This window comes from Myxococcus sp. CA051A (assembly GCF_013336705.1).
Classification (GTDB): domain Bacteria; phylum Myxococcota; class Myxococcia; order Myxococcales; family Myxococcaceae; genus Myxococcus; species Myxococcus llanfairpwllgwyngyllgogerychwyrndrobwllllantysiliogogogochensis.
Genome location: NZ_JABUMS010000001.1, coordinates 751,795 through 809,465 on the forward strand (window position 1 = coordinate 751,795; position 57,671 = coordinate 809,465).

At 68.4% G+C, this 57,671-nt stretch carries 38 protein-coding genes (2 of these 38 only partly in view); 17 read left to right on the forward strand and 21 right to left on the reverse strand.

Annotated features, from left to right (window positions below; translation table 11 throughout):
- The 5 genes from HUA74_RS03065 to HUA74_RS03085 form a co-directional block, all read left to right on the forward strand.
- Window positions 1–1,130, forward strand: partial view of a tetratricopeptide repeat protein gene (locus tag HUA74_RS03065; protein WP_174453349.1) — the 3' portion only. Its footprint begins 1,117 nt before the window's first position; 1,130 of the gene's 2,247 nt are visible here — the last part of the coding sequence; its start codon lies beyond the left edge, outside the window; the stop codon is at window positions 1,128–1,130.
- A gap of 308 nt (window positions 1,131–1,438) precedes the next feature.
- The gene (gene cyoE / locus HUA74_RS03070) at window positions 1,439–2,323 is read left to right on the forward strand and encodes a heme o synthase (RefSeq protein ID WP_141642756.1); all 885 of its coding nucleotides are present in this window, start codon (window positions 1,439–1,441) and stop codon (window positions 2,321–2,323) included.
- 30 nt (window positions 2,324–2,353) lie between these two features.
- A complete protein-coding gene (locus tag HUA74_RS03075) occupies window positions 2,354–3,343 on the forward strand; it encodes an ABC transporter ATP-binding protein (RefSeq protein WP_174453350.1) in 990 nt (329 codons plus the stop codon).
- Window positions 3,340–4,194 carry an ABC transporter permease gene (locus HUA74_RS03080; protein WP_141642754.1) on the forward strand — a complete coding sequence of 285 codons (855 nt, stop codon included), beginning with the start codon at window positions 3,340–3,342 and terminating at the stop codon, window positions 4,192–4,194. The genes HUA74_RS03075 and HUA74_RS03080 overlap by 4 nt, the downstream gene beginning before the upstream one ends.
- Window positions 4,195–4,278: 84 nt before the next feature.
- On the forward strand, window positions 4,279–5,145 hold the full coding sequence (locus HUA74_RS03085; protein ID WP_174453351.1) for a carboxypeptidase regulatory-like domain-containing protein: 867 nt from the start codon (window positions 4,279–4,281) through the stop codon (window positions 5,143–5,145).
- 275 nt (window positions 5,146–5,420) lie between these two features.
- Here the strand turns inward: HUA74_RS03085 and HUA74_RS03090 are convergent, their stop codons facing one another.
- From HUA74_RS03090 to HUA74_RS03105, 4 genes are read right to left on the reverse strand one after another with little or no spacing between them, the layout of a single operon-like run.
- Window positions 5,421–7,019, reverse strand: coding sequence for an ATP-binding protein (locus HUA74_RS03090; RefSeq protein ID WP_254624874.1), 1,599 nt, complete (start codon window positions 7,017–7,019; stop codon window positions 5,421–5,423).
- The gene (locus HUA74_RS03095) at window positions 7,019–7,699 is read right to left on the reverse strand and encodes a response regulator transcription factor (RefSeq protein ID WP_141642752.1); all 681 of its coding nucleotides are present in this window, start codon (window positions 7,697–7,699) and stop codon (window positions 7,019–7,021) included. The genes HUA74_RS03090 and HUA74_RS03095 overlap by 1 nt, the downstream gene beginning before the upstream one ends.
- A 14-nt stretch (window positions 7,700–7,713) precedes the next feature.
- Window positions 7,714–7,947, reverse strand: a complete 234-nt coding sequence (locus HUA74_RS03100) for a hypothetical protein (protein WP_141642751.1) — start codon at window positions 7,945–7,947, stop codon at window positions 7,714–7,716.
- A 41-nt stretch (window positions 7,948–7,988) separates the two neighbouring features.
- Window positions 7,989–8,504, reverse strand: a complete 516-nt coding sequence (locus HUA74_RS03105) for a periplasmic heavy metal sensor (protein WP_141642750.1) — start codon at window positions 8,502–8,504, stop codon at window positions 7,989–7,991.
- 356 nt (window positions 8,505–8,860) lie between these two features.
- Here HUA74_RS03105 and HUA74_RS03110 point away from each other — a divergent pair, with 356 nt between their 5' ends.
- Entirely contained in the window at window positions 8,861–9,067 is a 207-nt protein-coding gene (locus tag HUA74_RS03110; protein WP_141642749.1) for a cold-shock protein, read from the forward strand.
- A gap of 201 nt (window positions 9,068–9,268) precedes the next feature.
- Window positions 9,269–9,640, forward strand: coding sequence for a cupin domain-containing protein (locus HUA74_RS03115; RefSeq protein ID WP_141642748.1), 372 nt, complete (start codon window positions 9,269–9,271; stop codon window positions 9,638–9,640).
- 75 nt (window positions 9,641–9,715) lie between these two features.
- On the opposite strand, the gene HUA74_RS03120 is transcribed toward HUA74_RS03115, so the two are convergent.
- From HUA74_RS03120 to HUA74_RS03130, 3 genes are all read right to left on the reverse strand, one after another.
- Window positions 9,716–13,633, reverse strand: a complete 3,918-nt coding sequence (locus tag HUA74_RS03120) for a tetratricopeptide repeat protein (protein WP_174453352.1) — start codon at window positions 13,631–13,633, stop codon at window positions 9,716–9,718.
- Window positions 13,634–13,728: 95 nt separating this feature from the next.
- On the reverse strand, window positions 13,729–14,154 hold the full coding sequence (locus HUA74_RS03125) for a DoxX family protein (RefSeq protein ID WP_174453353.1): 426 nt from the start codon (window positions 14,152–14,154) through the stop codon (window positions 13,729–13,731).
- Between the two features lie 26 nt (window positions 14,155–14,180).
- Complete coding sequence (locus HUA74_RS03130; protein WP_174453354.1) at window positions 14,181–14,630, reverse strand: hypothetical protein; 450 nt, start codon at window positions 14,628–14,630, stop codon at window positions 14,181–14,183.
- A gap of 688 nt (window positions 14,631–15,318) precedes the next feature.
- On the opposite strand from HUA74_RS03130, the gene HUA74_RS03135 reads away from it, so the two are divergent.
- Window positions 15,319–16,698: a DUF2254 domain-containing protein gene (locus HUA74_RS03135; protein ID WP_174453355.1), complete on the forward strand. Its 1,380-nt coding sequence runs from the start codon at window positions 15,319–15,321 to the stop codon at window positions 16,696–16,698.
- A 24-nt stretch (window positions 16,699–16,722) separates the two neighbouring features.
- On the opposite strand, the gene HUA74_RS03140 is transcribed toward HUA74_RS03135, so the two are convergent.
- Window positions 16,723–17,334 carry a hypothetical protein gene (locus HUA74_RS03140; protein WP_174453356.1) on the reverse strand — a complete coding sequence of 204 codons (612 nt, stop codon included), beginning with the start codon at window positions 17,332–17,334 and terminating at the stop codon, window positions 16,723–16,725.
- Window positions 17,335–17,513: 179 nt separating this feature from the next.
- Between HUA74_RS03140 and HUA74_RS03145 the strand changes: the two genes are divergently transcribed.
- The 3 genes from HUA74_RS03145 to HUA74_RS03155 all read left to right on the forward strand — a co-directional run bounded on the left by HUA74_RS03145 (window position 17,514) and on the right by HUA74_RS03155 (window position 26,888).
- Window positions 17,514–18,050 carry an AAA family ATPase gene (locus HUA74_RS03145; protein WP_141642742.1) on the forward strand — a complete coding sequence of 179 codons (537 nt, stop codon included), beginning with the start codon at window positions 17,514–17,516 and terminating at the stop codon, window positions 18,048–18,050.
- 658 nt (window positions 18,051–18,708) lie between these two features.
- The gene (locus HUA74_RS03150; protein ID WP_174453357.1) at window positions 18,709–19,701 is read left to right on the forward strand and encodes a hypothetical protein; all 993 of its coding nucleotides are present in this window, start codon (window positions 18,709–18,711) and stop codon (window positions 19,699–19,701) included.
- Window positions 19,702–19,745: 44 nt separating this feature from the next.
- Window positions 19,746–26,888 carry an FG-GAP-like repeat-containing protein gene (locus HUA74_RS03155; RefSeq protein ID WP_174453358.1) on the forward strand — a complete coding sequence of 2,381 codons (7,143 nt, stop codon included), beginning with the start codon at window positions 19,746–19,748 and terminating at the stop codon, window positions 26,886–26,888.
- Between the two features lie 121 nt (window positions 26,889–27,009).
- Here the strand turns inward: HUA74_RS03155 and HUA74_RS03160 are convergent, their stop codons facing one another.
- Window positions 27,010–30,048, reverse strand: a complete 3,039-nt coding sequence (locus tag HUA74_RS03160; RefSeq protein ID WP_174453359.1) for a Vps62-related protein — start codon at window positions 30,046–30,048, stop codon at window positions 27,010–27,012.
- Between the two features lie 426 nt (window positions 30,049–30,474).
- On the opposite strand from HUA74_RS03160, the gene HUA74_RS03165 reads away from it, so the two are divergent.
- Together HUA74_RS03165 and HUA74_RS03170 are read left to right on the forward strand one after the other, a co-directional pair.
- Window positions 30,475–30,801, forward strand: a complete 327-nt coding sequence (locus tag HUA74_RS03165; protein WP_141642738.1) for a hypothetical protein — start codon at window positions 30,475–30,477, stop codon at window positions 30,799–30,801.
- 294 nt (window positions 30,802–31,095) lie between these two features.
- On the forward strand, window positions 31,096–32,745 hold the full coding sequence (locus HUA74_RS03170; RefSeq protein WP_174453360.1) for a DUF4394 domain-containing protein: 1,650 nt from the start codon (window positions 31,096–31,098) through the stop codon (window positions 32,743–32,745).
- A 164-nt stretch (window positions 32,746–32,909) separates the two neighbouring features.
- Here HUA74_RS03170 and HUA74_RS03175 read toward each other — a convergent pair whose 3' ends face one another.
- The 3 genes from HUA74_RS03175 to HUA74_RS03185 all read right to left on the reverse strand — a co-directional run bounded on the left by HUA74_RS03175 (window position 32,910) and on the right by HUA74_RS03185 (window position 44,639).
- On the reverse strand, window positions 32,910–34,376 hold the full coding sequence (locus HUA74_RS03175; protein WP_174453361.1) for an APC family permease: 1,467 nt from the start codon (window positions 34,374–34,376) through the stop codon (window positions 32,910–32,912).
- Between the two features lie 150 nt (window positions 34,377–34,526).
- Entirely contained in the window at window positions 34,527–40,058 is a 5,532-nt protein-coding gene (locus HUA74_RS03180; protein WP_174453362.1) for an RHS repeat-associated core domain-containing protein, read from the reverse strand.
- Window positions 40,059–40,172: 114 nt separating this feature from the next.
- Window positions 40,173–44,639, reverse strand: coding sequence for a hypothetical protein (locus tag HUA74_RS03185; protein ID WP_174453363.1), 4,467 nt, complete (start codon window positions 44,637–44,639; stop codon window positions 40,173–40,175).
- Window positions 44,640–44,953: 314 nt separating this feature from the next.
- Between HUA74_RS03185 and HUA74_RS03190 the strand changes: the two genes are divergently transcribed.
- Window positions 44,954–45,373 carry an MAPEG family protein gene (locus HUA74_RS03190; RefSeq protein ID WP_174453364.1) on the forward strand — a complete coding sequence of 140 codons (420 nt, stop codon included), beginning with the start codon at window positions 44,954–44,956 and terminating at the stop codon, window positions 45,371–45,373.
- 5 nt (window positions 45,374–45,378) lie between these two features.
- Here the strand turns inward: HUA74_RS03190 and HUA74_RS03195 are convergent, their stop codons facing one another.
- Together HUA74_RS03195 and HUA74_RS03200 are read right to left on the reverse strand one after the other, a co-directional pair.
- Entirely contained in the window at window positions 45,379–46,050 is a 672-nt protein-coding gene (locus tag HUA74_RS03195; protein WP_174453365.1) for a TetR/AcrR family transcriptional regulator, read from the reverse strand.
- Window positions 46,051–46,103: 53 nt separating this feature from the next.
- On the reverse strand, window positions 46,104–46,754 hold the full coding sequence (locus tag HUA74_RS03200; protein WP_174453366.1) for an SRPBCC family protein: 651 nt from the start codon (window positions 46,752–46,754) through the stop codon (window positions 46,104–46,106).
- Window positions 46,755–47,123: 369 nt separating this feature from the next.
- Here HUA74_RS03200 and HUA74_RS03205 point away from each other — a divergent pair, with 369 nt between their 5' ends.
- Complete coding sequence (locus HUA74_RS03205) at window positions 47,124–48,476, forward strand: sigma-54 dependent transcriptional regulator (RefSeq protein ID WP_174453669.1); 1,353 nt, start codon at window positions 47,124–47,126, stop codon at window positions 48,474–48,476.
- 27 nt (window positions 48,477–48,503) lie between these two features.
- Here HUA74_RS03205 and HUA74_RS03210 read toward each other — a convergent pair whose 3' ends face one another.
- The 6 genes from HUA74_RS03210 to HUA74_RS03235 form a co-directional block, all read right to left on the reverse strand.
- Entirely contained in the window at window positions 48,504–49,343 is an 840-nt protein-coding gene (locus HUA74_RS03210) for an amidohydrolase family protein (protein ID WP_174453367.1), read from the reverse strand.
- Between the two features lie 3 nt (window positions 49,344–49,346).
- Window positions 49,347–49,796 carry a hypothetical protein gene (locus HUA74_RS03215; protein WP_174453368.1) on the reverse strand — a complete coding sequence of 150 codons (450 nt, stop codon included), beginning with the start codon at window positions 49,794–49,796 and terminating at the stop codon, window positions 49,347–49,349.
- Window positions 49,797–50,476: 680 nt separating this feature from the next.
- A complete protein-coding gene (locus HUA74_RS03220) occupies window positions 50,477–52,297 on the reverse strand; it encodes a hypothetical protein (protein WP_174453369.1) in 1,821 nt (606 codons plus the stop codon).
- Window positions 52,298–52,313: 16 nt separating this feature from the next.
- Complete coding sequence (locus HUA74_RS03225) at window positions 52,314–53,657, reverse strand: hypothetical protein (protein ID WP_174453370.1); 1,344 nt, start codon at window positions 53,655–53,657, stop codon at window positions 52,314–52,316.
- Window positions 53,658–53,663: 6 nt separating this feature from the next.
- Window positions 53,664–54,287, reverse strand: a complete 624-nt coding sequence (locus HUA74_RS03230) for a hypothetical protein (protein WP_174453371.1) — start codon at window positions 54,285–54,287, stop codon at window positions 53,664–53,666.
- Window positions 54,288–54,536: 249 nt separating this feature from the next.
- Entirely contained in the window at window positions 54,537–55,256 is a 720-nt protein-coding gene (locus HUA74_RS03235; RefSeq protein WP_174453372.1) for a YafY family protein, read from the reverse strand.
- 77 nt (window positions 55,257–55,333) lie between these two features.
- Between HUA74_RS03235 and HUA74_RS03240 the strand changes: the two genes are divergently transcribed.
- Both HUA74_RS03240 and HUA74_RS03245 read left to right on the forward strand, forming a co-directional pair.
- On the forward strand, window positions 55,334–55,762 hold the full coding sequence (locus HUA74_RS03240) for a VOC family protein (protein ID WP_141642729.1): 429 nt from the start codon (window positions 55,334–55,336) through the stop codon (window positions 55,760–55,762).
- A complete protein-coding gene (locus HUA74_RS03245; RefSeq protein WP_174453373.1) occupies window positions 55,749–56,336 on the forward strand; it encodes a YdeI family protein in 588 nt (195 codons plus the stop codon). The genes HUA74_RS03240 and HUA74_RS03245 overlap by 14 nt, the downstream gene beginning before the upstream one ends.
- 115 nt (window positions 56,337–56,451) lie before the next feature.
- Here the strand turns inward: HUA74_RS03245 and HUA74_RS46565 are convergent, their stop codons facing one another.
- Window positions 56,452–57,671: the 3' portion of a M57 family metalloprotease gene (locus tag HUA74_RS46565; RefSeq protein ID WP_174453374.1), read on the reverse strand. It continues 139 nt past the right edge of the window; only the last 1,220 of its 1,359 coding nucleotides appear in the window; its start codon lies beyond the right edge, outside the window; it ends in the stop codon at window positions 56,452–56,454.

Here is a 57,671-nt window from a genome sequence, read left to right on the forward strand (position 1 = left end):
TGGACCGCGCGCGGGACACCCTGGAGCGCGCGCAGACGCTCGCTCCGGACGACCCGCGCGTCTACTCCGGCCTGGGCGCCGTCTACCGCCGGCTGGGCCAGGACAACACCGCCTGGAAGAACTACGACCTCGCGCTGCGCTACGCGAAGGACCACCCCGAGTCGCTCCTGGGCCGCTCCCTGCTGATGCTGGAGCAGGATGAGCCCAACTTCGGCCTGGTCCAGACGATGCTCAAGAAGCTGCTGGAGGCGGAGCCGCCGCCGTCGCCCCGTCAGCTGGCCGCCGCGCATCTGGCGCGCTCGCTGCTGGTCAGCCGCGTGTCCGCCGAACTGCCGGAGCTGAAGCCGGACGTGCAGCAGAAGCTGGTGGAGGCCACCGCGGTGCCGCTGGAGAAGGACAAGGCGCGCGCGGAGATGCTCAAGAGCGAGGAGACGGGCTTCTCGCTCGACAAGCAGAACCCGGAGCTGCACCTCATCAAGGGCCGCCGGCTCCTGACGGAAGGCAACTTCGAGCAGGCCGCCGAGGAGATTCGCAAGGCCATCCGCGTGGACTCTTCTCGCGCCCAGTTCCACGTCGAGCTGGCCAAGGCCCTCATGGGCAAGCAGGGCGGCGAGAAGGAAGCCGCCGAGGCGCTGCAGACGGCCCTCAAGACGATGGGCGACAGCCCCAAGCTGGTGGTCATGCTGGGCAACGCCCTGCGCCGCCAGGGCAAGCTGGATGACGCCCTGACGCAGTACCAGCGCGCCGTGAAGGACCCGAAGGCGAAGAACCCCGAGGCCCGCCTGGCCATGGGCACCATCTACCGAGAGCGCTCCGACTGGCCCAAGGCCCAGGAGCAGTTGGAGAAGGCGAGCCAGGAGTTCGTCGGTCAGCCCGAGCGGTCGGCCGTGGCGCTCACCGAGCTGGCGCGCGTCTTCCAGGGCAAGGGCGATGCGGCGAAGGCGGACGAGACGTACCAGCGCGCGCTCAACGCCGACGAGGGCTTCACCCCGGCGTACTACTACTACGCCACGCTGCTCTCGAAGGACGCCAAGCAGACCCCGAAGGCGAAGATGCTGGCGCAGGAGTACCTCAAGCGCGAGCCGAGCGGTGAGCACGCCAACGCCGCTCGCTCCCTCTCCGGAGGGTGAGCGGGGTCCGACTCCGTCGCCGGGGTCGGACAAGCGGGGCTGATGCGCGCGGGCAGCACGGCGCGCATCGTGCCCGCGGGCCTGGGTTGATGTGGCCCGGGCCCGAGGCTATGCCCCAGGTGTTTGCCTTCCCACGATTGTCAGGACACGAAGACGCGGACCCGGGCCACCCAAGGGTGCCGGGCGGGCGGCCGTTCGCGGGCGCCCTGTCGCGGTGACGTGTCCTTGCCCACCCCCGGGTGGTGCTTGTATGGGAGGGCCGTCAACGCGTCGGCAGTGCCCCTGTCACGCCCTCCCCTGGAGTCCGCTTGAGCGCGCGTGCAGAGTCCATGTCGACGACCGCGTCCGACCTGATCTCCCTGATGAAGCCGAGGCTGTCGAGCCTCGTCCTCATCACCACCGCGGGCGGCATGTGGCTGGCGCCTGGGCCCCTGGCCACGGGAAATGCCCTGGTGACGTTGCTGGCCACGGCCGGCACGGTGGGCGCGGCCAACGCGCTCAACTGCTACTGGGAGCGTCACAGCGACCGGTTCATGGCCCGCACGCAGAATCGGCCACTGCCCTCCGGGCGGATGGAGCCGGCGGTGGCGCTGTGGTTCGGCATCTCCCTGGCGGCGGTGTCCCTGCCTGCGCTCGCGCTGGGGGCCAATGTGCTGACGGCGGCCCTGGGCCTGCTGGCGCTGCTCAGCTACGTGCTGGCGTACACGCCGCTCAAGGCGCGCACCTCGGCGGCCATGCTGGTGGGCGCGGTGCCGGGCGCGCTGCCTCCGCTCATGGGCTGGACGGCGGTGACGGACCGGCTGGACGCGGGCGGCTTCTCGCTCTTCGCCATCCTCTTCCTGTGGCAGATGCCGCACTTCATCGCCATCGCCCTGTTCCGCAAGGAGGAGTACGCGGCGGCGGGCCTCAAGTCGGTGCCCCTGGAGCGCGGGGACGAGTCCAGCCGCGCACAGATTGTCCTCTACCTGGTGGCGCTGGTGCCGATGACGCTGTTGCCCTTCCAACTGCACATCGCCGGCTCCTGGTACCTGGCGGCGGCGGTGGCGCTGGGCCTGAGCTTCCTGGGCCTGGGAGCGTGGGGGTTCTTCCGCCGACTCGGGAAGCCCTGGGCGCGGCAGGCGTTCTTCTTCTCGTTGATCTACCTTACCGGACTGTTCGCGGCGCTGAGCCTGGACCGCGTTCCGCGCGGCTAGCGCGCGGGTGCCGGCGGGACACACCGCCCCATGCCTGATACCTCGGTCTCCACCCCTCCGGTTCCGCTGCTCCACCTCGAGGGGCTGACCCGACGTTTCAAGGGCCGCGTCGCCGTGGACGGTTTGACGCTGTCCGTGCGGCCCGGCGAAATCCTGGGCCTCCTGGGCCCCAATGGCGCGGGCAAGTCCACCACCTTCCAGATTCTGGCGGGCCTGCTGGCCCCGGACTCGGGGCAGGTGCGCTTCGCGGGGCGGGAGCTGTCGCTCAGCGACCCGGCCCTGCGCCGGCAGATGGGCATCATCTTCCAGCGCGGCAGCCTGGATGACCTGCTGACCGCGCGGGAGAACCTGATGCTCGGGGCCCGGCTGTACGGGCTGACCGGGGAGCGGGCGCGCGAGCGGGTGGAGTCGATGCTCACGCTCATCGGCCTCGCGGACCGGGGTGATGAGCGCGTGGGCACGTGGTCCGGTGGCATGCGCCGCAGGCTGGAGCTGGCGCGAGCGCTGGTGCATCAGCCGCGCGTGGTGCTGATGGACGAGCCCACGCAGGGCCTGGACGAGGCGGCCTTCCGCACCTTCTGGGCGCACCTGAAGCGGCTGCGCGACGCGGAGGGCATCACCGTGCTGTTGACCACGCACCGGGCCGACGAGGCGGAGGTGTGTGACCGGCTGGCGGTGCTCGATGCGGGCAGGCTGGTGGCGTGCGACACGCCGGCCGCGCTGGCCTCGCGCATGGGCGGGGACATCCTCACCGTGGAGGCGGCCGACCCCGAGACGCTGGCGCGCGAGGTGCGCGAGAAGCTGGGTGTGGACGCGAAGGTGGTGGAGGGGAAGGTGCAGGTGGAGGCCCGGCAGGGGCATGCGCTGGTGCCTCGGCTGGTGGAGGCCTTTCCGGCAGGCAGGTTGTCGTCCGTCTCGTTGCGCCGGCCCACGCTGGCGGACGTGTTCCTCCAGCTCACCGGGCGCGCGCTGGGCGCCGATGTGCCGGCCGCGGAGCCCGCGCCGAGGAAACGCCGATGACCGCCGAGATCTCCACCGCGCAACCCCCCGTGACAGCCGTCGCTCCGGCGCCATCCCTTCCTGGGACGCTTGCATTGCAGTGGGCGACGGTGCGCGTGCTGATGGCGCGCGACGTGGTGCGCTTCTTCCGTCAGCCCAGCCGCGTCGTGGGCGCGTTGGCGCAGCCCATCCTGTTCTGGTTCGTCATCGGCTCGGGCTTCGCCGGCTCGTTCCGCGTCGAGGGCGCGCAGGGGCTGGGCTACCAGCAGTTCTTCTTCCCGGGCGTCGTCACCATGGTGCTGCTGTTCAGCGCCATCTTCGCGACGATTACCGTCATCGAGGACCGGCGGGAGGGCTTCCTCCAGGCGGTGCTCGCCGGGCCGGGCTCGCGGCTGGCGGTGGTGCTGGGCAAGGCGCTGGGCTCGTCGGCCATCGCGCTGATGCAGGCGTCGCTGTTCCTGCTGCTGGCGCCGCTGGCGGGCGTGAGCGCGGCCACCGTCAACCTGCCGCTCTTGTTCTCGGTGATGGTGCTGTCGGCGCTGGCGCTGACGGGCATGGGCATGTCGCTGGCGTGGTGGGTGCGCTCCAGCGCGGGCTACCACGCGGTGATGAGCATCGTGCTGCTGCCCATGTGGGTGCTGTCCGGGGCGATGTTCCCGCTCAAGGGCGCGGGGACGTGGCTGTCGTGGGTGATGGTGCTCAACCCCATGCGCTTCTCCGTGGAGGGCGTGCGTCGGGCGCTCTACGGCGCGGAGGCGTCGGTGGTGGTGGGCTCGCCCATGTCGGGGACGGGGCTGGAGGTGCCGGTGCTGCTCGCGTTCGCGACGGTGTTCGTCGGACTGGCCGCGGTGAGCGTCAGCCGTCGCGAATAGCGCGGACGCGCCGTTGGACAGGTCGGCGTCCTTTGACTACGAGGGGACGCGGACGATGAACTGGTTCACCGAGGAGATTGCACGATGACGCTGCGCACGCTCGGCCTGTCGATGCTGGGAGCCGCGGGGCTGCTGGCCCTGCCCGCTTGCAAGAAGGAGGAGGCTCCCGCCACTCCGCCACCTACCACCCAGGCACCGCCCCCCTCGGCGGCCCGCGCTACGGAGCCTGGCGCCGAGCACGCGGCGACGCCGATTCAGGCGGACAAGGACCCGGGGAACGAACAGGGGAAGGTCGCCGTGCCCGCGGGCAACGGTGCGGTGAAGGGGACTGTGACGTTCACCGGCACGCCTCCCGCCGCGGCCGACCTGCCGCCGAACACCGACTCGGCTTGCGAGGGGCGCGGCTCGAAGGACGAGGCGGTGCTGGTGAAGGACGGCAAGCTCCAGAACGTGCTGGTGCGCGTGAAGGGGACCGTGGCCGGGGCGCCGGCCGCGCCGAGTGCTCCGGTGGTGGTGGACCAGACGAAGTGCACCTATGTGCCTCGCGTCCAGGGCGCGGTGGCGGGGCAATCGGTCGTCTTCAAGAACAGCGACGGCACGCTGCACAACGTGCGCGGCGTGGTGGGGACGAAGGCGGCCTTCAACGTCGCGCAGCCGCCCTCGGGCGCGCCGGTCCAGAAGCCCGTGCCGCCGGCGGATGACGTGTTGAAGCTCAAGTGCGACGTGCACCCGTGGATGACCGCGTTCGTGGTGAGCAACCCGAACCCGTACTTCGCCACGACGGGCGCGGATGGCGCCTTCGCGCTTCAGGGGCTGCCCGCGGGCACGTACACCGTGGAGGCGTGGCACGAGACGCTCGGGACGAAGACGACCGAAGTCACGGTGAAGGACGGTGCTCCGGCCGAGGTCTCCTTCGCGTTCTCCTCCGAGGACACGTCCGCGAAGAAGTAGACCCGCGCCTGTCTCCGCGATGCGGGCCTGAATCCAGGCCCGTGTCGCGTGCCGCCGAGGAAGCCGCGAAGAAGTAGACCCGCGCCTGTCTTCGCGATGCGCGCCTGAATCCGGGCCCGTGTCGCGTGCCGCCGGGGATGCCTCCGCGAAGAAGTAGACCCGCGCCTGTCTCCGCGATGCGGGACTGAATCCAGGCCCGTGTCGCGTGCCGCCGAGGAAGCCGCGAAGAAAGAGCCCCGTGCCTTTGAGCGGGGATCCACTCCCCCCGGGTCTGCCTACGCCGCCGGCCGCTCGATGGCGTCCGGTGGCCCCGCCTTCTTCACCGTGAAGCCCACGCGCGCGCCGCCGCCGTCGCGATTCTCCGCGAACGTCTCACCGCCGTGCGCCCGGGCAATCCGCTGCACCAGCGCGAGCCCCAGGCCCAGCGAGCCCGCCTCGCGTGCTTCGCCACCCCGGTCCTTCCGGTAGAAGGGCTGGAAGATGCGAGTCTCCTCGCCCGGCTGGAGTCCTGGACCCCGGTCCTCGACGCAGAACGCGAGGTGCTCTCCCTGCTCCTGTACCCGCAGCTTCTCCACGCCACCCCCATGCCGCCGGGCGTTGTCGAGCAGGTTGGCCAACGCGCGCCCCAACAGCGTCGCGTCTCCCACCAGCCCCGTCTCCGGCGCATCCACGTCGAGCATCTCCAGCGCGAGCCCCGCGCGCTCCATCGCCTGGGTCGCGAGCGTGCGCCCATCCAGAACGCGAGGCGTGAGCTGACCGAAGTCCAGCCGTGAGCTTGCGAGCAGCTCGCCCACCAACGCGTCCAGCTCCACCACCTCGCGGTCCACCTGGTCCAGCGTCTTGGGATTGCCACCGCCGTCGCGCAGCAGCTCCGTCAGCACGCGCAGCCGAGCCAGGGGTGTGCGCAGCTCATGGGACACCGCCGCGAGCAGCTCCCGCTGGTCCGCCACCTGTTTCTCGATGCGCCCCGCCATGTGGTTGAAGGCGACGGCGAGCACGGTGAACTCCCCCGTCGCATGCGGGAGGACCTCCGCGCGCGCGTTGAGCCGTCCCGCGCCCAGCGCCTCGGTGGCCTGCACCAGCGCATCCACGGGCTTGGCGAGCCTTCGCGCCATCTTCCCGGACGCCATCCAAAGCATGAGACACGCCGCGAGCAACGGCAGCATCACCTTCAACGGAGTCTTGCCGCGCGCCAGCCCGTTGCAGACGCGCACCTGTCCCAGGGTCGTGCCCGCGCGCACGACGGGGAGGGTGAACTCAGCGTGTTTGCACAACCCACCCGCCAGCACGAGCAGCTTGCCGCTCGCGTCCGTCACCTCCACTTCGATGTCCAGGTCCTTCGCGAAGGACTGCGCCAGGGCGTCTCGCCGCGCGGGCTCGCTCCACACCTCCTCGAAGCGGTGGCTCGCGAAGTCCTTCAGCCGCATCATCTCCTGCTTCCACGTGTTGCCACCCACCAGGCTGAACACCGTGGCCACCACGACGCCCGTCATGAAGATGCTCAGGCCGAACCACAGGAACAGCCGCCGATGCAGGCGTGAGCGCACGAAGTGCCCGAGCCGGCTCATGCCCCAGTAGTGGTGCCGCCAGTGCGCGCGCTGCTGGCGCTTCCAGTGGAGATGCGCGCGGCGGTGATGTGCCTCCCACGCTTCCAGGGGGTTGGAGAACGGACCTCGGCGGCGGTCCTTCGCCTCCTTGCCATCGTCCTTGTCGGCCTGGGTCCACTCTCCCTGGGGCGGGCACGCGCCTTCGCGTTCCCCCTGCAGCCACCGCGCGATGGCGTCGGGGTCGTCCGACTCCGGACCCCAGGAGGGTTCGCACGGGTCCTTCTGATTCCAGGGCCCTCGGCCTCGCTTGCCGTCGCGGCGGCCCATCAGAGTCCCTCTTTGGCGAAGACGTAGCCCACGCCGCGCACCGTCTTGATGAGCCGGGAGCCCACGTCGCCCAGCTTCTGGCGCAGATGCGAGATGTGCACGTCCACCGTGCGCTCGCCCACCACCGTGTCGCTGCGGCCCGCTTCACCCAGCAGCGCGTCGCGGGGGATGACCCGCCCGGCCCGGCGCACCAGCGCCACCAGCAGGTCGAACTCCAGCCCCGTGAGGTCCACCAGCTTTCCTTCCGCGCGCACCTCGCGCCCGGCGACGTCGATGGACAACCCTCCCGCCTCCAGTCGGTCCGCCACCGACGAGGGCTGCGAGCGGCGCAGCACCGCGCGCAGGCGGGCCAGCAGCTCACGCGGACTGAAGGGCTTGGGGAGGTAGTCGTCCGCGCCCAGCTCCAGCCCCACCACGCGGTCCGTCTCATCGCCCTTCGCGGTGAGCATGACGACGGGAATGCGGCTCTTGGCGCGGATGCGCTTGCACACCTCCAGGCCGTCCATGCCCGGCATCATCACGTCGAGCAGCACCGCGTCGTAGGCGCTGGCCTCCAGCGCCGCGAGCCCTCGGCCACCGTCGGCGGCATGGGTGACGTTGACGCCGTTTTGCCCCAGGTACTGCGCGAGCAGCTCGTAGAGGCGGGAATCATCGTCGATGAGCAGGACACGTGTGGACATGGACGGAGTGGAGTCTAGCGCGGCCCCGGCGCGGGGGCCTGGGCCGTTGAGGAAGACGGCGACTCGGGCTGCGCGGGGGCGGCCGAGTGGAACGTGGGCGAGTTGCCCCAGGGCCCTCGAGAATCCCAGCGCTCCGCCCACCCGCCAGCATGGCAGTGGCGGCGGTGGCGGGCGATGCTGGCGAAGCCGGAGGCATAGCCTCCGAGGGTTCCCAGGGCGAGCAGGACGATGAGCAGGCGACGGCGCATGGCGGAGTTCCTCTGACGTTTGTTCGGGGAAGGGGAGCGGCTCACACCATCCGCTGGTCGTCACCGCGCCATCCGCCACGCCCGCCGCAGTGACGCCCGTGCCAGCCCGGGCCGCCGCGCCAGCCATGGCCCCAGCCGTGCTCGAGCATGTCCGCCAGTTCGCGCCGCTGGCGCGCATCCAGCGCTTCATGCACCTGCGAGAGCGCGCCCTGGAGTGAGCGACGGGCGTTCTCCAGCGCCACGTCGTGCCGCGTGAACAGCTCGCGCAGCGCGGCGCCATCGAAGTGCTCTCCGCGCAGCGCGTTGCCCAGGGCCGAGCGGCTGGGGCCCACCTCATCGCGCAGCTTGTCGAAGGCCTCCGTCACCTCCTCGGTGGCCTGGATGATGACCTTCTCCTGACCGGGGGACGTCTCCAGCCGCTCGAACAGCCAGCGCAGCCTCATCCGCCAGCCAAACCGGCTGCCGCGCCTGTGAGCGTGGTGATGCCAGCGACGTCCGCCCTTCACCGTGTAGACGAGGCCGGCGAGGCACGCGGTACCCAACAAGAATCCGAACATGGGTCCTGCTCCTTCAAGAGTGCGGGCCCGAAGTAGGGCGCGCACCGGGTTTGATGGGCAGGAAGGTAGAGAACGGGTGTGAAGGGCGCGCCGGAGCCGCATGAAGAAACGTGAAGGACCCGGTGCGGGTTCGGCGCGTTCGGGATGAAGAGGCGAATGTGGCCTGTTCATCTCCCGAGCGATTTTCAGCCTCTCGGATTGTCCTCTGGTCGACGGCCGCCTGCCCGCTGGGCGGAGGTCGGGTGGACAAAGGAAATCGGGAGGTAGATTGTCGCGGCAGTGTCGGAGCGATGTCCGCCCCGCACTGGTGGTCCGGCTGGTCCCGGGTCGCCGTCTAGCAGAAAGAAGAAGGTCACATGGCAATCGGTACTGTGAAGTGGTTCAACGACGCCAAGGGTTTCGGCTTCATCGCTCAAGAGGGCGGCGAAGACGTGTTCTGCCACCACACGGCCATCAATATGGATGGCTTCCGCACCCTCCAGGAGGGTCAGCGGGTGGAGTTCGAGGTGACCCGTGGCCCCAAGGGGCTGCAGGCCCAGAACGTTCGCGCTTACAACGGCTAGCGTCATTCCTGGCCACCCTTGAGTGAGCCCGAGGCCCGGTCTTCCCACAGGGAAGGCTGGGCCTTCGTCTTTGGTGCGAACAGGCCCGTCGAGCAGGCGAGCGCCCGTGCGGGCCACGTCGAGACTCGCCCCCTTCCTTACCTTCATGGCTGAGCGCGGCGCACCCGCCGCCTGACGCCCGAGGGCGAAGGAGACCAAGGCATGGGGGATACCAGCGTGAAGAAGGTGGAGAGCCGGCACTCGCCCCGGGGAGACATGGGGCAGAAGTACCTGGCCTCCGGCGTACGAGTGTCCATGCGGCTGTGGGAGGACGAGCCACCCGGGGAGCCCCGGCCCGCGTCCCCTCGCGACTATGAGACGGTGGGCTTCGTGCTGAAGGGCCGCGCGGAGCTGCACCTGGAGGGGCAGGTCATCCTGCTCAACCCCGGTGACTCGTGGCTCGTGCCGCGAGGCTCCAGCCACACGTACAAGATTCTCGAGACGTTCTCCGCGGTGGAGGCCACCAGTCCTCCCGCGGCGGTGCATGGCCGTGACGAGGGCGCGGAGAAGGAGAAGAAGCCCGCGAAGGCCTGAGGGGTTTCGCGAGGTCGGGAGTCGACGGGGTCGCCACTCGCGATGGAGGCGGGCGGTGACCCCGTCGATGCCAGCTCAGGTGTCGCGAAGGGGCGGAAGCCTGGCGCGGGTCCACATCTCGCGAAGTCGTGCGCGGAGCGCCTCGGGTGTTTCGGTCAGCAGCCGCGCGAAGTCCGCGGTCGCATCCCCCAACAGCTCGGGCTCCCGGTCGCGCATGAAGCCCGTGGCGGCCTGGACGAGCCATGAGGCCGACTCCTCCCTCTGCCCGCACTCCAGCTCCAGGATGCCCAACTGGAGGCGGGTTTCAGTGGAGACGCGCCGTTTGCCAAGCTTCTCCCGGAGGGCGAGCGCCTTGAGGTACCACGTCCGTGCCGCCTCGAACTCCCGCTGCTCCCGGGCGAGCCCCCCGAGCCGGTGGCAGACCATGGCCGCGTGGTCCTCGCTTCCCAGCTTCTCGTCGAGGACGAGCGCCTGGAGGAACCACGTCTGGGCCGCCGCGAAGTCCTTCCGCCTCCGGGCATTCGCCCCGAGCCGGAAGTAGCCGCTCGCCACGTCCCGCTGGTGGCCCCGCTTCTCGTCGATGGCGAGCGCCTTGCGGTACCACGCCTCGGTCTCCTCGAAGTCCTGCCGCTCCCGAGCAACTCTCCCGAGCTTGGTGCATGTTCGAGCCACCGCGTTCTCGTCACCCTGCTTCTCCTGGCTCGCGAGCGCCTTCAGGTACCAGGATTGAGCCGCCTCGAAGTCCTCCCGGTTGAGGGCGACCCTTCCCAGGTCGGAACAGGTGTTGGCCGCGTCGTGCACGTACTCCTGTTTCTCTTCGAGGGCGAGCACCTTGAGGAGCCACGTCTCGGTCGCCGCGAAGTCCTCCCGTTCCTCCGTCACCGTCGCGAGCTGCTCGCAGGTGTGGAGCACCGCGTCCTCGTCGCCTTGCTTCTCCCGGATGGCGAGCAACGGGAGGTACCACGCCTCGGCCGCCGCGAAGTTCCGCCGCGCACGGGCCAGGGTGGCGAGCCGCGAATACAGGCCGGCCATGCCGCGCTCATCGCCCAGGCGTTGGTAGAGGGCGAGTGCCTTGCGGTAGCACGTCTGGGCGGCCTCGAAGTTCCTCCGCTTGCTCGCGACGATGCCGAGCTGGGTATAGCTGATGGCCGCGTCGTGCTCGTTGCCCAGTCTCTCCTCGATGGCCACCGACTTGCGGTACCACGCCTCGGCCGCTTCGAAGTTCCGCTGTTCGTGGGCGAGCCTCCCCAGTTGATAGGCGGTGCCCGCGAGGGTGCGCTCCTCGCCCCGCAGCTCATCCAGGGCGAGCGATTTGAGGAACCACGCCTCGGCGACCTCGAGGTCTCTCTGCGCCCAGACCACCCTCCCGAGTTGGTGGCAGTACGCGGCGGTGCTGGCCTCGTCGCCCTTCGCTTCCACGAGGGCGAGCGCTTTGAGGTACCACGTCTCCGCCTCCTCGAAGTCCTTCTGTGCCTCGGCGACCTCCGCGAGCAGTTTGTAGGTGGCGTCGTCGTACGCGTTGCCCTCTTTCTCCTCGAGGGCCAGTGCCTTGCGGAACCAGGTCTCGGCCGTGTCGAGGTCCTTCCTCGACCGCGCCACCTTCCCGAGCTGGTGGTAGGCGTAGACGGTGCCGTACAGCTCGCCCGTCTTCTCGACGATGCCGAGCTGCTTGAGGTACCACGCCTCGGCCGCGTCGAGGTCCTTGCGCTTCCGGGCCAGGTCCCCGAGCAGACCGCAGGTGCTCTCCGCGAGGGACTCGTCGCCCCGCGCTTCCGCGTCGGCGAGGGCCTTGAGGTACCAGACCTCCGCCGCTTCGAAGTCTCGATGGTGGTACTCGGCGGCTCTCCCGAGCGACTGGTAGAGGTTGGCCGTGTCCTGCGCTCCCTTGCAAGAGCGCTCCTTGCGGTGCCACATCTCGGCCGCTTCGAAGTCCCGCCGCTTCTCCGCGAGCCTGGTGAGGGAGCCATAAAGACTGCCCTCTCCGTGCGTATCTCCGCGAGCCACTCTGATGGCGAGCGACTTGAGGTACCACGCCTCGGCCGCCGCGAAATCGGACAGCTTTTCGGCGCCGCCTCCGAGCCAGAAGCAGGTCCGGTCCAGGCCGTCCGCGTCGGGTGTCTGCTCCTCGATGGCGAACGCCTTGAGGAGCCAGGTCTCGGCCTCCTTGAAGTCCTGCTTCTGTTTCGAGATATCCGCGAGCAGGTGGTAGAGGCGGTTGTTCGCGTGGCCGTGCTGCTCTTCGAGCGCCAGCGCCTTGAGATACCAGGCCTTGGCTGCGTCGAGGTCACGTTGCTCCAGGGCGGCATCTCCGAACTGGTGGTAGGTCGCCACGGCACGGACTTCGCCGCCTGGCTTTCCCTCGAGGGAGACCTCCTTGCGGAACCACGTCTCGGCTGCCTCGAAGTCACTCCGCTTCTCAGCGAGCCTCCCGAGCTGACGGCAGGTTCTCGCGGTGCCGTACGCGTCGCCCTGCTTTTCCAGGAGGGCGACCGACTTGAGGAACCATTGCTCGGACGCCTCGAAGTTCCGGCGCACCCAGGCAATCTCTCCGAGCTGGTGACAGGTGTTGCCGACGCTGAGTTCGTTGCCGTGCTTTTCTTCGAGGATGAGCGCCTGGAGGAACAACGTCTCGGCCTCCTCGAACCGACAGCGCACGTGGGCGAGCCTCCCGAGCAGATGGAGGGCCACCGCCATCCCCGCCTCGTCGCGTTCGGCGGCCCATTCGAGCAGGTCCTTGGAAAGACGCTCCGCCTCGGCGAGGTCGCCCAGGTTCAGGGCATGGCGGGTGAGCGCGTGGGTCAGCGTCGAGCGCATCGCCGCCAACCCGTGCGCCTTGGCGAGCTCCAAGGCGTGGTGGAAGTTGGCGCCGTGGACGAAGAAGGGGTCGCGTTGCTCGTCGAGCGACCAGGGTTTGAGCTGGCTTGCGACCTGACCCATCCGTTCGACGAACGCCCGCTCCCAGTCCTCCCGGTTCTCGCGGACGTGGGTTCTCAAGTACCGGGTGAGGACGGGCTGGAGCGCATGGACGCCCGGCTTGTGTGGGGACACCAGCCCCGCGATGGTGAGGAGCCCGAAGAGCCGCTCGACCTGTTCGGAGTCACTGGCCCCGGGGACCGACGCCCCCATCCGGACGATGTCCGCGGACTCGGCGAAGCGCTCATGCACGCCGAGCGGCACGAGCAGCGAGCGCAGCTCCTCGGGCAGCCTCGCGGTGAAGAGTCGCAGCGTGGCCACCACCTTCGCGAAGGATGCGTCCCCATCGAGTCCCGGCCCGGCGCTCGCCTCACGCAGGGTCTTCAAGAGGACTTCCGCTGCCGGGTCCTCCAAGTGGGGCAGGGCCATCCGCATCATCAACGGGTGGCCCTCCATCGCCTCCATCAGTGCGGCCTCGTCCGGGGTCCTCTGGTCCGGTGTCCCGACGGGGGCGCGAAGAAGGGTGGCTCGAAAGCGCCATCGCTCCTCTTCCGGCAGGCCATCCAGGCGGATTCGGGTGACGAGCGACTCGTCGAGCCACTTCTCTTCGTCGTGGCTGAGGATGAGCACCCGGGTCTTGCCGCCCCGCAGTTGCTCCAGGAACCGCTTGAGCCACGCCCGGTCCTCGGCGGGAAGCAACCCTCGCGTGGACTCGAACTGGTCCCACACCACGACGTGTGGCTTGCGCTTCAACTGCCGCGACACGATGACCTTGGCGCCCATCGGTTGCGACAGTGCGTCGTGGTCCTGGAACTCCACCACGAACGGGTTGATGACATGCTCGGCGCTGCGGATGTCGCTGAAGTCGAACCAGAACGCCTTCTCGCGGAGCTTCTCCTTCGTCGACAGCCCGTGCAGGAAGGCGCGGACCAGCGTGGTCTTGCCGATACCCGCGGGTCCGTGAACGAGGATGCCCACCGGGGACGGGCGCATCGCGCGCCACAGCTCGCTGAGTCGGTCTTTTCGGCTGTGCAATGCGAGGAGGCTCTCGCCGACATTCGCCTCGTCGTTTTCAGTCATCAATGGCGGGTATTTCAACCCGATGGCATCTGTATGGGGAGTACAGCGTGTCCCAGAGCGGCATGCGACGCAAGGCCGCGCCACTTCAAGGTCCGTCAACTCCGAGGCTGGATGGGGGCTCGGGAGCGTCGCCCCCAGGCGACGAAGAGAGAGAGGCCGACGAGCAGGAAGTTGAAGGGCGTATTCGCGGCCTCTCCGCGTGAGAGGTGGAAGAGGATGGCGGAGACCTGGAGCGCCGCGCAGCCCAGTGCGGCGAGGACTGTCAGGCCCGGCTTGATTCGAGTGAGCGAGGGCAGGACGACGCCAATCCCGCCGAGCAGGTCGAACAGCGCCGTTGTGTACAGGAACGCCACCGGAACCTGACCTGCCCACGGAATCATCGCGGCGAGCGCTGCGACTGGCGTCAGGAGCTTCCAGAGGCCGGTGCCGGCGAAGAGGATTCCCAGGAGTGCCTGAACGAGCCACAGACTGGCGGGGAGCGTCTTGGATGGACTCGTGCTGCCGGTGATCGCCGTGGTCATGGAATTCCTCGGGTTCTGCTCTGGTGCTACCAATCGCGCTCCCAGCCTACGACGCGGGGATGGGCATCGCGGTTGAAGAAGACCTGGAGACGTCCCCCCAGAAGGTAGAACGGCAAGGGCTCGTACTCCCATGTAACGGTGGGGCCCGACGAGGGCACACTGATGCTGGAGGGGAGTCCAAGGACTCGCTCGACTTCGGCCTGCGTGCGCCCTTCCAGCGCCGCTTGCCGTGCCCGCTCCACCAGTGCATCCACCCGCGCCGAGTTGATGGGCTCCAGCACTGCTGCCTGCATCCAGGGGTTGACGAGGATGATGAGTCCCACGAGTCCCCACGCGAAGCGCAGCTCGCGCAGCTTTCGGTCGTGCAGCCACGTCAGCAGGATGAGGTATCCCACCGCGAAGCCGGAAGGGCAGAACCCGAAGAGGAAGATCCCGGTGAGCGGCACATCACGATAGAGGGATGCCAGTGAAGTCATGCGTGTCGCTCGTCTCCGATGAAATTCGTGCCTCCGGCGCTGGCGCCGTGAACCCTAGCAGAGCGCGCTTCCAATGCCTCTTGTGAGGCGGAGGCGAGAGCCGCTCAGGCTGGCGCGAGGCATGCTCCAGGACAAACAGGAACCCGCCCGGACGTGCGTGTCCTGGCGGGTGCGTCTGATGGCCCTACGGCGACCAGCGAATGCGCCTGACGCCGCCGTGGTTCGAGCACCTGCCCTGGGCCCCGTCGCGGCCGTTGCCGCATACCTGGTAGGAACTGGCCACGTCGCCGTCACAACAACGGACCTCGCACGTGCGCCATCCTGGAACGCACGCACGACCCACAAGGCATGACGACGCGGCTCCACGACTCTCATGGCCTCCTCCACTTCGTTCCGCGTCTGCAGGGGCCTGAATTTCAGACGCAGATAGGAATACGCCCCGGTGTCTGTGAATTAAGCGCCGTCGTACTTGGGGCGGGGTCCGAGTTGGCCAGTGGTCGTTTGCCGTTGATTCCAGATGGAATCATCCCATGCCGCCACGAGAACCCCTCGGCCGAATGCGAGCACCGCGAACGGCCGTCCGAGGCCGCGCCGGGCCGCAGGGCTCCCGTGCATTGCAGGGGCCTGTCCGTGCTTCCACCTTCATCCAGGGCGTGCGACGCGAGGCCCCGGGGCGGAGGCGCGGCACATGGCGGGCGCACGGACGTTCGGACACGGGCTCGAAAGGCTGCCTGCCCCGAGGCTCGTGGCGGCCCACGACTTCCACCGGAGCCGCTGGTGGTTGCGCCAGTCACTCTGGTGGATGCCCATCGTGGGCGCGCTGCTGGGCGGCCTCATGGGCGTGGTGCTGGTGCGGCCTCCTTCGGGGCTCTCGCCCGTTTTGCGGGGCGTGGCGTGGGATGCCTCTGTGGTCGAAGCCCGGACCATGCTCTCCACGGTGCTGGGCATCGTCCTGACCTCGCTGAGTGTCGTGCTGTCGCTGTCCATGATCGTGGTCCAGAACGCCGCCGCGCAGTACTCGCCACGCTTGCTGCGCATGTACCTGCGGGGCCCGGGCATCCGCTTCATCATTCCCATCTTCATCTCCACGAGCATCTTCTGCCTCGTGGCGACGGAGATGCTTGGGTTCACGCCCACCGATGGACGGTATCCGCGGCCCGCGCTCGGCATGGCCATGGTGCTGCTCATCCTCTGTGAGGCGGCGCTGGTGTTCCATGTCCTCAACACCTTCCAGTTGATGCGCGTGGAGAACATCGTCCGGCAGATCCGCCAGGATGCGTTGGACGGCGCCCGCGCGCTGGCGCGGCGCCGGAGGCACGACGTGGAGCCGCCCCAGCCGGCGCGGACGTCCTCTCAAGACACCGTCGTGTTCCGGGCTCACGGACAAGGCTTTGTCGTGGACGTGGACGGGGCCTCGCTCTTGTCGTGGGCCGAGGCGCGGGGACTCGAGGTGCATGTGGACGTGGCCATCGGCGAGCCCGTGACGCGGGGCGCGGTGCTGGGGCGGGTGGCGCCAGGACGGCCCGAGGTCTTCCCTCATCTGGAGAAGGCCATCCTGCTGGGCCGCTGGCGCGAGCAGGGCTCGGATGTGGCGCTGTGCATGCGGCAGCTCGTGGACATGGCCGTCAAGGCTCTCTCACCCGCCGTCAACGACCCCTATACGGCCCTGGAGGTGGTGGATCAGCTCACCTTCCTGCTGTGCGCGCTGGAGCCGATGCGACTGGGGCCGCGCGTGCTCGCGGATTCCTCGGGGCGCCCACGGGTGTTCCTCCGCGCGGCCACGTTCCGCGACTACCTGTCGCTCGCCACCCGGCAGATCCTCCGCTACGGCGCTGGCGAGCCCATGGTGGTGCTCCGCCTGCAGCGGCTGGCGGGAGAGGTCGGCCAGCGCGCCACGACGGAGGAGACGCGGCAGGCGGTGCGGGACGCCCTGCACCTCATCCAGGCCGAGGCGGAGCGCGCCCAGGTGGGCATGCCGGACCTCCAGGAGCTCCGACGCCATGGCGCGGCGATGGAGCGCTTGATGGAAGGAGGCGCCATGCCTCCTGTTCCGATGCTCGCCTTCTAGCCCCTCGGGTGGGTGGCGGACGGCTCAGGGCCGTACGTCTTGCTCGAGTCGACGCAGGGCGCTGGCCAGGTCCGCGCCCAGGGCGAGCACCTGGGCCCGTGTGTCCGGGAGGTCCTGGCCCGTGCGGGAACCGGAGACGTCGAGGGAGAGGCGCGCGCTGGCGGACTGGGAGCCGCACCGCACCTCGAGTTGTCCCTGGAGTCCGAGCTGGAGGGCGCCATTCACGGGCCGGGAGCCGCTGCCTCCGTTGAACCTCACCGTGGACGTGCAGCCGCTTTCAGGAGGAAGCGGGCAGGAGCCCTCGTTGATGTTGAAGGTGGTCTCGCCCGTCATCGTCGCGAGGATGCCGGTGCCACAGTTCATGTCGTTGAGATGGACATGCACCCTGCTGCGGACGCTGTGGGTGGCGTCGATTCGGACGACATCCCGGATGGGGGTGAAGTCCGTGCGGCCATTCAGCTCGGTGCCCAGGGTCCCCGTGACGTCATACGTGCCCGTGACGTTGGGACGATGGTCGGGCTGGTTGTCGTCCGGAGGTTCCACGTACCCCGGCTCCTCCGGGGACTTGGAATCACTCTCACCACACGCACTGAGTGCCAGCAGGGCAACAGCCATCAAGAGGCGCGAACGCAGCATCTGGGCTCCCTTTCAAGGGGACGAAACGCGAGACATCACTGCCGGCCTTGCTGCCCCGCGTTCAGGGAACCCCGGAGGTCCATTTTCCGCGCAACGAAAGTTGCCGTTTTTGCCCATGCCTGGCCACCCGTTCGTTCCGTGCTGACGTCGCGGGGGGCCGACTGTTAGAGCGCTGATGCATGCGAATCGCCATCTCCGGGACTCATCGCGCGGGGAAGTCCACCCTTATCGAGGAGTTGTCCGACCTCCTCCCCACCTACGTGACGGTGGATGAGCCGTACCACCAGATGGAGGAGGAGGGGTACGCGTTCGCGGAGACCCCGTCGGTCGAGGATTTCGAAGCGCAGCTCGCGCGCTCCATCGACAACCTGGAGGAGGGCACCCGCGACGTGTTGTTCGACCGATGTCCGGTGGACTTCATCGGATACCTGTTGGCCCACGAGGACAGCGACGCGTTCGACCTCGATGCGTGGCTCCCGCGCGTACGCGGCGCGCTCCAGAAGTTGGATTTGATCGTCCTCGTCGGCATCGAGCGCCCGGACCGGGTCTCGCTCTCCGCCTCGGACGACAAGGCGCTGCGTCTGGCTGTCGACGAGAAGTTGAAGGACCTCCTCCTCGAGGATGCTCACGGCTTCGAAGTGGAGGTGCTCGAGGTCGAAGGTTCTCCGAGAGCGCGTGCGAAACAGGTGCTCGCGCACCTCTCTGAAGCAGATTGATAATGAGACGCTCCTGTTGACTGACGCATGTGACCTGCCGTTAAAGTGTCGCTCGCAGGGGCCGAAGAGAGCGCTGACGTGGTCAAGGTGGAGTGGTTGCGATGCGTCGTGAAGGCGGCCCTGCTGAGGGGCGGCCCTGCCCGTGCTGACTCCGATGTGCCTGGCTGGGGAACAACGACGTCCGGGCGTGCCCCGTCAGACGTGTTGAGTCCCCCCAAGAACCTCCTCGTGGCGGGTGGCCCAGGAGTCTGTCCTTGACCCACGGACTTCCTCGGAACTCCCCGGAGTAGTTCGCATCCCCTGGGCAGCCCCTGACGCGAGAGCTCGTCGGCTCGCTCCGGGTCCGTCGCCGTTTCACGCATTTCTCCTCCTTCGCCAGAACTCCATGCTCTTGCCTCAATCACAAGCGCGGCTCGCGCTCATTCTCTTGTTTTGTCTGGGCCTCCTGCCACTCGAAGAAGCCCATGCCGCCTGTATCGACGGGGAGACGGTTTCCTGTTCGTCCGGCGCGTGTCAGGGAACCCGAATCTGTGAAGGAACCGCCTACGGGCCCTGCACTTATTCACTGGAGTCCACCACCTCGTGCTCTGTCTGCGGGCGCAACGGGAAGCTCCAATGTAGCGCCACGGGAAGCACCATCCCCGGCTCCTGCACCGCGTTGCGGGACGAACTCTGCAACAGCTGCGACGACGACGGCGATGGCGCCGTGGACGAGGGCCTGTCGGGGCTGTCGTGCACCATGGCCAATGGCTGTGGTGGCGTCAGCGTGTGCGCGTCGGGGGCGAGCACCTGTGCCTGGACCGCGGGCAGCACGAAGGCCTGTGACTGGTGCGGGCCGAGCGGCCGCTCCGTCTGTGGACAGGACGGCTCCGTTGGACCGTGTCAGCCCGTGTCTCCCTCTCGCGAGGTCGAGTGCAACCGCTGTGACGACAACAAGGACGGCATCCCCGACGGGGCCACGGGCAACGCGGAGTCCTGCAACGGGCAGGACGACGACTGTGACGGTGCCATCGATGAGGGGAGCAGCGGCATCGAGGGGGATGTGTGCCAGGTGGATGTCGTGCAGGCCTGCTGCGAGCCCACGACCTGCCAGGCCCAGGGCAAGAACTGCGGCGCCCTCGCGGATGGCTGTGGTGGGACGCTGAACTGCGGGACCTGCCCGAGCGGCCAGTCCTGTGGCGCTGGAGGGGTGGCCAACGTCTGCGCGTGTACCCCCATTCCGCAGGCTACCGCGTGCAACGGCAAGTGCGGCCTGGTGCCCAACGGGTGTAACGGCTCGTGGAATTGCGGCGGCTGCGCCGGCACGCAAACGTGTGGAGGAGGTGGCACGCCGAACGTCTGCGGCTGCACCGCACTCCCGCAGTCCACCGTCTGTGCCGGAAAGAACTGCGGCACGGTGTCCGACGGCTGCGGTGGCTCCTACTCCTGTGGCGGCTCCTGCTCGGGCGCCAACACCTGTGGCGGTGGCGGTACGCCCAACGTCTGCGGTTGCGCTGTCTACGAGGATGCCTGCGACGGCAGGGAGTGCGGAACCGCGAGCAATGGCTGCGGTGGGACGGTGAACTGCGGCAGTTGCTCGGGAGGTGCCTACTGCCGAGCGGGTGTCTGCACGGGCGGCTCCGAACCCATGAAATCAGAGCAGCGGCGATGAGGCGCACTTCGGACGTCGTCTCTCGGGACCTCCAGGACATCGACATGACATCAGAGCCACTTCAGAAGAAGGATGGTCGGGCGAAGCGCGCCCTTTCGCTGTGCATGCTGGGCCTCTATGGCGCGAGCCTTCTCGGGTCGTGTGGCCCCATTCCGGGCAGCGGCGAGGGACTGACCGAGGCCGAGGTCTCGGAGAACCGCCTGAGCGGGGATGAGCGGCTGCTGCCGCCCGTGGGAGCGGTGGTGGACACCAATGCCCTGGCCGGGCTCGCCGCGGGTGCCACCGAGGGAACGTTCTCGGTCACCCCGGATGGCGCGGCGACCTACCGTCTGCCCTTGTGGGTGCCTCCGGGCCGCGCGGGGATGCAGCCGGAGCTCGCGCTCAGCTACCACAGCCGCTCCGGGATGGGGCTGGCTGGGATGGGCTTCACGCTGACAGGGACGCTCTCCCGCATCACCCGTTGTCGCAAGACGCTGGCGCAGGACAGCGCGGTGGCGCAGGTGCGCTTCGACGCGACGGATGCGCTGTGTCTGGACGGCGCCCGGCTCATCCACCTCAACCCCGAGACGACGCAGTACGGCGCCAGCGGGAGCGTGTACCGCACCGAGGTCGACACCTTCGCCCGGGTGATGCTCTCCACCAGCACCCCGAATGGTCCGCCGGATTACTTCGAGGTGCGTCAAAAGGACGGGCGCATCTTCACCTACGGCGCCGTGCTGGCGGGGATGCGGGTCCTCCCCACCCAGGCGCTGCCCGCGGGCGTGAGCACGGCGAACCTCCAGGCGGTGCGCTACGCCTGGGCCCTGTCCGAGGTGAAGGACAGGCAAGGCAACTACCTGCGGCTCGGCTACGACCTGCTGGGCGACCAGGAGACGGGCTACGAGCAGCGGCTGAAGCACATCGAGTACACGGGCTCCTACACGGACGCGACCGTGGCCGCGCGTCTGCGTCGCGTGGAGTTCCACTACGAGCCGGGGGACCTGGATGAGTCCTACGTGGCGGGCTTCAAGATGCGCTCGGCCTCGCGCCTGGACCACATCGACATGTTCGCGCCGGACGTGCCTGTCTCCCAGTGGGAGTCGGGTCCGAGCACCCTCTGGCGCAGGTACGCGCTCGAGTACCGGAACGACAGTGTCTCCGGACGGAGCCTGCTCAAGTCCGTCCAGGAGTGTGACGGCCGGAACGCGTGCAAGGAGAAGACGACGTTCGACTGGGAGCTGGGCTCGGAGCAGTTCCTCACCCTCAACACGGGCATCGCGGACGTCGCGGCCAACAGCGACGTCCCCGACACGTCCAGCACCCTCCATTACAAGGCCCGCGACTTCTGGAACCTGCACGTCGCGGACGTCAACGGAGACGGTAAGGACGACCTGCTCTACCGCTTCATGCGGTTCTCCTCCACCGCGGGCTACTCCCCGGCGGAGTGGCGTCTGCGGTTGAGCAACGGCTCGGGGTTCGGCGGCTATACCACCGTCAGTCTGCCTGCCTCGCAGGTCGGTGACTCGCAGGATGACCTGTCGGCCGTCGACATGGACATGGACGGAAAGACGGACATCGTCGCCCTCAACCGGACCGACTGCGACAACAACATCAGCGGCCACTTCCAGGTCTACCGCTACAACGGCTCCAACTTCACTCCCGCCGTCCTGGACGGCCATGAGACGTATGCGGTGTGCGGCACGTCGACCGCGACGGTGAAGCCCCCGGGCCTCCAGGTGGCCGACCTCAGTGGCGACGGCCTGCCGGACCTGCTCCGCTCGTGGCGCCCCAGCAACGCGGGCACGAGCGTCCCCACGGAGTGGGCCTGGCGGCTCAACCAACTGGGCACCACCGGCACCCTGGGCTTCCCTGGCTATACCGCCATTGGCGCGCGCTCCGGCGTGGACCATTCCGGCTTCGTGGCGGACGTGGACGGCGACGGCGCCGCCGAGGTGCTGCTGCGCAAGCCGAACACCCTGCCCACCACCCAGTCACGCAGCCCGGATGGGTTCGCCGGGTACTACACCGCGGTGGGCATCAACCCGGATGGCAGCCGGCGCGAGACGGAGACGACGCTGACGGCCCTGCCATGGGACTACGAGTTCAGCGGGCCCTTCCACTACCGCGATATGTGGATGGTGGACGTGACCGGCGATGGGCTGCCGGATGCACTCACGCTTCACAAGGAACGTCAGCCGCATGACGGCGTCCCGCGCGAACTCCGGTTGGCCATCAACAACGGCAGTGGCTTCCTGCCTCCGCAGACGCTCTCCATTCCCGCGGGGGCCATGCCTGGCCCCTCGCAGTGGGGAGCGGTGGGGCGCTTCGTCGACAGCGGCGTGCGCCTCCTCGACTACAACATGGATGGGCGTCAAGACCTGCTGCTGACGGACAGTTACAATGACCGGGGCACCATCCGGACGAACCTCACCGTGCTGTTGTCGACGGGCGCTGGCTTCACCTCGAAGGTGCTGACCGGCCTGCCGGTGGGGATGTCCACGGGGCAGGGCTTCACCTCACCCCTGGGCTCCACCACGGATCTGGAAGGGGCCGGCTGGGGGCAGAAGCTCACGCGGGTGGGCGACATCAACGGTGACGGCCTGCAGGACATCATCCAGGTCGTCGGGAACGTCTTCACGAGCCAGCTCGTGGTGCACCTGCGCCAGGGCCTCAAGCCGGACCTGCTCCGCCGGGTCACGGATGGCAATGGCAAGTGGGCCTCCTTCGAGCACCGCGCGCTGGGGAACTCTCCGGGCCACTTCACGGCGGGCGGGTGCACCTATCCCCAGTACTGCGGGGTGCGGGGCATGTGGGCCGTCAATGCGTACATGACGGACAACGGGCTCGACGGCCCGGATGCCTTCTTCCACTGGTCCATCCTCGCCTACGAGGGGGCTCGCACGGACCTCCGCGGCCGTGGCTGGCTGGGGTTCTCCCGCCGCACCGTCACCGACCAGATAACGAGCAAGGTGACGACGACGGTCTATGACAACACCACTCGCACTGGCACGCTGTACCTGCACGCGTTCCTCCCCAAGCAGGAAGAGGTCGCCACGCCCCTGACGGGACGCACCCATACCGTCACCAGCACCTTCACCCGCGAGCCGCGCATCGCTCCGGAAGGGCGCACCCGGTTCCTCTGTCCCTCGGTGACGACCCTCTCCGAGAAGGACGGAATCTTCGGCACCGTGTCGTGGAAGCTCCAGTCCCAGGACTGCGACGGCTACGGCAATGCCACGCGGCTCTTCACCGTCGTGCGCACGGATGAGAACGCCGTCGAGGGCACCTGGACGGAGCGCGTCCTGGAGGTGGAGAACCATCCATCCACCTGGGTACTGGGCCTCACCCGGCGGGAGACGGACACGTCCTACACTCCAGCCTCGACCCGCCATCCCGGCGGACAGCAAGCCACCCGCGCCACGACGTACCAGTACTGCCCCGGAGCTTCCTGCCCGGAGTCCAATGCCCTGTGGCGCGTCACCCAGGCGCCGGAGGGCACCGCGGACACGAAGCTCTTCACCACGTACTCACGCGACCTCACCGGCCAGGTGACGTCCATCGAGACCTCGGACACGCAAGGGGTGCTGCCGCGTCTGGAGCAGATCTCCTACGAGGGCCTCGAGAAGATCTTCCCCACGGTCATCATCAACGCCGCCGGGCACCGCACCGACGTCGCCCATCACCCGGGGTTGGGAGTGGTGGCGCTCACCGAGGACCCCAACGGGGTGCGGGTGCGCAACGCGTATGACGGCTTCGGTCGCCTTCGGATGGAGACGGCTCCCTACCGGGAGGGAGGAGCTTCTGGGGGTGCCACGGTTTGGATGGAGTACCACCGGGAGGCGCCGGGAACCCGCATCACGGTCCAGCGGGACGGCAGTCCCTCCCTGACTCACAGGCTGGACCGCTGGGACCGGGAGATCTACACCCTCGTCCAGGCCGCCGACGGCTCCTGGAGTCGCGCGACGATGGCCTATGACTTCTTCGGGCGCACCTTGCGCATCACGCAGCCTCGGTACGACCGCGAAGCCGAGAAGGCCACGACCTTCACCTACGACAACCTGGGGCGGAAGTTGAAGCAGACGAACCCGGACGGCACCTTCCGGGAGTGGGTCCACGAGTGGCGCACCACGACTGTCTATGACGAGAAGCGGAACAAGACCTACGTCAACCGCAACCCGCTGGGGCAGGTGGTGCATGTGAGCGAGCTGCGGGAGCCATCCGCTCCCTGGCTGGTGACCGAGTACCTCCACGGGCCGTTCGGCGTGCTGGACTCGACGAAGGACCCGAGCGGCGCCGTCACGGTGATGGAGTACGACGTGCGGGGGCGTCGCACGAAGCTGCTGGAGCCCAAGCTGGGCGCGCTCATCACCCTCTACGACGCCTACAGCGATGTCCGTGAGGAGACGGACGCGGCGGGCGTCCTGACGCGCTATGCCCACGACACCCTGGGGCGCGAGGTGTTCATCCGGAACCCGGATGGCCAGACGCACCTGTTCTGGGACACCGCTCCCCAGGGCAAGGGGGTATTGGCCAAGGCGGAGAACGACCGGAACACCGTCGCGACCGCGGATGACGTCGTCACGACCTATGCCTACGACACGCTGGGGCGCTTCACGCAGGAGTCGCTGTCGCTCAATGGCGCGACGTACCCCGTCGACCAGAGCTACGACGGGTACGGGCGTCTGGACAAGACCTGGTATCCGACGGGCCCCGGTGGCACCCGCCTGGCCGTCCAGCAGACGTATACGGCCACGGGTTACCCCGAGTCCGTGCGAGACGCCGCCACCAGCGCCGAATACTGGCGCGTGAAGGACCGGGATGCCGCCGGCCGCCTGCTCGTCGAGGCGCGGGGAGGCAATGTCCTCACCAGCTGGAACCGCTACGACGGCCAGGGGCGTCTGCGCTTCATCGAATCCCGCAAGGCGGCCGGACAGCTCGTCCAGTCGCTGGCGTACAGCTACAACGCGGATGACAGCCTGCGCAGCCGTCACGACAACCTGAACCAGGTGACGGAGTCGTTCCAGTACGACGGCGTGGACCGCCTGACGCGTTGGACGGTGCAGGCGGGCTGCGACAACACCGTCACCAACTACGGCTACGACGACCTGGGCAACCTCAACGCCAGGCGGGTGGTCCGCAATGGCACACAGACCGAGCAGCTCTACTTCCAGTACGGGGCCCTCACCGCGTCACGGCACGCCATCACCGGCGTGAGCACGGACCCTGCCTTCGGCACACTGGCTGAGACGTTCAGCTACGACACCGGGGGGAACCAGACCCAGGCGAACGAGCCCGCGACGGGGCGCTTCCGCAACATCACCTATACCGCCTTCAACCTGCCCTCGACGCTGGTGACGCAGCAGGGAACGTTGACGTTCACCTACGACGCGCTCCAGCGCCGCACGCTCAAGCAGCACAGCAACGGGGACTCCACCCTCTATGTGGCGGGAGGCCTCTACGAGAAGCGCAAGAAGGCGGGCGTCGAGTCGCACGTCTTCCAGGTGATGGCCAGTGGGAAGGCGGTGGCGCAGGTGACGCTGGCCGCGAGCGGCGGCGCCACGCCTGTCACCACGTACCTGCTGCACGACCACCTGGGCTCGGTGGAGACGGTGACGAACGACGCAGGCAACGTGCTGGAGCAGCGCAAATACCAACCCTTCGGGGCGCAGGGCCGGGCGGACGACCCGACGCTGGCGCCGGCCTCCACCGCCAGCGACGTGCGTGTGGGCTTCACCAGCCACGAGTGGGACGACGAGGCGGGGCTGGTCAACATGAAGGGGCGGCTCTACGACCCGAGGGTGGGGCGCTTCCTGACGCCCGACCCGGTGGTCAAGGCGCCCTATTCCAGCCAGGCGTTCAACCGCTACAGCTATGGCTTCAACAACCCCCTGCGCTACGTCGACCTCAGCGGGTTCACGCCCACCGAGTCCTCGAGTGTCGTGGGCACCTGGCATACGGCGGACGGCGAACTGATGGAGATCTGCGGCTCGGCGAACCCCGGTGACTGCGGCGCTCCCAGCGTGGGAACGGGGACTGGTGACGGAGTCGGACAGGGTGACAGCACTCCTTCGGCCGTCGCGGGTGGGGCGGACCAGAACGGCAGCATGGAGACGGGCTACGTCGAGTCCTCGTGCAAGTACTGCGTGGGAGATGGTCGCGGCCTGTTCGCGATGAACGACCAGCAGATGGATTCGCTCCAGGGATGGCTGCGGGAGACCAAGTGGTCCTACGTCCCCTTCGTGGGGCTCGGCACCACGTCGCTCAACCTGATGCTGTCGTTGATGCGAGGTGACAACGATGAGCTGGCCAGTGATGTGACTCAGGTGGTCATCTCACTTGCCTCCGCGAAGGTGGTGGGGTTCGCGTTCAAGACCGCGGCACCCATCGTCACCTCGGCGACCCGCAGTTTGATCAACAGGGCGGGGCTCGCCCTCGCCCCGAGATTCCCGCTCGGAGGCTGCTTCGTCGCGGGGACTCCCGTCCTCACCGCGGAGGGACTGAGGCCCATCGAGGAAGTCCTGGCGGGAGACTGGGTGTGGGCCTGGAACGAGAAGACGAAGGAGCCGGGCTGGCACCGGGTGACGAGGACCTTCATCAAGCCGGAGAGGGTGGTGCTCCGCGTCGTCCTCGAAGCGCCTGATGGCACTCGTGAAGAGCTCGGAGTGACGGCGGAGCATCCGTTCGGCGTCGCCGGCCAGGGCTGGACGGAGGCACAGGACCTCCGCGCCGGGGACGGGGTCGAAAGCGCCACGGGACAGCTCCTGCGCGTCCTCTCCGTCGCGACGTCCGCCGAGCAGCAGGTCGTCTTCAACTTCGAGGTGGAGTTCGCCCACACGTACTTCGTCGGGGAGTTCTTCTCGTGGGTCCACAACAACTCGGTGAGCGGGCTGGCCGTGAAGGAAGCCGTGTCCTTCACCTACGGCGAGCTGCGCAAGGCGGGCCTGCACCTCACCGACCGGATGTCCGGAAACCAGTTCGTGAAGCTGGTCAAAGACATCCAGAAGGACGGCATCAAGGACAAGCTCATCAACTTCGTCAAAATCGCGAACGAGAACTACGTCGTGCTCGGAAACAACCGGTTGCAAGCCGCGCGAAAGCTGGGCCTCGCCGATGAGTTGATCTTCAAGGAGGTGCAGCTGCCGTTCCGAGGATTCAAGACGGAGGATGATGTCATCGAGGCCGCCGCCGATTTCCTGAGCGGAGGCTGAGACAGCAGGACTGCGTGAGGGTGGTGCCCCGGGTGGAGCGGGTGCCACCGCACAGGCCCTGCCGGCGGCGGAATGCCGGCAGGGCCTGTGTCCCTTCGAGTCTGGCGGAGCGTGGGCCCGCTCACTCCATGACCATCGCCTCTGGATTGGCGATGGTCTTCAGCATGGGCCCGCTGGGGCCGCCGTTGCGGATGCACTCATTCGAGTATTGCGTGACGATGTTGAGGCAGCCATCTGGCGGATTGCCCCACTGGAGGATGGAGTCCATCCACGCCGGACCGTTCGTCGACGTGTAGGTGCCCAGCGGCTGCCAGGGGATGATGACGGGGCGGTCCCACCCAATCCACGGCGTGCCTCTTCCTGTTTCGTCGCTCAGGAGCTCGCCGTTGAAGAGCGTCTTGTACACATGCGAGCCGGTGTCCGGATAGGCGCCGTGTGAACCAAAGGCCACATAGGTCTCGGGATGGAAGTTCAAGAGGCCCAGCGCTTTGTCTCCATAGACGAAGAGCTGCCCTTCGGCATGCTGGGCCATGAAGACATGGGTCGGTCTCCCGTCGACGAAGCGCACGGTGACGTGCTCCCAGTCGCCCACGTGGTTGCCGAAGGTCGAGAACTTCCCGAGGCAGGAATGCACGGCATTGTAGAAGCCCACGCAGACGCGCTTGCCTCCGTTGTAGGGGTAGAACATCCAATAGACGACGTCGGTGGTCTGGGTTGGGGCTCCGGCCTGGGTGCGAGGGATGATCTGCGCATACATCGGCACATGGGTCGTCGGGTCCGGACGCTGGCCGTGCAGGAACGCGGGGTCCGTACAGGAGGCGCAGCCCAGTGGCTCGCGGGTCTCCATGAAGTACCCGACAGGCGTCACGTTCGCGAGGAAGAACTCGGCGGAGGACGGCCAGTAGTATTCGTCTGGATGGAGCCAGACCAGGGGCGCGTACTGGAGGACGGTGAGGTCATCGACCGGGGCACCCTGGAGTTCGGCGTTGGCGAGGGCGCTCTTGTTGAGGGCCCAGAAGAGACTGGCATTGGCGGCGCCATAGCCGACCTGGCCCACCATGGATGAGGCGGTCAGGGACCGGTGGTCCGTGGCATTGGCCTGGAAGACAGTGCCGTCGCGATAGGCACTCGAGCCCCTGTCGTCCCACAGCCAGGCAGGGCTTGCGGGCAGGACATACTCACTGCGGACACACCGGATGAGCTGGGTGGACGGCTTGTCATAGCCCAGGGTGGCCACCGAGCCGAGGCAGGTATAGCCAGGAGCGGGCCTGGGGTGCCAGAAGCTGGCATCGTGAGAGCCGCGGGTGTGTTTGTCATCCCAGACGAGGTCATAGTCGATGGGAGGCGCCAGCACGTCCCCCTCACCGGAGACCACGAAGGTCATCCGAGGCGGTGAGCCATGGGAGGGCATGGCCACGTCGCCCAGGGAGTAGTGGCCCGGGAACCGGTCGAGCCTGGGACGCCAGACGGAGATGTTGTCGTGCGCTCCGGTGTTGTGGTCGTCGTAGACCCAATCGAAGTGGGTCTCTGCCTGGACCGAGAGGCGCAGCGGGTAGCGGAGCCGGGCCTTGTCGGAGCGCAGGGTGAAGTCGGCCGTCTGCCCGGCCTGGGTCGTCGCGGCGACGAGCTTGTAGCTGCCGGGCTGGAGGTCATAGGCGATGCGCGCGCGTGAGCCGCCAAGGGGGTCGTTCGCCTCGGCGAGCACGTTTCCGCTGGAGTCGAGGAGGTAGAGGTAGGGGCCGGCGTTGTTGGCTTCGAGGTCGAAGGTGACGATGTCGGGCGGGCCGGAGTGCTCGACGAGGAACTGACGGTTGGCGGGACTGGTTCGGCTCTGGCCTCCGGAAGAGAGCCACTGGCCATGGAGGATGTTGTTGTTGCGGGAGGTGGTGGACTCGACGACGAGGCTGGAGGTGACGGCGTTGAGGAGGCTGCCGGTGAGGTCCGTGTCCTGGGTGAGGACGATGCGCTGGCCGGAGAAACCCGAGTCCGCGTAGAGGGTGACCTGGAAGCCATCGGGCACCTTGAGGGAGCGGAGGGTGTCATTGCCCAGCGTGAGCTGGTTGATGTCATACCGGCCCGCGCGCAGGGATTGACGGACTCCTCCGAAGTTGTGCTGGGAATAGACGGACACGGGGGCTTCCACCTTGATGCTGGAGGCCCGTTTGTCCCAACCATTGCCCGTCAGGAGGGTGTCGGAGGTGAAGGTGATGGAGCTGCCGGAGAAGCGCGAGTGCTCGTAGAGGGTGACGGCCCAGCCCCTGGGGACGTGGACGGAGCTGATGGTGTCGTTGCCGACGGTGAGCTGGTGCTGGTCATACCAGCCGGGCTGGAGCGCCTGGGCGGAGGGCTCGGCGCCACCGGAGGGGTAGACGCGTGCGACAGGCGTCCAGGCGACAGGTGGAGCGGCGTAGAAGAGGGGGAGGGCGCCGCCGAGCGCGGGGTCGGCGCCGAGTGGAGCCGTCCAGCCGCAGTAGCCGCCGCCAGTGATGGAGACGACCTGGTCGACGAAGCTGTAGGACGCGGCGCCCAGCTGGCTGAAGCCACTCGTCACGAAGTAGTCGGCGGGCAGCTTGAACGGGGTGCCGCGCAAGTCGACGTTGGCCCTGCCGGAGCCGCCCCAGTCACAGGACATGGCGGTGGCGTAGGGCATGGTGGAGATGTTGGCCTGGCCATTGTGTGAGAGCGCGCCGGTGGACGTCGCGAACCGCCGGTCGGACGTATCGACCTCAAGCGTGACGGGGTTGATGCGCAGCTTGGAGAAGACGGTGCGGACGTTGCTGCCGGGGGCCGCGCCACCCGCGGTGTATTGAGAGAAGTTGGAGTGGAGGCCATGCTCGGGGAGCGGGAGATACTCGGTGGGAGTGCCGGCCATGTCGTGGCACCAGGCCTTCCAGGGCCGGGCGGCGTCCCCCATGAGGTGAAGGGTGTACTCACCATCTCCGGCCTGGGGCCTGGCGTTCTTGATTTCCCGGCAGGACTTCTCGCGCAGCGGGGCCAGCTGTTGCTGGAGGACGGGCAGGGCCTCTGTCTCCCCGGGCAGGGATTCGGAGTGCCCGTCCGACTCGATGCCTTCGCCCTGGCAACCCGTGGAGAGCGCGAGGAGTCCCCCGAGGAGCACTGCGCGCCATGCCGCGGATTTCAATGAAACACCCAGACTCATGTCGTGAACCCTTCGCTTGATTCAAGGCGGGGGTGGACGCAGGTCGTGGTCACCCCTTCTTGAATGAGGACTGCCCACGAGCGGGGTCCTCGAAGGATGCCGCGCGGTGGGGGCCGCGAGGAGGCTCGAGGGGGTTACTCCGTGGGTGGAGTGCGTCGTCTCCGGGCTGGAGACGGCGAAGGGTTTTCGCGTGTGATTCCCGGGGATTTATCCGGCGCGCCCTTTCGGAGGGAGGCACAGGCGGAGAACCCGCATCACGTCCTGACCCAGGAGGGTCATAAGCGGCCCGTTCGGTCAGGGCTGAAGTGTTTCTGGAGTAGAAAAGTACGCCAGTCGCGACTTTTGAAGATTCGCGGTTTTCCTGAGACAGTCGAGGGGCCGGCTCACGCGTGGGTGGCCCGGTCATCCCGTCATCGTGGAGACATCATGAAACTGCTATCGAAGTCCCTGTTCGCAGGAGTCGCGGCGCTCGTGTTGGCCCCGCTGTCCGCGTCGGCCCTGCCTCCGGACTGCTCCCAGGACCGTTGCAATGAGAGCACGCCGTGCTGGCTGGTCTGTGCCATTCCCTGGAGCATGCAGGTCGTCACCTGTGAGGAGTGGGTGACCGAGTGGGAGTACGGCACCTGTGGCGGCGCGGCCCTGGGGACCGAGGAGGACGAGCTGTCGTCGTCGGAGTCGTCGCGTGATGACGCCGCGCTCGTGGCCCCCATCTGCGCGCCGCCGATGCTGGCTGCTCGGGCCGTGACGCTGTAGCGCCGGTTCATCCTGAGCGGTCGAGTCCATCACTCGCATGCTGGCGGGTGATGGACTCCCGTCAAGGCTTCCGGCGACTCAGGGCTCCCTGCCTCGCCTGGCGGATCGCGGTGTTTGATTTCAGAGAAACAAGAAGCCTCGGCGGTGCTTCGGTCCGTCCTCGGAAGGTGCCTTGTTCCGCGGCGGGTCGGATGACGAACAGCCAGGTGCTCCGCGGCACGGGGAGGAATCCAGCTCAAGAGGACCATCGTAAGGGCTCGTGAAATCAATCCGGTACATCCTTCGGGAGAGCCCATGCCCCTTATCAGGAAGCCGCACCCGTTCCTCGCCGCGCTCGCTACCGCGCTCTTCCTCACGGCCTGTGGTGACGACGACGACCCGAATCCGACTCCCGGCACGGGGCTGGATGGCGCGCCGGAACCGGTCATGGTGGGAGAGGTCATCGCCCTGACCGCATCGGACACGCTCGTGTCCTTCAATCGCGCGACCCCCGATGTCCTGGTGGGCTCCATCGCAGTAACGGGCCTGGACGCAGGGGAGTCGCTCTTGGGCATCGACTACCGTCCCGCCGACTCGCAACTGTATGGCCTCACCAGCGGGGCGCGAATCGTCACCCTCGCCCCGGACACCGGCATCGCCACCGTGAAGGCCACGCTGTCCGCCATGACAGGGGACGACAATCCGTTCACGGGCCTCGTCGGCACCGACTTCGCCGTGGACTTCAATCCGGTGGCGGACCGCCTGCGCGTGGTGAGTGACAGCGGGCAGAACCTGCGCATCAATGTCGACACCGGCGACACCATCACGGATGTCGCCATCAATGGCGGCAATGGCGGCGCGCAGGTCAGCGGTGCGGCCTACACCAACTCCTTCGCGGAGACCGCCACCACCCGCCTCTTCGTGCTGGATGCGGCGACCGACACTGTCTACCTCCAGGATCCGCCGAACAACGGCACACTCTCCGCGCCGGTTGCATTGGGCGTGGATGCCTCGGGGGTGAATGGCTATGACATCGATGCGCGGACCAACGTCGGTTATGCCGCGCTGACGGTGGGCGGTACGCAGCGCCTGTATCGCATCACTCCGGAGAATACTTCGGCCCCCGCCACGGAAGTCGCGGCCATCGGCTCGACGGAGCCCCTCAAGGGGCTGGCCCTGAAGCAGGAGTCGGGCGCCACGGTCTACGGTCTCACCACCGACAACCAGCTCGTGCGTGCCGCCGTCTCAGCGCCCAACACGCTGACGGCGACGGTGGCGCTGACGGGGGTGCCAGCAGGGGAGACGTTGCTCGGCATCGACCTGCGCCCGGCGGACCGGACGATGTATGCCCTGTCGTCCGCCGGGAAGCTCTACACGGTGGACACGCAGACAGGCGCGGTCACCGCGAAGGCCACCCTGAACGCGGACCCCGCCGACACCACGGAACCCTTCACCGCGCTGTCGGGGACTCAGTTCGTCATCGACTTCAATCCCGTGGCGGACCGTTTGCGCGTGGTGAGCGACACGGGGCAGAACCTGCGCATCAACGTCGACACGGGCGCGACGACCACGGACGGCGCTATCAACCGGACGCCGGATGCCGTCGTCTTCGGTGTGGCGTACACGAACAGCGTCATGGGTGCGACGGCGACGACGTTGTTCGACCTGGAGCGCAACAGCAACGTGCTGACTCAGCAGGTGCCCCCCAACGATGGCACGCTGGTGAACGTGGGGGCGCTGGGCGTGACGTTTGTCGGCGCGACGGGGTTTGATATCGCTGGCGGCGACAACGGGCTGCCGCTGGCGGCGGGTCGCACGGCGGCCAGTGGTCCCTATGTGCTGTATCAGGTGAATCTGCTGACGGGCGCCGCGACGTACTTTCCGCGCACCGCTACGACAGCGGAACAGGCGGCCATCGGTGGGGCTTCCGGTCCGGAGCTGCGAGACATCGCCATCGTGTACTGACGCATGCATCTGAAGGGTGGGCGCGCCGCCATTCCCTGCCTTGCGCGCAGGGGTGGCGGCGCATCTGTGTGGAGAGGTACGCACCTCGCCCTTCCCGGTCGGGCTCGTCGTGCGCGCCGCTGTTCACCGCGGCCCGCCGAGCCGTGGAGCATCCGGGATGGCCTTCAGTCCGCTCCGCGCTTGCCAGACACCGCGCTCCGCACGGGCTGCTCCGGCACCGAGGGGCCTTCCACGACGTCTGTTCCCGATACCTGAGCCGTGGCGGGCGCCTCCCTGCGCTTGCGCCAGTAGAGGAACACAGGCACGCCCGCGCCGAGCAGCAGCGTGCCCTTGAGCGCGTTGAGGGGATTGGAAGCCGTGGACCCCACCACGACGTAGAGCGCCGCCGCGATGAAGAGCAGGGGCGTGACGGGATGGCCAGGCACCCGGTACGTCACGCGGGGCACCTGTCCCTGTCGCTCCCGGGCCCGGTAGACGAAGAGCGTGGCGGCCGTGGCGCCGAAGACAAGCCAGTCCGCGAAGACGACGTAGTCGAGCAGCTCGCCGTAGGTCCCCGTGCTCGTGAGGAGGATGGCCCAGACCGCCTGGAAGACGATGGCCGCCGAGGGCGTGTGGTAGCGCGGATGCAGCCGCGCCATCCACGGGAAGAACAGCCCATCCGCCGCCATCGCCTGGTAGACACGGGGCGACACGAGGATGACGAGGTTGAGGAACCCGAAGGTGGAGAGCGCCACGCCCGCCGTGATGAAGGTACGGCCCGTGGGCCCCAACAGGAGCCCGAGCGCATCCGCCGCGGGAGCGTTGCTCGCCGCCAGTCCCTCCGCGCCGAGCGTGCGCAGGTAGGTGAGGTTCGCGAGCAGGTACACCGTCACCACGCCGATGACGCCCCAGAGGAGCGCGCGGGGCAGGTTGCGCTCCGGATTCACCAGCTCCTCGGCCACGAAGTTGGTCTGCTGCCAGCCGCCGTAGCTGAAGAGGACGGGGACCAGCGCGGCGCCGAGAGCCAGCACGATGGAGTCCGGAGGCGCGGGAGGCGTCGTGGTCCCCACCGAGGGAGAGGCCCCCGCGAGCAGCAGGCCCGCGCCCACGAGCACCGCGAGCGCCACCAGCTTGAGCACCGTGAAGACGTTCTGCGTGAGCGCCCCGGGACGCACGCCGAAGTAGTTGATGCCGGAGAGCAGCACGATGGCGCCGACGGCGAGCGGAAACCGGTAGCCGTCCGCGAGGCCCGTCAGCGCCAGCGTGTAGTTGGCGAAGGTCACCGCCACCGCGGCGATGGCTCCGGTGGCGATCATCAGCAGCATTCCCCAGGCATTGAGGAAGGCGGGCAGTTCGCCAAAGGCATCGCGCAGGTAGACGTAGCTGCCGCCCGCCTTGGGGATTCGCTGTCCCAGCTCGCCGTAGATGAAGGCGCCGATGAGGGCCACGCCACCGCCGAGCAGCCAGGCCCCCAGTGTGAGAGCGGGGGTGTGCACGCGCTGGGCGACGATGGAGGGGTTGAGGAAGATGCCCGAGCCGATGATGCCGCCGATGACGAGCATCACCCCCGAGAACAGGCCCACCCGCCGCGAATAGCCTCCGCCCGACGTGCCTGACGGAACTCCAGCTTCATGCTCGAGAGGAGGGCTCATGGCCGCCGAGCATAGTCCGAGGGCGGACGCCGACCAGCGTCAGGCCCGTGAGAGCCCTGCCCAAAGCCGCTGCGCGGGAATCGCTGGAACGCGAAAGAGGGCCGGTGGACGACCCGGCCCTCCTCCGCGATGGACTCACGACAGGTGTCGCTACCTGTGGTCCTCGTAGAACTCCTTCAGCTCCTGCTCCGCGCTCTCCAGGTTCTCGGTCGCCTTGTCGATTTTCTTCTGGAGGGCGCGGTCCTCGGCCGCCAGCTCGTTGATGCGCTGGTGGACGTAGTCCATGCGCTCCTCATCCGGCAGGGACTGGCTCGCCTCTTCGAGGTAGCTGCCCAGCTCCTGGTGGAGGGCGGCCTGCTGCTGCGCCATCTCCTGGAGGGCCTCGCGGATGAAGCGGGCCCGCGACTGCGCCACCGGCTCGCTGAAGAGGGGATTGGTGCCGTTGATGCAACCGCCGATGAACTTCACGACCTTGATTGCGGCGTTGGCCTTGCGGACCCCGGAGACCACCGGGTTGTTCAAGAACCGCTTGCCCATGTCGTACCCGGCCTTCACGCCCGAGACGACCTTGGGACCGCCGACCTGCACGCCCGCGGCGATGGCGATGGGCGCACCCACGCTGACCGCGTTGCCGACCGCGTCCCCCGTGGGAACGTTCTTCTCCTCGGTCCCCGTCGGGTCCACCAGGTCCAGCGGACGGTTGCTCACGTAGCTGTAGAGGTTGCACTCGACGGGACTGGCGCGGCACTTCTCCAGGTCCTCGAGGAACAGCGGGTCCGGAGTGGTGAAGCGATTGATGCGGGCGTCGTAGTCGCGGACCCCCATGCGCACGAAGCCCAGGTCCGCGTCGTAGGCCTTCTCCACGTAGTCCAGCGCCGCCGAGCCCGTGGGGTGTGTCGCCCGGTCACCGAACGGCGAGGCCACCCGCTGCGTCCCGTCCGCATCCGCCATCACCGTGCCACGGCGGTCGGTGGACAGCAGGCGGAAGGCGCCATTCTCCAACGCGCCCACCAACTGCGCATCCACGCGCACCGGCTGGGTGAGTCCCGCGCCATCCAGATACGCGCCGCCCTCCAGATATGCCGCGAGCGGTGCCCCGGACGCATCACGCTTCAACAGGCGCTCTCCGTCCTCGTCGTACACGAAGCTCCAGCTCTGGGCGCCCTTCTGCGCGGAGGCCACCTGGCCGTCCGGCCCATAGGTGAGGCTCAGGTCGTCCCGGGCCACCGTGCGGCCCAGACCGTCCCGCGTGTACGTCACGCCACCGACCACCCACGTGTTCGCGCCCGTGACGAGGTTGCGAGTCCCCGAGGCATCGGAGATGAACGTGGACAGGCCCAGCGCGTCGAAGCCGTAGTCATACGCATGCTGCGCGTCCTGGGCCGAGGCCAGGAAGCCCTGGGGTGAATAGCCGTACTGCCGCGCGAGCGTCGTGCCACCGAAGCCCATCACCTCGCTGTCGGTGAGCCCGCGAGCATTCAGCTTCCAGGCGATGGAGGAGCTCCAGGCCGGCGTGGTGTGCGCGAGGCTGGTGCGCTGCCGGGTGAGGGCGTCGTAGCCCAGCGACACCGACGTGCCGCCACCGAAGTCCACCATCGCCGTCTTGCCCAGGGCGTTGTACTGCACGCTCGCCCAGGGCTGACCGTTGCGCGTCAGTGCGCTCATCCGGCCCCAGGCATCCCAGACGTAGCCGAGCGACGTGGTGGACAGGACGCCGCCACCCGCGTCCTTCACGCGCGTGACCTCCTGCCGCACCTCTCCGCTCTCCGCGTACGTCAGCTCGCTCTCCACCGTGCGCCAGCCGGTGAGGCTGAGCGTCGACTTCGTCAACGTGCCGTCCGTCCGGTACTCCATCCGCTTCGTGTACCCGTCACCCGACGTCGCGGTGAGCAGGCCCGGCACGCTCGTGTTGGCGGGAGCCGCCGGCGAGGCACCGTCGTAGTAGAGCTGGTACGACTTCACGCCCCCTGTGCTCGTGTGGGTGATGCCGGTGCGGCGGCCAATGCCGTCGTACTGGTAGCCCTCGCTGCGCATCAGCGTGTTGCTCGGCGTGCGGAAGCGCTTCGCGGACACGAGCCAGGTCCCGGGGGCGTACTCGAAGTCCACGTTCGCCACGCCATCGCGCTCCACGCGGTCGACGCGACCATAGGCGTCGTAGGACAGCCGGTGCCCCTGGTTGTCCGGCATCGTCACGCCCCGCAGGCGCCCCAGCGCGTCGTAGGTGTACGAATAGGCGAAGCCGAGCTCATCCTCGTACCGCGTCATCCGCTTCGCCGCGTCCAGGAACTGCCGACGCGTCTGCGTGCTGTTCTCCTGCGTCTCCACGACGAGCCGTCCCCCCGACAGCGCCCAGGACGTGGCCAGGGTCTGCTGGACGTCGACGTGGTGGCGCAGCACCTTCTCCACGTCGTAGCCGAAGACGGCGGTGCGCACGCTCGACGTCTGCTCGATGCCACCCAGCAGCGTGGCGTAGTCCAGGGCCGCCATGTCGGCGTTGGCCGGCAGGTTGGGACGCACGTACCGCGTCTTCTCCCGCTGCTGGCGGCTGTGCAGCGTCAGGCCGTCCACCACCCAGCCCTCGGGAACCAGGCGCGTCCTGGCCACGTCTTCCCCGGCGGCGGTGGAGTACTCCTCCGTGTAGCGTCGGGCATTGCCGCCAGCGTCCACCAGCGCCGTCGCGGCGATTCCGGCAGGGCGGGTGGCGGTGGCGAATCGGTAGCTGAGCGTCTCGTTGGGATTCACCTCGCTCGCGGCGCCCAGGGCGTCCCACCGCTTCGCCAGCCGCTCCATCCCGTCGTAGCGGAAGCGCTCCACATGGGTGCTCGCGCCGCGCCGGGTGGTCATCGTCAGGAGTCCGTCATGCAGCGGGTGACGCTCGGTGACCTCCAGCGCCACGCCGTCCGGCTGGGTCACCTTGGAGAGCAGCAGGCGGCCCGGGGTGTACTCGAACGACGTGCTGCCCCGGCCCGGCTCGCTCACCGTCTTCACGGTGAAGTCCGGCCAGTAGCTCACCGTCTGGAGCGGCATGGCGCCCTGCGGCCCCTGGGCGACGACGCTCTGCACGAGCCCCACGGTGTTGCGGGTGATGACCCCCTGGTACGAGAAGTTCAGCGAGGACTGCGGATGCGTGCCCGCATACGTCAAGGTGGCGGGCAGGCAGTGCAGGTGCTTGACGAGCGCCGGCAGGCTGGCGCGTCCCAGCGTGGTGGTGAGGGTGCCCCACGGGGTGGCGCGCACCTGCTGCTGCGGGCACAGGCCGTCGAAGGCGACCGTCTTCGTGGACTCGGTGAGCGTCACCGCCGGCAGGCTCGCGTCGCGGAAGCCCTGCCCCTCTTCCTTCAAGCGCTTGAACGTGACGCCCTGGTGCGTGGCGTCCTCGTACTCGCGGAAGGAGACCTCGCGGACCTGGGGCGTGAGCGCGTCCGTACGCGTGTCGGAGAGCAGCAGGCCGGCGAAGTCATCTCCATTGAGGAAGTTGACCGCGTGGCTCTCCTGCGGCGCGGTGCGCACGACGCTGTCGAAGCCGACGAGGAAGCCACCCTGCGAGTGGTAGTTGGCGCCGAAGTACTGGTAGGCGTAGGTGATGGTGTCGTAGCCCGAGGACGCCGATGTCAGCGACGCCAGCACGGGCTGGCGGAAGCGGGCCCCGGGGGCGGCGGGCAGTCGCGTGTACGTGAAGCCCAGCAGGGTCCCCTTGCCGTCGTCCGCCGACTTGAGCAGGCCCGTCTCCGGGCCGTCCAGCGACGTGCTGTAGGCATCCGAGCCCTTCGTCACGGTGAGGCTGGTGTTGCCGCTGCCCGCGAAGTCGCCCTGAGTCAGGGCGCTCGTCGTCCCGTTGAAGAAGGTGAGCGCGGGGACGGTGACCTCGCGGAACTCGCTGCCGTTGTTGACGAAGAGCAGGGCGAGGCCCGCCTTCGACAGCAGCACGTCCGACATGCCGTCGCGATTCACGTCGACGAACATGGCCGAGTACGTCGCGAGCTGCGCCAGGCTGGTGCCGTTCTTCGTCAGCACGGGGAACAGCTTGCTGGACGCCGAGTCGAAGGCGTACCTGCCGGTTCCTGGCCACACGTGCAGCCCGTTGGAGAGGCGCGCGACGATGTCCGGGATGCTGTCGCCGTTCATGTCGTGCACCCACGTCGCCGTCGCCGACACGCTCGGCGTCAACGTGCCGTTGAGGGTGGCACCGAACTGCGTGCCGGGCGCCGCGCTGCTCGTATTGGGACGCACCTGGAAGCCGCCCGGGACGACGCGGATGAAGTCCGGTTGCTGGTCGCTGTCCAGGTCCACGAAGCGGGTGTGCGGGCCCAACTGCCACGCGCCCGTCAGGGACTGCTGGGACAGCAGCGTGCCGGCGCGGTCACACACGCGGATGTCCGTGGTGGAGCCGCTGGTGTTGGTGATGGCCACGACTTCGGGCTTGAGCTGGTTGGGCCGCAGGCGGGCCAGCAGACGCGGCTCGTTGCTCACGTGGGCCGTGGGACGGCACACGGACTGCGTGCCGGCGTTGGCGGGAGGCAGGGCCTCGGCGCGGAAGCCGGAGTCCTCCTGGACGTAGAGCATCTGGGCCTGGGCATGCTCGAAGTCGAGCCGTCCGTCCTCGTCCTCATCCAGCAGCGAGGCGCGCCAGGGCTGGATGGCGTCCTGGCCCGCGGTGGCGAGCGTCGCGTCCAGCTTCGTCACCCGGCTGAAGGTGGCGGTGGCGAGCGCGTCCGCGGACGTGTGGTAGGTGTAGCGGGCCGTGGGCGCCACCGTCACGTCGGGCGCGGTGCCGTAGGTCTGGTCCACCTGGGACAGGTAGAAGGCCACGCCGTCCACGGGCTCCGTGTAGGCGAGCTGGTACTGCCACCGCGCTTCGAAGAGGCCCGTGCTCGCGCTCTTCGCCTTCACCGACAGGGTGGACACGCGGCGGTCCAACCGCAGCTTCTTGCTCGAGCGGAAGTCGTCCACTGGCTTCGCGAGCGTCGCGTAGCCCAGGTCCACCTGGTACTGGAAGTCCGTGCCGGTGCCGCCGTACCGCACCGTCTTCAGGAAGAGGCGGCCCGTCGCATTGGCCTCGTAGGTGAAGTGCGTCTTGCGGCCCGTTGCGCTCACCACCTCGCGCAGGGACCAGGAGTAGGTACCCTTCACGGTGTTCACCTGCGCCGAGCCCGCGACTCCACCCGCGCCATCACCGAAGCTCCAGACGCTGCCGTCGGGGTGATAGGCGGTGAGGCCCGTGGCGGACTGCTCCACGCGCACGGCGGGGTTCATGTCGGCGGGATACCAGGCACCATCGGCGCCGAGGACGAGCCGTCCCCAGGGGCTGGTGAGCTCGTCCGTCGCGTAGTCCAGGTCGCCACGAACACGCCACCGGCGAATCTCCAGCCGCGTCTGCCAGCCATGTCCCCACTCCGACTGGCCGGCATCGGAGGAGTAGGTGGGGAAGGGTGAGCCGAGCACCTCGCCCCTGTCCTTCGGAACTGCGAAGGGGGAGGCGAGCGCGAAGCCACCGCGCGCCACATCCGCCGCGCCGAAGGCCGTCTGCGCATAGGTGCCGATGAGGGAGCCCCGCTGCGGAGCGGCGAGCTGGGGCGGTTGAATCTTGGCGTCCGTGAAGCCGGCGGGCTGCGCGAGCGCGAGAGGGGAGACGAGCAGGGCGGTGCCGCCCAGCATCCTTCGGAAGAGGGATAGCGGTTTCATGTTCCTACCTGATGGGTGAAGTACGAAAGAGAGAGGCGCTGCGAGATGGCTGGGGAGGGCGGAGCGCGGGGCGTTCCCCACGTCGCTCCACCCTCCCCGTCGAATGGGAGCTGACTACTGGCAGACGGTGACGCCGGAGACCGGCGTCGCGAGCTCCAGCACGTCCACCTTCATCGTGATGACCAGCGCGGAGGCCTCGGCGAACAGCGCGGGAGGCACGTTGCCCAGTCGGATGTTGAAGGTGCCGAAGGGCGACAGGCCATTGCCGGCGATGGTCGCGAACGGCTGCTGGAGGTCCTGCGCGAAGAGGGTCAGCACCTCGATGTCATTGCCGAACAACAGGTGCGGAGCCCCCACGAGGAAGTCCTGGTTGAGCATCACGTAGTTCTTGATGCCCGCCGTGGAGGGATACGACAGCACGTCGCCCCACCGCACGGGCACCGTCAGGCCCGCCTGGGAGTCGGACGCGTTGGTGCTGCTGAAGGGACGGACCACCTGGACGCCCAGGTTCTTGATGATGGGCATGTGGTGCTGGCAGAGCAGCGCGCCACCCTGGCCTCCCACGCTGTACAGGTCATCCGGCGTGAGGGTGATGCTCACCTCGCCCGTGCCCAAGAGGAGCGTGTTCCACAGCGTCTCCGAGCGCTCCGGGTTCGCCGCGTGCCACTGGGTGGGCATGTTGAACGCGGGGTTGGGGAAGGCGAAGGCGAGCGCCACGTCCTTGGGCAGCTTGTCGGTGATGCGTGCCTGGGCCAGGGCTCCCTCGACAGCGGTGACGGCCGCGAGCGCCTTGTCGGCGAGCACCGTGAAGTCGTCGGACCAGTTCGCCTGCAACAGCGCGTTGATGTCCGCGTTCGTCTTCAAGCCCACGAGCGAGCTGGGGTGGCGCAGGTCCAGCGTCGGGTAGAGGTACTCGGTGACGAGCCCCGTCAGCGCGCGCGACTTGTCACGCAGCTCCTCGCCATCCAGGTTGCGCAGGCGCCACAGCGGCAGGAGGCGCAGCAGCCGTGCCTGGTTGGCGCCCATCGTCAGGTCATCCGCCAGGGACTGGATGTCGAGCAGTTGGAGTTCGATGGCGCGCTCCACGGTGCGCAGTTGCACCAGTCGCTCCAGCCGGGCGAGCTCCTGGGTGGCGAAGGAGACGAAGAGCGCGCTGAAGATGTCCGGCATGCCGCTCATCTGGCAGCCCGGACACTCCACGCTGTACTGCTGGAGCAACCGGGACTCGGCGGTGACGCGCAGGGCCTCCAGCTCGCTGCTCGTCACGCGCCCCTGTTCCACGTAGGCGGGCGTCGCCCCGCGCAGCTCGGTCATCACCGTGGCCATGGCCTTGCCCAGCGCCCGGGCGGCTTCGCCGGTGGGCATGAGGCGCACGCTCTTCACCGTGAGCCGGTGCGACAGGTCGTCCGCGCAGGAGCCCACGTCGTTCACCACCAGGAAGTAGTCGGTGTCCGCCTCCACGACGACGCCCGTGTGGGGCGACTGGAGCACCTGCACGTCGCGGATGTGGTTGCGGCCGGTGCCTCCCGGCGTCATCGCCACCAGCAGCAGGCTGCCCACCGGCGCGCTCGGGAAGGGCGTGTTCGGCAGGCGCAGGCCCATGGAGAAGCTGGCGGTGCTGCGCTGCTCGCTGCCGGACTGCTGGTCGAACGTCCCTTCGATGCCCGTGGAGTTGTTCACGCAGGCCTCGGCCGACACGTACGCCGTCGTCCCGTTGCCGAAGAACTCCGCGCCGGCCTCTGTCTTGACGCCCGCGCACAGCCGGGTCTCCACGGAGCTCTTCGAGAACATGGACAGGTTCGCGCTCTCCGCTTCGTAGCCACTGCCGGAGAAGGTGACGGTGTAGCCCCCGGGTCCCGTGAGGGCCTGGCCGTTGCCCAGGTTGATGGCGGACGGCGTGCCGCTCGAGGGATGGGGCAGCATCGCTCCGGAGATGGCGCAGCTCGGCGTGTACTCTCCAGACACCTCGAAGTTCAGCAGCTCGCCGCGCAGCGCGGGGATGCCGAAGGCCTGGGGACCGCCGACGCCGCCCGGCCCCGGCTGACGCACCGCGAGCGAGAGGATGTTGAACGTCCCACCCGGCGACCAACGGGCCTCATCCGCGCCGATGCTGAGCACCTGCACCGGGCCGCGCTGGATGTCCGTGCCCAGGTTCGGCGACTCGTTCTCCAGCGTGGTGTTGAACGCCGCCGCGAAGTCGCTGAACTGCATCCGCTGTATCTCCAGGTTGTCCTGGAGCCCGACGAGGTCCGCGTTGAGCGAATAGAACTCGTTGAGCTTGCGCGCCAGCGTGGTCCGCACCGTCTTCTGGTTGGCGGCGTTGGCCACCTCGCCGAGCACCTCGTTGATGAGCGCGGCGCGATGCTGGGTGAACTCGTTCAGCGCCGTCGTGAGCGCGCTCTTGCGCGTGGCCACCACGTCGTTGATGAAGTTGGACTTGTACTCCTCGATGCCCGTCTTCAGCGTGTCGCGCGTGGTGCTGACGAAGAAGCCGGACTTGGCGTAGCTGCTGGAATACGCATCCGCCTTCTCCACCAGTTGTGCCCAGCGGGCCAGCGGAGGAGGCGCGCCAGCGGCGCCGCTCTTGAGCAGGGCGGGGCTGTACGTCGTCTCGCCCGTGGCGGAGAGGACCGCCTGGGTGAAGGTGACGTGGTTCGAGTGCAGCAGACCGAACACCGAGACCCAGCCCGCGTGGTCTTCGCCGGCCGTGTTCAGCTTGTTGGCCGCTGAAATCGCCGCCTGGAGGGTGGTGGCCTCCGGCACGGCGCCGAAGAGGGCCCACAGCTCCCCCGTCTCGGTGTCCACGGTGCCCGCCGCGCAGCCCTTGAAGCGGCAGCCCAGGTCATGCAGGTAGCTGAAGTCCTCCATGCGCTGGAACAGACCGCTGAAGCCATCACCCAAAAGCATCAGCAGGGGAGGGCCGCTCATCGCCGGTGTCCCCGTCAGGGTGGCCTTGAGCACCGCCTGGTCCACGAGCAGCCCCGCATTGAGCGGCTGGGCGTGCAGGGGCAGCCCGTTCACGTTCAAGAGGGCGTTCTCGTAGGCGACCTTCCAGAACATGCCGAACGTCTCGCTGAGCTGCTTCATCAGCGTCGGGCTGTTGAGGGCCCCGGGGAACATCTGCGCCTGCTGCACCGCGTACCAGTCGCTGATGGACTTCAGGTGGGTGCGCACGTCGTCCGCGTTGGGGACCTTGCGCTGGAGCGTGTCGTTCGGGACGTCATCGCGGCGGATGTCGGAGAGGGTCCGCTCGTACAGCTTCAGCCACATGGCGTGGTACTTCTCGCGGTACACGTCACCCTGGCAGACGCCCGCGGGCACCGCCGCGACCTGCGAAGCCAGGCCCACGCAATAGGCCGCCTGCGAGCGCGCGGAGATACCGGGGACGTGGGACGAGGACAGTCGGGTGCAGAGGTCCATCGACGCGTTGAGCGCCGTCAGGCTCGTGCCGCAACCGGGCGTGGACGGCGGGATGAAGCCCGCGCTGCAGTTCGTGTTGGCGGCCGGGTCGGACAGGTACAGGCCGCGGATGAACTGCACCTGCGCGGGCGTCAGTTGGTGTCCATGGAGTTCGAAGAGCAGCTTCAGCCGGGAGACGACCTCCGTGCGGAGCTGCGCGCCACCGGCTCCGGCCGGGAGACCCGAGGCGAGCCCCTGCTGCACCAGACAGTCGTACTTGGCGGTGACCTGCACGGCGGTGGAGGCGGCGGTGAGCGTCAGGTGGTCACACGTGCGGCAGAGCGGCTGCTGCACATAGAGCGGCGAGGGCTCGTAGTTCTTCGGCGTCATCGCCGCCCACTTCGCCGCCGCCGCGAGCTTCACGGAGTTCAGTGACGTGTCCGCGGGGTGGAACAGCGGGTTCGCGTTGCAGGCGGTGGCCACGTCATTGCCGAAGTTGTTGTGACGGCACGTGGGGTAGATGGGCTTGGACGGGTCCGGGCACGGGTGGTTGCCCGTGGACGCACCACAGGCCGGGTCCGCCTTGGCGATGTACGTGGGCCACAGGGTCAGCGTGAAGGTGCACGAGCCGGAGTTGACCTCCCGCTCGGTGGCCCCCTGGACTGACTGGATGACGACGAGGTTGCGGTCCGCGAGCGGCAGGCTGTTGCGCTTCGCGTTCGCCGCGGCCAGGCACTGGGTGGCGCAGTTGAAGCGGGTGACGTCCGTGCAGAGCTCCACATCGGGCGTGTGCGGCTTAGGTCTGCACTCCTGTTCCGTGTACGCGGTGCAGGAAGTGACTGTCTGGCTGAAGTTCGTCGTCGCGCGGCCCTGGACGCCGAACTGGGGCAGCCGGCACGTCGGGTAGTCGTAGCAGGTCATCGTCTCGAAGCCGGTGGACGGGCCACAGGTGACGTTGGTTCCGGACTTGTTGCAGTCCAGCCCGTACTGCCACGGCACCGCGCAGATGTTGGACGGGTCTCCGGCGGAGGCCCAGGCCAGCCGCGTGTCATCACACGCGCCATTGAGGGACTGCGAGGCCTCCGACAGCGCCTCCACGCCGTTCAACTCCTCCTCGGTGGCCTCGCCGCAGGCCACCAGCGCACAGAGGACTGCGAGACACCACGGGCTCGACGGACGCATGAAACACACTCCTCCCGTGGAGCACCCGCGTGTGCGCGGCTCCCGGGTCTCCGGGCGCTTCCAGGGCGCCCTCTGTCAGGGACTGCGATGGGAACCGCGCGGGCCCAGGCTCTGACGGGAGCGAGGGCCCTCGGCGGGGTCGTGAAGGCTGTCAGCGATGGGAACGGAGCCCGCGCTGGATATTCCCGGGGATTATTCCGCTCCCGGTGCTCCCGGGCTCAGCGTCGAATCTGGCCCACGGGTCGACGGGGCCAGGCCTTCGTCACTTCCGCCACGGGTTGCGCCGTGCCGCGGCATGGGGCAGGGAAGGAACCATGCACAGTCCCATTCTCGCTCCCGTCGTCGCGCTCGTGTCCTGGTCCATGGTCATGTGGGCCTGGATGTACGCCACGCGCTTGCCGGCCATGTTCAAGGTCAGCATGAAACCCGACCCGTATGCACCGCGCGGCGAGCAGATGAGTCAGCTGCCGGCCCAGGTGCGCTGGAAGGCCGACAACTACAACCACCTGATGGAGCAGCCGACCCTCTTCTACGCCATCACCCTGGCCCTGGCGCTGCTGGGCGAAGGAACAGGCCTCAACCTGATACTGGCCTGGAGCTACGTGGGCCTGCGCGTGGTGCACAGCCTGTTGCAGGCGCTCATCAACAAGATCGAGCTGCGCTTCTTGCTCTTCGTGCTGTCGTCACTGGCGTTGGTCGGACTGACGTTCAGGGCGGCCATGGCCGTGCTCTGAGCAGGTCATCGCGGGGCAGGCCCCAGTCCGGCTCCCAGCGCGAGGGTCACCACCTCGGCGATGGCGACCTTCTCGAGCAGCTCGACCTTTGGAATGCCGGGGATGTTTCCCAGCACCCTCGCGGCCCGGAGCGACGCGAACCCATGGCACAGGGACAAGGCGGCGATGGCCCGGGCGACGATGGCGTCGGGCGGCAGCCCCGGGTTGCCCTCGGCCACCACCTCGAACAGCGTCAGCAGGGAGCGGTCGGACGCCTCGTGGACGGACGCGAAGCGCACCCGGTCCTCGATTTCGGGGAGGAACATGATGCGGTAGTGCGAAGCGTGCTCCTTCGCGAAGGAGAGATACGCGGTGGCGATTCCCGTCAGCTTGCCCGCCACGGTGGGCTCACTCGCCACGGCCCGTGCGACGCGCTCCGCGAGCAGGTCGTAGCCCTCGGTGGCCAGCGCCGCCAGGAGGGACTGCTTGTCCGGGAAGTGGTGGTAGGGTGCTCCGGGAGACACGCCTGCGGCCCGCGCGAGGACCTGGATGGTCAGCCCCGTGACGTCGCCTTCCCGCAGGAACTGGATGGCCGCGTCCAACAGCGCCCGGCGCAGATCCAGGTGGTGATAGCCGCGAGGCTTCGCGGCTTTCTTGGCCGTCTTGGCTGCCGGCTGACGCGTCTTCGGTGTGCTCACCACGTGACTCCCATCTTCTTCGTGGGGAGCATAGGCCGCGACAATACGAGTCGTCAGTCCCGCCGTGCCGTCAGGTCGAGCGTCGACTCCTTCTGGATGTGCCCGATGCCGACCTTCATATAGGCGGCGAAGTCCTCCTCGACGAAGTCCTTGAGGATGCCCTCGGTGGGCCACCCATTGCCCCGGAAGCGATAGGTCCAGGTCAAGTGAGTCCCCGTCGCTGTCGGCGCGAAGCGGAACTCGCCCACCGCGTACTGGACGGCGCGCCGTGCCTCGTTGGTGAAGTTCCAGACGACGTACTGGAACCGACGGCCTTCCTCGACGACGAGCAGCTCCTCGAGGGAGGTGTTCCCATCGCGCAGCACCACACGCCGGCGCGCTCCAGGGCTGCCCCAGGAGGCGGAGAGGACATCGGTCCGCTCGATGCCGGCGAGCTTCTCGGTTCCCAGCAGGATGCGCTCCAGCGGGACATTCACCAGCCAGGGCAACAGCACCTCTGGAGGCGCGGCGATGTCGGTCTCGACCGTGTGCGCGATGAACGGCGCCTCCGGCTCCACGGTGGGGGCCGGCGTCGAGCGGTGCAGCGTGTCCCGCTCCGTGACGGAAGTCCCCGACGCATAGCCGATGGGCGTCGCGCACGCGCTCAGGAACACACCACAGGCAAGGGACAGCAGGGTGACGGCAGGTGTCGCGATCCGCGGCATGGCTGTTCTCCTGGAACGACGAATCTAAAAGATATTTAGATGTGAAGGCATGGATTGTCAAGGTGACCCCGGTCGTCCCGGTGGCGCCGCGCGTCGGGAGCCCGTCATGGAGGTGTGGAGGGGTGGGGTGCCGGAAGGGCAGGCCTTATTCGAGTGGCGCCCTCATGAAAGTCTTTGTCGCGAGATTGTAAGTCATGGGGTCGGGCCAGGGGTGCGCACGACGTTTGGGGGCGCCCTGTGATGCGGGATGAAAGTAGTTTCGAGGGATTTGGCTTTGAGTGCGTTAATGGCAGGACAGCAACACCGGCTCACTCCATGAGGTGGGCTCTCTTCATCACCCGGGGGTGGGATGTGGCGTGCGACTCGCGCATGAGGGCCTGGATTCGCTTCGTGGGGAGTGGGGCGGGCTTGCTGCGTCCGAGGATGCTGGAGGCCCTGGGCGCGGCGGGCATCGACCTGGTGTGCGGGGACGCAGCTCCTTCGGGACTGGGGGTGCTCGTCTTCGATGAGGTGGACGCGCTGACGCTGGACGCTGTGCGGGCCAGTCGGCTGAGCCTGTCGACGCGGGTGCTGGCGGTGGCCACGACGGCCCAAGGACTCGCGGGTGGGGCTTGCTGGCGCCTGCTTCAAGAAGGGGCCTCGGACGTGCTCTCCTGGGAGGGCTCGCACGACGCGGTGGCGGAGATTTCCGCCCGACTGGAGCGCTGGCACGAGGTGGAGCGCCTCATCAAGTCACCCGAGGTGCAGCGGCGGCTGGTGGGGCGTTCCCCCGCATGGCTGCCGGTGCTGCGGCAGCTCGTCGAGGTGGCCACCTTCACGGATGCCTCGGTGCTGCTGCTCGGGGAGAGCGGGACGGGCAAGGAAGAGGTGGCGCGCCTCATCCATGAACTGGACCGGCGTCCGGACAAGGGGGAGCTGGTGACGCTGGACTGCACGACGGTGGTGCCGGAGCTGTCGGGCAGCGAGTTCTTCGGTCACGAGCGTGGCGCCTTCACGGGCGCGGCGAACCTCCGGGACGGAGCCTTCGCCCTGGCCCATGGGGGGACATTGTTCCTGGACGAGGTGGGGGAGCTACCCCTGGCCCTCCAGGCCCAGTTGCTGCGTGTGGTGCAGGAGCGCCTGTACAAGCGCGTGGGCTCCAACACCTGGCAGCACACGGACTTCCGGCTGGTCTGCGCCACCAATCGCGACCTGTCCGAGGAGGTCACCCAGGGCGCCTTCCGCCGCGACTTCTTCCACCGCATCCAGAGCTGGGTGTGCCGGCTTCCGCCCCTGCGCGAGCGCCCCGAGGACATCCTCCCGCTGGCCCAGCACTTCCTCCGGGCGATGCGGCCCGATGTCGAGCTGGAGCTGGACCCGCATGTGCGTGAGTTCCTCCTCAAGCGCGACTACCCGGGGAACATCCGTGAGCTGCGCCAGCTCATCGGCCGCATCTGCAAGAGGCACGTCGGCTCCGGGCCCATCACCGTGGGGGACATCCCTCCCGACGAGCTGCCCTCCGTCGAGGGACTTGGGGCGTGGTGCGATGCCTCGTTCGCGCAGGCCATCCAGCGCGCGTTGATGCTGGGGATGGGACTCAAGGAGATTGGCCGGAGCGCCTCCGACACGGCGGTTCGCCTGGTGCTCGAGGAGGAGCAGGGCAACGTCCAGCGCGCGGCCCGGCGGCTGGGCGTCACGGACCGCGCGCTCCAGCTCCGACGGGCGCAGCGCGAGCCGTCGTAGCCCGCCCCGAGCACCGACGCCTGGGGCTCAGCAGCACCGCTGCCGGAGGTCCGCGGGCTTCCAGGGGTCCTGGGCCTCGTCCTCCATGGTGGGAGCCGCCGTCGCCCAGCGAGACACCCGCCCCACCGGACGTGAACGGCGCCGGCCCATCAAGCGCAGCAGGTTGCCGCCCAGCACGAGCTGTTCGTCTCGCGCCGACAGCTCCAGCGCGCGCACCTTGGCCAGCTCCACGCCCGGATGCAGCCAGGGGCCGTCCGAGCCGAAGAGCAGCTTGTGCGCGCCGGCCCGCGCCACCGCCTCCACCAGGAGGTCGAAGCGGCGCACTCCCGCGGTGTCGGCGTGGACATTGGGCAGCCTCACCAGGAGGTCCAGCAGCGCGCGCTGGGCCCGCCAGTCGTCGGCGAAGCTGCCCAGGTGCGGGATGATGAAGCTCACCTCGGGGTACTCGGTGGCAATCAGCTCCACTCCGGAGACTTCTCCCATCACGTCGTAGAGGACGGGCAGGCCGAAGGCCCGGGCCACTTCACATACCTCGCGGGTGATGCGCGCGTCATGTCGGTGGACCTTGATGCCGCGGAAGCCGTGGCGCCGCACGGCCTCCTGGACGCGCTCGAAGACCTGTCCGCGCTCTCTGGCGGCATGGACGAAGACGAAGCCGTAGAAACGCTCCGGGTGGTGCTTCACCAGGCGCGCCACCTGCCGGTTCGCGGTCTCGTAGTCGGAATGGAAGGCGGCCAGCAGCACCGTGCGGGAGATGCCCGCGGCGGATGCGCGCCGCAGGTAATGGTGGAGCGGCGCGGCCGTGTCCCAGGGACCGGTGAGCCCGTCTCCCTGCCCCGCGTGACAATGACAGTCGATGATGAGCATGCCTCAAGTCCCGAACCGCGCGTCGGAGCGCCGTGGAGGGGCGAGCCCCAAGGCCCTGGCGGCCTGGACTCCCCAGTCGCTTGGGGGGAGCAGCCCCTGGAGGGAGGGCGGGCCGCGCCCGTCGGACTCCTCGATGGCCTCCGGGTCGGCCCCCGTGTCACGCAGCCGGCCCGCGGGCACGACCCCCGAGCGTGTGAGCGCGCGGCGAAGGGCTCGTTTCGCCCTCGCGCGCGCGGCCGGGCTGTTGGGCATGAGGGGGCCGAACCAGACGGTGATGGGCTTGGAGAGCCGCCCACCCCGGCGCGTGAAGCCCAGTTCGTAGAGGGCGGTCAGGCGCTGGCGCCAGTGCGTCTGGAAATTGTCTGTCTCCCCCACATGGAGCGGGTGCCCGTCCTCCTCCACGACGTACACCCCGCCTCCAGCGGGAAGCTGGGTGAAAGGGTAGCGCTCCATCCTCGACCTGGACCACGCGATGCGCGGCGTGGAGACGAGGACCTCCTGTGCGTCGGGCGCTGGGGGCTCGTCGTCGGGCTCAGCGGGAACGGGCAGGTCCTCCGGCGAAGGTTCATCGAAGGGCACTGGCGTGGAAGGGGGCGGTGTGTCGTCGCCGGGCTCGGTGTCCCACGGCGGCGGGGGTGGCGCGGCGGCACCGGAGGACGCGGCGTCCCTCGGCGGTGGTGGGGTGTTCCCCGGTGTCGCGGGTGGAGGTTCGACCGCGCGCGGCGTGAGCACGGCGTATGTGGCGGGCCGTCCCAGCAGCCGCCAGGGGCGAATGCGGGGCCATCGCCTCGTCCCGGCGGGCTTCCACGTCCTCACGCCACGCCCCTGCCTCGGAGGGGCGGGCCTTGGACCCGTCCGCCGCGCGGTGCCTCTCACATTCGTGCTGGCGCGAACCGCCCGCGTCTGGCGCCTTGGGTGCTGACGGGAGGAGCGCCGGACGTGAGCCTCGTCTTCGCCCATCCCCTCGGACTCCTGCTCGTCCTCGCCTTCGTACCACTCATTCATGACGTGTCCTCCTCTCCTCCGTGGTCTCCGGTGGAGGGCCTCCGTCAGCCTCTCCACCGCGCGATTCCTCTCCGGTGTGCGCCGTGCCTGGAGCGACGCGGTGACGTCGGGCACGGCGGTGAACCCCGTCACCGCCTCTTCTGGAGGGCCAGCCGGTTGCGCAGGTGGACCGAGGGCGGCACGTCTCGTTCGGACATGCGCTGCGGGTCGGTGTGCACCACCGTCAGGTCCACGCCCGTCACGGCCCGGTACGCGTGGATGTAGCCCTGAATCTCCGGCCGCCAGTAGCGCGCCCAGTTGGCTGCCTGGCTCGGGTCGTTGGACACGCTCCAGCCGCCGTAGCGCACGGAGAGCAGGATTTGCTCTCCGAAGACTCCCAGGTCGTGGAAGTGCACGGAGCTGACGTCCGTCCAGCCCTGGAGCGACTTCATCGCGTCCACCCGGTCCATCCACGGCTCCGGATAGGGCACCATCACCCGCCCGCCGAGGAACTCACGCATCTCCGGGCGCGACAGCATCCACTGCTGGATGAGCATCTCCTGGCGCGAGGTGGCGGGCAGGTCTCCGAACTGGTTGTGGGCGCCCTGCGCCAGCACGTAGTGCGTCTCCTTGAGCGCGTTGAGAATCGGGAAGCCATCCGACACCACGGTGGTGTCGTCGTCCTTGCGGAAGAACTGCACGCACAGGTGAAGCAGGTTGTGGAAGGACTCGAGGAACTTCGAGCGCCGGTCCGCGGTGCGAATCCCAGCCACCGCCCTGCCGTGCAGCGTGAAGCCATATTCGTGCGCATACTCGCACGCGCGACGCACGACGCTCAGCCGCCGCTGCTCGTCCTGGAAGTAGCCCCACAGCATGTTGTTGAGGGGGCGCAGCGGGTCGATCTCCAGGTTCGCCAGCGGGTCCCGCTCTCCGGGGCCGCGCACGTTCTGGAAGCGCTGGCTGATGTGATTCACCGCCTGGACCAGCATTCCCTCCTCGTGCCAGTAGTTCCAGATGAGCTCCAGCAGCGGCGGCTGGCTCAGCTTCTTCTGGAGGACGCCGTAGGAGTCCGCGAGCTCCGCCTCCGTGAGCCCCGGGGGCACGATGACCGGCACTTCGGGGAACTTGTTGCGGATGATGGCCAGATACGGGAGCGCCACATCCTCGCTCCCGTTCACGTCCACCAGGTAGTCGGTCCACAGCGTGTTGAAGTCCTTGGGAAGGGCACGCCCCAGCCGGCCGCTCTCCTCATCTGCCTTCAGGCCGTCGAGCAGCTTCGAGAAGTCCGCCAGCACGCCCGTGCGCAGCATCAAGAAGCACTCCGTCAGGGAGCGCAGCTTCCGATAGGCATCCACCCCCGAGATTCGGGGGCGGGGCATGGGAGACTGGGACTGGAGCGACTCGTGGGACTGGGGCGAGCCCGTCCCGTAGAGGTGGTCCTCGACGAACTGGCTGTACTCGTTGAAGGAGATTCCGTTGGTGCTCTTGCGAATCACCATCCAGAGGATGGCGTCGCTCGTGAACGGATGCTGGGTGCGTTGCAGCCCCACCGGGACGACGCCGTCGTGGGGGTGGTGCGTCGCGAACGGTTTGAGTTCGTTGAGGGTGTCGCGCACCACCTGCCGGACATCCGGGGCTCCCCCCGCATGAGCGAGGACGCGCTGGCGGGCGTCATGGATGGACACGGGGTCCTCGTTCGTGTCCCGCGTGTACTCCCGCAGCGTGACGCGGACCGTGAGCTCGCGCTCCTGGGTCGTCGGAGGAATCGTCCAGGTCGTCGAGGCTTCGACGTCCTGGCCGGTGGTCCGCATCTGCCGGGGCGTGACGGTGCCTTCGTCCACGCTCCATTCGTAGACGCGGTGGGCGACCTCGGGATTGGGTGAGTCGGCGGATGCCGTCAACGTCACCTGGGCACCCGAGGGGCCGGGCGTGACGGTGGTGCGTGAGGCGACGAGGGTGACGCGAGCCATGATTCTTCCTCCAAAGCTAGGTGACGGAGTTCCGCGGCAACGTGGGGACCCTGAGCGCGGAGGCCAGGGCCCGTGACTTGGAGCGAGAGGCGCACGTCTCCGATGCGTCGAGCGTGCCGCGCAGTGCCCAGTACTTGAGAAGCTCGGCCAGGACCTGGCTCTCCTCCTCGGGAGAGATGACGCCATCGGCCCTGGCCTGTCCGATGACGGCGAACACCAGTGAGGGTGACGCCTCCCGGATGCCCGAGCGTCGCTCGCGCCACGTCCGGTAGAGCGCGCCGAGCCGCGCCGGCTGCCGCTCTTGCGTCTTCAGGACCTCCGCCAGCGAGTGGCCGCGCAGGGAGGCGGGACGGTGCTCCATGAGGAACCGTGCGAAGCGCGGCAGGCTGGCCTCGAGCGCATCGAGCACCTGGCGGTACTGCCTGGACAGCCCCCTCACGGGATAGAACTCCTCCCACAGGTGGGAGAGCCGCGCCCACTGCGGATGGGGGAACAGGTGCGCTCCCAGCGCGCAGCTCAGCTTCACGCGAATCCATGGGACGGGGTGTGGGTCGTCCACGTCGAGCCGGAACACGAACGGCCTGGGCAGGCTCACCACCCCCATCAGCCCCATCGTGGACGTGACGCCCAGGCGAGCCACCGACCAGGCGTCGGCGACGACCTCCGACATCCACCGCTCCCACAGGCTCCAGGCCAGCGCGTCGCCGGAGCCTTCCCGCGCGATGTCCTGGAGGGCCCCGCGCAATGACGCCACCAGGTCCAGCAGCGCGGCGCCCTGGTGGCCCACCTCGTGGAAGAGCGAGGAGGCGAGGCTGCTGCCAATCATCCGTTCGCGAGGGATGCGGATGATGGCGGCCGGGTTCGGTCCGCCGCCGGGCAGCCGTGTGCGGGCGCGCCGGATGGCGGCTCCCGGGCCTCGGGCGAGGTAGCAGATGACGGGGGGAACTTCGTAGTAGCCGGGCAGCGCCAGCGCGTCCCGGGAGAGCACGTCCAGCCCCGCCAGCCAGACGCCGTTCTCCGCCTCGCTGCGCTGGCTCAACGCCTCGCTGAAGATGTCGAAGTGCGACAGCACCACGTTGAACCGCAGCCGCAGGAAGGTGAAGCGCCGCTGTGCCTCGGCGGGGGTGGCCCTTCGACCTTCGGGGCCCTCCATCCAGGCGATGTATCGGTGAAGCTGGGTCCGCAGCTCACGGCGCCCCTGGATGAGGTAGCGCTCCACCGCGGCCTGCGCCTCCATCGAGAGCGTGGCGGCGGGAACCATCGTCTCCGACATGGCGAAGGACTTGATGCGCTCGAGCCGGGTGAGCAGCGCGCGGGCCTCCTGCGACAGCATCCAGGAGGCGAAGGAGCTGGCGGACATGATGGCTCAGGCCCCGTACAGGACGATGGTGTTGCCCTTGCGCACCCAGCGGCCGGTGGTGCCGGCGCTGCTCGCGGCGCGCGCCGGGACGAGGCCAGGGGCGAAGCGTTGCAGGGCCTGCTGGACGGCCGCGCCCGCCACCTGCTGGGGCGAGCCACCCGGCGCCGCGGAGAGCGCCGCCTTGGAGGCATCCGCGGCGAGCCGGACGAACTGCTTGGCCACCTCGAACTCGCTGTCCTCCTGGCTCAGCCCCTCCAGCTCCAGCCCGAAGGCCTGCCCGGCCCGCTGGGCCAGCTTGCCGCCCACGACGCCACCGATGCCCGGGGCCACCAGGTTGCCGAGCGCGCGGCCCACCATCGGCAGGCCCTGTCGGGCCGCGTGCTTGAGCAGACCTCCGAGCTTCTGGCCCAGCGGGCTGTCCACGGCCTTGCGAAGGGCGCTGCCCGCCCGCTTGATGAGGTTGCCGAGGAACTGCTCCAGCTCCTGGTCGTTGCTGACCTCCAACAACTCCGCGGCGAGCTCATTCAGCTCAGTCTCGTTGAAGACCTCGCCCCATGGACCCTCGGCATTGAACTCGAACTCGAACGACTCACCTTCCAGCTCCTGGTACGTACGATCCACGTCATGCATGGGTCTGGTCCTCGTGTGATGGGCCCGGCTGTGTGGCCACCGGTTGAGCGGGACCTAGCAGCGGCTGTGCCAACCCATTCGAGGGCCGCGCTCCTCGGAGCGAGTGGTGACGCGAGCGAAGCGCGCTTCGGCGGCGGGAAGTGGACGAGGAATCTGGCGAAGCGTGCTTCGGTGCGCCCGCTGGCGGTCGCTATCCCGCACGGTGCGCCCGCCGCTGACTCGATTCGTCTTGCCTCGCGGCCCTGTCGCTCAGAGCGCGGCGAAGACATCGCCGAGCGTGGCGAGCATCGATTCCGAGCTCCTCACGCGGAACGTCGACTCGGTGACGCGCGCCGCCTCGATGCGGTCGACGCGGAGCATGCGCACCGCGCCTCGCAGGTGGTCCCAGACGAGGAGGAACCAGGCGGGCCAACTGAGCAGCAGGTAGTGCGGCTCCACGACGCGCACCGTGCTCGCGTCGTTCGAGCGGTAGGTCAGCTCCAGCGCGCGTTGCTCGAAGAACGACTCATGGATGGGACGGAGCACCGCGAGGCTGGGGGCCTTCCACGTCGCGGCGACGTTCCGCGAGCTGGGGCCGACCAGAATCCTCCGGCGCAGCCCGCTCACCCGGGTGCGCTCCTCCGGTGGAAACGAGGCGGAGAGCTTCTGCCGCAAGCCCTTGAGCGTGGAGAGCAGCAGGGGTGAGCCCAGTTGCTCCGCGAGCGCCAGCGCGAGCATGAGGTCGAGGACCTCCCGGGTGTCGAGCTGAACGCGCCCCAGCCCCGTTCGTGGCGGCACGCGTACGCCGCCGCCTCGCCCCGCGTCGGACTCGATGGGGACACCCCGGGCCGCGAGCCGGGACAGGTCTCTGCGGATGGTCCGCACGCAGACGCCCAATTCCTCCGCCAGTTCTGGTGCGGTCCACGATGGGCGTGAGGCGAGGAGGCCGAGGACGCGGTCCAGGCGGTCGATGACGGGTTCGCGTTTCAAACGTGACTCATTCTGTCACCTTTAGAGGGGATGGTCACTGTGTCGCGAACGAACGCGGCCCCGGACACGAGAGACCCATGACCTTCATGCGCGGAATGAGCACCATCAACCTCTGGGCGGACGACCTCCGGGCGGCGACCCGCTGGTACTCGGAGTTGCTGGGCGTGGAGCCCTACTTCAGCAGCGAGGCCGCCGGGCGCGGCCCCGGTTACGTCGAGTACCGCATCGGCGACTATCAGCACGAGCTGGGCATCATCGACCGACGGTTCGCGCCCCCGGGAATCGCCACGAGCCGGGGTGGGGCGGTCGTCTACTGGCACGTCGATGACGTCGCTGGAGCGCTCTCACGACTGCTCGCGCAGGGGGCCGAGCTCCTCGAGGGCGTCACCGAGCGGGGCCCAGGCTTCGTCACGGCGTCGGTCATCGACCCCTTCGGCAACGTGCTGGGTGTCATGTTCAATCGGCACTACCTGGACGTCCTCGGAGCCCGCGATGCCGCGCGCTGAGCGGGGTGTCGTCGCCGAGGCCCCGGTGAGGGCGTTTCGCGGCGTGGCGGAGTTCGAGGCGTGGCTGGAGGAGAACGGCGGCGCGCCCGAGGGGGTCTGGTTGAAGCTGGCCAAGAAGGGGACGGGCATCACCTCGCTGACGGACGACGAGGCGGTCGACGTGGGGCTCTGCTTCGGCTGGATATCGGGCCTGAGGAAGTCCCTCGATGACCGCTTCTATCTCCAGAAGTACGTGCCGCGCCGGCCGCGCAGCCGTTGGTCCCGCGTGAATGTGCGGAAGGTGGAGGCGTTGCTCGCCGAGGGCCGGATGCGACCGGCGGGGCTCGCCGAAGTCGAAGCCGCCCAGGCCGATGGGCGCTGGGCCGCTGCCTACGAGTCGCAGCGGAACGCCACCGTCCCCAGCGACCTGACGGCCGCGTTGTCCGCGAACCCCCAGGCCGCGCGAGCCTTCGAGGCGCTCGGGAAGACCCGGCGGTATGCCCTCATCCTGGAGATCGTGACGACGCGCACGGAGACGGGCCGCACGAAGCAGGTGCGGCGCATCGTCGACTCGCTCGGTTCCGAAGACCCTTGAGTCGTCTACACGCCCCCCGGGAGTTGCCGCACCCCCGGGAGGTCCATGTCCGCGATGAAGAGCCGGTGGCGCTTCCCCTCCCGACCCGCCTCCATGCCGTCAGCCAACGTGGCGATTATCTGCCCAGGGAGAAGCTCCCTCCCCAGGCGCCGTAGGAGAGCGTGGTGATGCCGTTGCGAGTGGTGCCGGTGTAACTGCTCTGTCCCGGTTGGATGGTGACGACCACCGTGCCTCCCGTGGCGGGAATCACTCCCGCATGCACCCCGGCCGCGCAGGCATCCGAGTCATCGGTATAGAGGTCCGTGCCCCACACGACTCCTCCACTCACGGCCGGGCAACCGCACCGGATCTGCGTCCCGTTCTGCCCACGGTAGGACGTGAAGTTGTAGCTGGAGCAGCTCTGCGCCGGTGGAAGCTGGAAAGAGAAGCTCCCACCCCAGGCGCCATAGGAGAGCGTGGTGATGCCGTTGCGAGTGGTGCCCGTGTAGCTGCTCTGTCCCGGTTGGATGACGACGACCACCGTGCCTCCGGTGGAGGGAATCGCGCCCGCATGCACCGCGGCCGCGCAGGCATTCGAGTCGTCGGTATAGAGGTCCGTGCCCCACACGACGCCCCCGCTCACGGCAGGGCAGCTGCATCGAATCTGCGTCCCGTTCTGCCCACGGTAGGACATGAAGTTGTAGCTGGAGCAGCTCGGGACCGTGCCTCCGTAGAGGGCGTCCAGCGCGGTGTTGTCGGAGCTGGTCCACTCGCCAGTCTCGGTGGAACGGAAGCAGGAGTTCATGACGGAGCCGCCGACGACGGCCGTGGTCGGAGTCCCGGGGATGTGGATGGCGCCCACGCCCGCGTCTCCCTCGTCCCCGCCAGCGCCGCAGCTGATGCTGCGATTGTAGTAGTCCGAGTGGCGGAAGCCGACCGCGTGGCCCAGTTCGTGGGTGATGACGTGCTCGTTCACGTCGGCGCTGTAGTCGTTCAGGCCGGTGCCGATGTTGATGATGCCGTAGGGCAGCCCGCCCGAGGGGAAGCCGGCGGAGCCTCCGGTCCCAGACGTGGTCTGCGCGGTGATGTTCGCGGTGCAGCCGGTGGCCGGACCGCGCGCGAAAGTGATTCGCAGACCCCGTTCATTGTAGTTGGCGATGGCCAGGTCGAGCCCCTGGCTCAGCATGGGGTAGCTGTCGAAGGTGGCGGTGGAGTTGACGCAAATCCTGGTCACGCTCGAACCGACGAGGTTGGTCGTGCGGTACTGCTCCGCGCTCTCCAGGGGGACCTGAAGCATCTCCCGGGACGCCTCGAGCGTCACATGCGCGTCACGGCCCACATACACGGCGTCGTCGG

What these genes read in the sequence shown, in the direction of transcription:
- HUA74_RS03245 (WP_174453373.1), top strand. Translation starts at nt 55,749, where the DNA reads ATGCCGCGCGCTGAGCGGGGTGTCGTCGCCGAGGCCCCGGTGAGGGCG.
- HUA74_RS03165 (WP_141642738.1), top strand. Translation starts at nt 30,475, where the DNA reads ATGAAACTGCTATCGAAGTCCCTGTTCGCAGGAGTCGCGGCGCTCGTG.
- HUA74_RS03170 (WP_174453360.1), top strand. Translation starts at nt 31,096, where the DNA reads ATGCCCCTTATCAGGAAGCCGCACCCGTTCCTCGCCGCGCTCGCTACC.
- HUA74_RS03095 (WP_141642752.1), bottom strand. Translation starts at nt 7,699, where the DNA reads ATGTCCACACGTGTCCTGCTCATCGACGATGATTCCCGCCTCTACGAG.
- HUA74_RS03220 (WP_174453369.1), bottom strand. Translation starts at nt 52,297, where the DNA reads ATGGCTCGCGTCACCCTCGTCGCCTCACGCACCACCGTCACGCCCGGC.
- HUA74_RS03090 (WP_254624874.1), bottom strand. Translation starts at nt 7,019, where the DNA reads ATGGGCCGCCGCGACGGCAAGCGAGGCCGAGGGCCCTGGAATCAGAAG.
- HUA74_RS03240 (WP_141642729.1), top strand. Translation starts at nt 55,334, where the DNA reads ATGACCTTCATGCGCGGAATGAGCACCATCAACCTCTGGGCGGACGAC.
- HUA74_RS03115 (WP_141642748.1), top strand. Translation starts at nt 9,269, where the DNA reads ATGGGGGATACCAGCGTGAAGAAGGTGGAGAGCCGGCACTCGCCCCGG.
- HUA74_RS03180 (WP_174453362.1), bottom strand. Translation starts at nt 40,058, where the DNA reads ATGAAACCGCTATCCCTCTTCCGAAGGATGCTGGGCGGCACCGCCCTG.
- HUA74_RS03185 (WP_174453363.1), bottom strand. Translation starts at nt 44,639, where the DNA reads ATGCGTCCGTCGAGCCCGTGGTGTCTCGCAGTCCTCTGTGCGCTGGTG.
- HUA74_RS03160 (WP_174453359.1), bottom strand. Translation starts at nt 30,048, where the DNA reads ATGAGTCTGGGTGTTTCATTGAAATCCGCGGCATGGCGCGCAGTGCTC.
- HUA74_RS03135 (WP_174453355.1), top strand. Translation starts at nt 15,319, where the DNA reads ATGGCGGGCGCACGGACGTTCGGACACGGGCTCGAAAGGCTGCCTGCC.
- HUA74_RS03155 (WP_174453358.1), top strand. Translation starts at nt 19,746, where the DNA reads ATGACATCAGAGCCACTTCAGAAGAAGGATGGTCGGGCGAAGCGCGCC.
- HUA74_RS03205 (WP_174453669.1), top strand. Translation starts at nt 47,124, where the DNA reads ATGAGGGCCTGGATTCGCTTCGTGGGGAGTGGGGCGGGCTTGCTGCGT.
- HUA74_RS03120 (WP_174453352.1), bottom strand. Translation starts at nt 13,633, where the DNA reads ATGACTGAAAACGACGAGGCGAATGTCGGCGAGAGCCTCCTCGCATTG.
- HUA74_RS03075 (WP_174453350.1), top strand. Translation starts at nt 2,354, where the DNA reads ATGCCTGATACCTCGGTCTCCACCCCTCCGGTTCCGCTGCTCCACCTC.
- HUA74_RS03145 (WP_141642742.1), top strand. Translation starts at nt 17,514, where the DNA reads ATGCGAATCGCCATCTCCGGGACTCATCGCGCGGGGAAGTCCACCCTT.
- HUA74_RS03225 (WP_174453370.1), bottom strand. Translation starts at nt 53,657, where the DNA reads ATGTCCGCCAGCTCCTTCGCCTCCTGGATGCTGTCGCAGGAGGCCCGC.
- HUA74_RS03100 (WP_141642751.1), bottom strand. Translation starts at nt 7,947, where the DNA reads ATGCGCCGTCGCCTGCTCATCGTCCTGCTCGCCCTGGGAACCCTCGGA.
- HUA74_RS03125 (WP_174453353.1), bottom strand. Translation starts at nt 14,154, where the DNA reads ATGACCACGGCGATCACCGGCAGCACGAGTCCATCCAAGACGCTCCCC.
- HUA74_RS03190 (WP_174453364.1), top strand. Translation starts at nt 44,954, where the DNA reads ATGCACAGTCCCATTCTCGCTCCCGTCGTCGCGCTCGTGTCCTGGTCC.
- HUA74_RS03110 (WP_141642749.1), top strand. Translation starts at nt 8,861, where the DNA reads ATGGCAATCGGTACTGTGAAGTGGTTCAACGACGCCAAGGGTTTCGGC.
- HUA74_RS03130 (WP_174453354.1), bottom strand. Translation starts at nt 14,630, where the DNA reads ATGACTTCACTGGCATCCCTCTATCGTGATGTGCCGCTCACCGGGATC.
- HUA74_RS03210 (WP_174453367.1), bottom strand. Translation starts at nt 49,343, where the DNA reads ATGCTCATCATCGACTGTCATTGTCACGCGGGGCAGGGAGACGGGCTC.
- HUA74_RS03175 (WP_174453361.1), bottom strand. Translation starts at nt 34,376, where the DNA reads ATGAGCCCTCCTCTCGAGCATGAAGCTGGAGTTCCGTCAGGCACGTCG.
- HUA74_RS03080 (WP_141642754.1), top strand. Translation starts at nt 3,340, where the DNA reads ATGACCGCCGAGATCTCCACCGCGCAACCCCCCGTGACAGCCGTCGCT.
- HUA74_RS03105 (WP_141642750.1), bottom strand. Translation starts at nt 8,504, where the DNA reads ATGTTCGGATTCTTGTTGGGTACCGCGTGCCTCGCCGGCCTCGTCTAC.
- HUA74_RS03215 (WP_174453368.1), bottom strand. Translation starts at nt 49,796, where the DNA reads ATGGAGCGCTACCCTTTCACCCAGCTTCCCGCTGGAGGCGGGGTGTAC.
- HUA74_RS03140 (WP_174453356.1), bottom strand. Translation starts at nt 17,334, where the DNA reads ATGCTGCGTTCGCGCCTCTTGATGGCTGTTGCCCTGCTGGCACTCAGT.
- HUA74_RS03200 (WP_174453366.1), bottom strand. Translation starts at nt 46,754, where the DNA reads ATGCCGCGGATCGCGACACCTGCCGTCACCCTGCTGTCCCTTGCCTGT.
- HUA74_RS03085 (WP_174453351.1), top strand. Translation starts at nt 4,279, where the DNA reads ATGACGCTGCGCACGCTCGGCCTGTCGATGCTGGGAGCCGCGGGGCTG.
- HUA74_RS03230 (WP_174453371.1), bottom strand. Translation starts at nt 54,287, where the DNA reads ATGCATGACGTGGATCGTACGTACCAGGAGCTGGAAGGTGAGTCGTTC.